Source organism: Modestobacter sp. VKM Ac-2983 (genome assembly GCF_026967885.1).
GTDB lineage: Bacteria > Actinomycetota > Actinomycetes > Mycobacteriales > Geodermatophilaceae > Modestobacter.
On record NZ_JAPVBK010000005.1, the window covers coordinates 245698 to 301608 of the forward strand.

The 55911-nt window shown below is 74.9% G+C and carries 57 protein-coding genes (2 of these 57 cut by a window edge); 26 read left to right on the top strand and 31 right to left on the bottom strand.

Annotation, left to right across the window (positions count from 1 at the left end; translation table 11 throughout):
- Window positions 1-822: the 5' portion of an FAD-dependent oxidoreductase gene (locus O2W18_RS19950; protein WP_269189161.1), read on the bottom strand. It extends 591 nt beyond the left edge of the window; 822 of the gene's 1413 nt are visible here — the first part of the coding sequence; it begins with the start codon at window positions 820-822; its stop codon lies beyond the left edge, outside the window.
- Window positions 823-922: 100 nt separating this feature from the next.
- Here O2W18_RS19950 and O2W18_RS19955 point away from each other — a divergent pair, with 100 nt between their 5' ends.
- On the top strand, window positions 923-1282 hold the full coding sequence (locus O2W18_RS19955) for an ArsR/SmtB family transcription factor (protein ID WP_269156817.1): 360 nt from the start codon (window positions 923-925) through the stop codon (window positions 1280-1282).
- Window positions 1283-1305: 23 nt separating this feature from the next.
- Here O2W18_RS19955 and O2W18_RS19960 read toward each other — a convergent pair whose 3' ends face one another.
- Window positions 1306-2100 carry a DUF998 domain-containing protein gene (locus O2W18_RS19960; RefSeq protein WP_269189162.1) on the bottom strand — a complete coding sequence of 265 codons (795 nt, stop codon included), beginning with the start codon at window positions 2098-2100 and terminating at the stop codon, window positions 1306-1308.
- 49 nt (window positions 2101-2149) lie between these two features.
- On the opposite strand from O2W18_RS19960, the gene O2W18_RS19965 reads away from it, so the two are divergent.
- On the top strand, window positions 2150-2482 hold the full coding sequence (locus O2W18_RS19965; RefSeq protein ID WP_269182911.1) for a YnfA family protein: 333 nt from the start codon (window positions 2150-2152) through the stop codon (window positions 2480-2482).
- A 9-nt stretch (window positions 2483-2491) separates the two neighbouring features.
- Here the strand turns inward: O2W18_RS19965 and O2W18_RS19970 are convergent, their stop codons facing one another.
- On the bottom strand, window positions 2492-2917 hold the full coding sequence (locus O2W18_RS19970) for a hypothetical protein (RefSeq protein WP_269189163.1): 426 nt from the start codon (window positions 2915-2917) through the stop codon (window positions 2492-2494).
- Between the two features lie 104 nt (window positions 2918-3021).
- On the opposite strand from O2W18_RS19970, the gene O2W18_RS19975 reads away from it, so the two are divergent.
- Both O2W18_RS19975 and O2W18_RS19980 read left to right on the top strand, forming a co-directional pair.
- Entirely contained in the window at window positions 3022-4539 is a 1518-nt protein-coding gene (locus O2W18_RS19975; RefSeq protein ID WP_269189164.1) for a Mur ligase family protein, read from the top strand.
- A gap of 45 nt (window positions 4540-4584) precedes the next feature.
- Complete coding sequence (locus tag O2W18_RS19980; RefSeq protein ID WP_269189165.1) at window positions 4585-5796, top strand: MFS transporter; 1212 nt, start codon at window positions 4585-4587, stop codon at window positions 5794-5796.
- 140 nt (window positions 5797-5936) lie between these two features.
- Here O2W18_RS19980 and O2W18_RS19985 read toward each other — a convergent pair whose 3' ends face one another.
- The 3 genes from O2W18_RS19985 to O2W18_RS19995 form a co-directional block, all read right to left on the bottom strand.
- Window positions 5937-6140 carry a hypothetical protein gene (locus O2W18_RS19985; protein WP_269189166.1) on the bottom strand — a complete coding sequence of 68 codons (204 nt, stop codon included), beginning with the start codon at window positions 6138-6140 and terminating at the stop codon, window positions 5937-5939.
- 98 nt (window positions 6141-6238) lie between these two features.
- A complete protein-coding gene (locus O2W18_RS19990) occupies window positions 6239-6556 on the bottom strand; it encodes a hypothetical protein (RefSeq protein WP_269189167.1) in 318 nt (105 codons plus the stop codon).
- 4 nt (window positions 6557-6560) lie between these two features.
- Window positions 6561-7214 carry a DJ-1/PfpI family protein gene (locus O2W18_RS19995; RefSeq protein WP_269189168.1) on the bottom strand — a complete coding sequence of 218 codons (654 nt, stop codon included), beginning with the start codon at window positions 7212-7214 and terminating at the stop codon, window positions 6561-6563.
- Window positions 7215-7308: 94 nt separating this feature from the next.
- Between O2W18_RS19995 and O2W18_RS20000 the strand changes: the two genes are divergently transcribed.
- Entirely contained in the window at window positions 7309-8271 is a 963-nt protein-coding gene (locus tag O2W18_RS20000) for a GlxA family transcriptional regulator (protein WP_269189169.1), read from the top strand.
- A gap of 117 nt (window positions 8272-8388) precedes the next feature.
- Here O2W18_RS20000 and O2W18_RS20005 read toward each other — a convergent pair whose 3' ends face one another.
- The 6 genes from O2W18_RS20005 to O2W18_RS20030 all read right to left on the bottom strand — a co-directional run bounded on the left by O2W18_RS20005 (window position 8389) and on the right by O2W18_RS20030 (window position 13740).
- Complete coding sequence (locus tag O2W18_RS20005; protein ID WP_269189170.1) at window positions 8389-8865, bottom strand: hypothetical protein; 477 nt, start codon at window positions 8863-8865, stop codon at window positions 8389-8391.
- A gap of 18 nt (window positions 8866-8883) precedes the next feature.
- Complete coding sequence (locus O2W18_RS20010) at window positions 8884-9219, bottom strand: hypothetical protein (protein ID WP_269189171.1); 336 nt, start codon at window positions 9217-9219, stop codon at window positions 8884-8886.
- 117 nt (window positions 9220-9336) lie between these two features.
- The gene (malQ, locus tag O2W18_RS20015; RefSeq protein ID WP_269189172.1) at window positions 9337-11268 is read right to left on the bottom strand and encodes a 4-alpha-glucanotransferase; all 1932 of its coding nucleotides are present in this window, start codon (window positions 11266-11268) and stop codon (window positions 9337-9339) included.
- Window positions 11269-11325: 57 nt separating this feature from the next.
- Window positions 11326-12555 carry an MFS transporter gene (locus O2W18_RS20020; protein WP_269189173.1) on the bottom strand — a complete coding sequence of 410 codons (1230 nt, stop codon included), beginning with the start codon at window positions 12553-12555 and terminating at the stop codon, window positions 11326-11328.
- A complete protein-coding gene (locus tag O2W18_RS20025) occupies window positions 12552-13148 on the bottom strand; it encodes a TetR/AcrR family transcriptional regulator (protein ID WP_269189174.1) in 597 nt (198 codons plus the stop codon). The genes O2W18_RS20020 and O2W18_RS20025 overlap by 4 nt, the downstream gene beginning before the upstream one ends.
- 22 nt (window positions 13149-13170) lie before the next feature.
- Window positions 13171-13740: a sugar O-acetyltransferase gene (locus O2W18_RS20030; RefSeq protein ID WP_269189175.1), complete on the bottom strand. Its 570-nt coding sequence runs from the start codon at window positions 13738-13740 to the stop codon at window positions 13171-13173.
- A gap of 71 nt (window positions 13741-13811) precedes the next feature.
- On the opposite strand from O2W18_RS20030, the gene O2W18_RS20035 reads away from it, so the two are divergent.
- Window positions 13812-14342 (top strand): phosphoribosyltransferase family protein, encoded by a 531-nt coding sequence (locus tag O2W18_RS20035; protein ID WP_269189176.1) that lies wholly within the window; start codon window positions 13812-13814, stop codon window positions 14340-14342.
- Between the two features lie 81 nt (window positions 14343-14423).
- On the opposite strand, the gene hrpB is transcribed toward O2W18_RS20035, so the two are convergent.
- Window positions 14424-16901 (bottom strand): ATP-dependent helicase HrpB, encoded by a 2478-nt coding sequence (gene hrpB, locus O2W18_RS20040; RefSeq protein ID WP_269189177.1) that lies wholly within the window; start codon window positions 16899-16901, stop codon window positions 14424-14426.
- A 107-nt stretch (window positions 16902-17008) separates the two neighbouring features.
- Between hrpB and O2W18_RS20045 the strand changes: the two genes are divergently transcribed.
- From O2W18_RS20045 to O2W18_RS20070, 6 genes are all read left to right on the top strand, one after another.
- Window positions 17009-19099, top strand: a complete 2091-nt coding sequence (locus O2W18_RS20045; protein ID WP_269189178.1) for an elongation factor G-like protein EF-G2 — start codon at window positions 17009-17011, stop codon at window positions 19097-19099.
- A gap of 45 nt (window positions 19100-19144) precedes the next feature.
- Window positions 19145-20830: an SLC13 family permease gene (locus O2W18_RS20050; protein WP_269189179.1), complete on the top strand. Its 1686-nt coding sequence runs from the start codon at window positions 19145-19147 to the stop codon at window positions 20828-20830.
- Between the two features lie 131 nt (window positions 20831-20961).
- Window positions 20962-22167 (top strand): cation:proton antiporter domain-containing protein, encoded by a 1206-nt coding sequence (locus O2W18_RS20055; RefSeq protein WP_269189180.1) that lies wholly within the window; start codon window positions 20962-20964, stop codon window positions 22165-22167.
- Between the two features lie 72 nt (window positions 22168-22239).
- Window positions 22240-23289, top strand: a complete 1050-nt coding sequence (locus O2W18_RS20060; protein WP_269189181.1) for a TIGR03885 family FMN-dependent LLM class oxidoreductase — start codon at window positions 22240-22242, stop codon at window positions 23287-23289.
- An 11-nt stretch (window positions 23290-23300) separates the two neighbouring features.
- The gene (locus O2W18_RS20065) at window positions 23301-24980 is read left to right on the top strand and encodes an alpha-amylase family protein (RefSeq protein ID WP_269189182.1); all 1680 of its coding nucleotides are present in this window, start codon (window positions 23301-23303) and stop codon (window positions 24978-24980) included.
- A 155-nt stretch (window positions 24981-25135) separates the two neighbouring features.
- Window positions 25136-25822: a hypothetical protein gene (locus O2W18_RS20070; protein WP_269189183.1), complete on the top strand. Its 687-nt coding sequence runs from the start codon at window positions 25136-25138 to the stop codon at window positions 25820-25822.
- 67 nt (window positions 25823-25889) lie between these two features.
- On the opposite strand, the gene O2W18_RS20075 is transcribed toward O2W18_RS20070, so the two are convergent.
- The 4 genes from O2W18_RS20075 to O2W18_RS20090 all read right to left on the bottom strand — a co-directional run bounded on the left by O2W18_RS20075 (window position 25890) and on the right by O2W18_RS20090 (window position 29843).
- On the bottom strand, window positions 25890-26642 hold the full coding sequence (locus tag O2W18_RS20075; RefSeq protein ID WP_269189184.1) for a hypothetical protein: 753 nt from the start codon (window positions 26640-26642) through the stop codon (window positions 25890-25892).
- A gap of 75 nt (window positions 26643-26717) precedes the next feature.
- Window positions 26718-27482, bottom strand: coding sequence for a sulfite exporter TauE/SafE family protein (locus O2W18_RS20080; RefSeq protein ID WP_269189185.1), 765 nt, complete (start codon window positions 27480-27482; stop codon window positions 26718-26720).
- Entirely contained in the window at window positions 27479-28267 is a 789-nt protein-coding gene (locus tag O2W18_RS20085) for a sulfite exporter TauE/SafE family protein (protein ID WP_269189186.1), read from the bottom strand. Before O2W18_RS20085 ends, O2W18_RS20080 begins: the two co-directional genes overlap by 4 nt.
- Window positions 28268-28322: 55 nt before the next feature.
- Window positions 28323-29843 carry a GGDEF domain-containing protein gene (locus O2W18_RS20090; RefSeq protein ID WP_269189187.1) on the bottom strand — a complete coding sequence of 507 codons (1521 nt, stop codon included), beginning with the start codon at window positions 29841-29843 and terminating at the stop codon, window positions 28323-28325.
- 163 nt (window positions 29844-30006) lie between these two features.
- Between O2W18_RS20090 and O2W18_RS20095 the strand changes: the two genes are divergently transcribed.
- Window positions 30007-30570 (top strand): hypothetical protein, encoded by a 564-nt coding sequence (locus O2W18_RS20095; RefSeq protein ID WP_269189188.1) that lies wholly within the window; start codon window positions 30007-30009, stop codon window positions 30568-30570.
- A gap of 15 nt (window positions 30571-30585) precedes the next feature.
- Here the strand turns inward: O2W18_RS20095 and O2W18_RS20100 are convergent, their stop codons facing one another.
- Window positions 30586-33207 carry a DEAD/DEAH box helicase gene (locus O2W18_RS20100; RefSeq protein WP_269189189.1) on the bottom strand — a complete coding sequence of 874 codons (2622 nt, stop codon included), beginning with the start codon at window positions 33205-33207 and terminating at the stop codon, window positions 30586-30588.
- 457 nt (window positions 33208-33664) lie between these two features.
- On the opposite strand from O2W18_RS20100, the gene O2W18_RS20105 reads away from it, so the two are divergent.
- Window positions 33665-34522 (top strand): SDR family oxidoreductase, encoded by an 858-nt coding sequence (locus O2W18_RS20105; protein WP_269189190.1) that lies wholly within the window; start codon window positions 33665-33667, stop codon window positions 34520-34522.
- Between the two features lie 26 nt (window positions 34523-34548).
- Here the strand turns inward: O2W18_RS20105 and mmuM are convergent, their stop codons facing one another.
- From mmuM to O2W18_RS20120, 3 genes are all read right to left on the bottom strand, one after another.
- The gene (mmuM, locus tag O2W18_RS20110; RefSeq protein ID WP_269189191.1) at window positions 34549-35454 is read right to left on the bottom strand and encodes a homocysteine S-methyltransferase; all 906 of its coding nucleotides are present in this window, start codon (window positions 35452-35454) and stop codon (window positions 34549-34551) included.
- A 19-nt stretch (window positions 35455-35473) separates the two neighbouring features.
- Entirely contained in the window at window positions 35474-36247 is a 774-nt protein-coding gene (locus tag O2W18_RS20115) for a hypothetical protein (RefSeq protein ID WP_269189192.1), read from the bottom strand.
- Between the two features lie 143 nt (window positions 36248-36390).
- Entirely contained in the window at window positions 36391-36885 is a 495-nt protein-coding gene (locus O2W18_RS20120; RefSeq protein WP_269189193.1) for a SixA phosphatase family protein, read from the bottom strand.
- Window positions 36886-36953: 68 nt separating this feature from the next.
- On the opposite strand from O2W18_RS20120, the gene arfB reads away from it, so the two are divergent.
- Both arfB and O2W18_RS20130 read left to right on the top strand, forming a co-directional pair.
- Window positions 36954-37391: an alternative ribosome rescue aminoacyl-tRNA hydrolase ArfB gene (gene arfB, locus O2W18_RS20125; protein ID WP_269189194.1), complete on the top strand. Its 438-nt coding sequence runs from the start codon at window positions 36954-36956 to the stop codon at window positions 37389-37391.
- A 37-nt stretch (window positions 37392-37428) separates the two neighbouring features.
- Complete coding sequence (locus O2W18_RS20130; RefSeq protein WP_269189195.1) at window positions 37429-37806, top strand: VOC family protein; 378 nt, start codon at window positions 37429-37431, stop codon at window positions 37804-37806.
- On the opposite strand, the gene O2W18_RS20135 is transcribed toward O2W18_RS20130, so the two are convergent.
- From O2W18_RS20135 to O2W18_RS20145, 3 genes are all read right to left on the bottom strand, one after another.
- On the bottom strand, window positions 37800-38261 hold the full coding sequence (locus tag O2W18_RS20135) for a hypothetical protein (RefSeq protein ID WP_269189196.1): 462 nt from the start codon (window positions 38259-38261) through the stop codon (window positions 37800-37802). The genes O2W18_RS20130 and O2W18_RS20135 overlap by 7 nt on opposite strands.
- A 42-nt stretch (window positions 38262-38303) precedes the next feature.
- Window positions 38304-38453: a hypothetical protein gene (locus O2W18_RS20140; protein ID WP_269165494.1), complete on the bottom strand. Its 150-nt coding sequence runs from the start codon at window positions 38451-38453 to the stop codon at window positions 38304-38306.
- 66 nt (window positions 38454-38519) lie between these two features.
- A complete protein-coding gene (locus tag O2W18_RS20145) occupies window positions 38520-38954 on the bottom strand; it encodes a hypothetical protein (protein ID WP_269189197.1) in 435 nt (144 codons plus the stop codon).
- Between the two features lie 174 nt (window positions 38955-39128).
- Between O2W18_RS20145 and O2W18_RS20150 the strand changes: the two genes are divergently transcribed.
- The 3 genes from O2W18_RS20150 to O2W18_RS20160 are packed head-to-tail and all read left to right on the top strand — an operon-like array spanning window position 39129 to window position 44646.
- Window positions 39129-41702 (top strand): molybdopterin oxidoreductase family protein, encoded by a 2574-nt coding sequence (locus O2W18_RS20150; protein ID WP_269189198.1) that lies wholly within the window; start codon window positions 39129-39131, stop codon window positions 41700-41702.
- Window positions 41702-44242, top strand: a complete 2541-nt coding sequence (gene nirB / locus O2W18_RS20155; protein ID WP_269189199.1) for a nitrite reductase large subunit NirB — start codon at window positions 41702-41704, stop codon at window positions 44240-44242. The genes O2W18_RS20150 and nirB overlap by 1 nt, the downstream gene beginning before the upstream one ends.
- Window positions 44239-44646 (top strand): Rieske (2Fe-2S) protein, encoded by a 408-nt coding sequence (locus O2W18_RS20160; RefSeq protein ID WP_269189200.1) that lies wholly within the window; start codon window positions 44239-44241, stop codon window positions 44644-44646. Before nirB ends, O2W18_RS20160 begins: the two co-directional genes overlap by 4 nt.
- 47 nt (window positions 44647-44693) lie before the next feature.
- On the opposite strand, the gene O2W18_RS20165 is transcribed toward O2W18_RS20160, so the two are convergent.
- Entirely contained in the window at window positions 44694-45125 is a 432-nt protein-coding gene (locus O2W18_RS20165) for a DUF2000 domain-containing protein (protein ID WP_269189201.1), read from the bottom strand.
- A 50-nt stretch (window positions 45126-45175) separates the two neighbouring features.
- Between O2W18_RS20165 and O2W18_RS20170 the strand changes: the two genes are divergently transcribed.
- Entirely contained in the window at window positions 45176-45964 is a 789-nt protein-coding gene (locus O2W18_RS20170; RefSeq protein WP_269189202.1) for an AraC family transcriptional regulator, read from the top strand.
- Window positions 45965-46012: 48 nt separating this feature from the next.
- On the opposite strand, the gene O2W18_RS20175 is transcribed toward O2W18_RS20170, so the two are convergent.
- Complete coding sequence (locus O2W18_RS20175; protein ID WP_269189203.1) at window positions 46013-46807, bottom strand: hypothetical protein; 795 nt, start codon at window positions 46805-46807, stop codon at window positions 46013-46015.
- 121 nt (window positions 46808-46928) lie between these two features.
- Window positions 46929-48365 carry an MFS transporter gene (locus O2W18_RS20180; protein ID WP_269189204.1) on the bottom strand — a complete coding sequence of 479 codons (1437 nt, stop codon included), beginning with the start codon at window positions 48363-48365 and terminating at the stop codon, window positions 46929-46931.
- Between the two features lie 200 nt (window positions 48366-48565).
- Here O2W18_RS20180 and O2W18_RS20185 point away from each other — a divergent pair, with 200 nt between their 5' ends.
- Window positions 48566-49090 (top strand): DinB family protein, encoded by a 525-nt coding sequence (locus O2W18_RS20185; RefSeq protein ID WP_269189205.1) that lies wholly within the window; start codon window positions 48566-48568, stop codon window positions 49088-49090.
- An 86-nt stretch (window positions 49091-49176) separates the two neighbouring features.
- Here the strand turns inward: O2W18_RS20185 and O2W18_RS20190 are convergent, their stop codons facing one another.
- The 3 genes from O2W18_RS20190 to O2W18_RS20200 form a co-directional block, all read right to left on the bottom strand.
- Complete coding sequence (locus tag O2W18_RS20190; RefSeq protein ID WP_269189206.1) at window positions 49177-50052, bottom strand: formate/nitrite transporter family protein; 876 nt, start codon at window positions 50050-50052, stop codon at window positions 49177-49179.
- A gap of 79 nt (window positions 50053-50131) precedes the next feature.
- Window positions 50132-50581, bottom strand: a complete 450-nt coding sequence (gene cynS / locus O2W18_RS20195; RefSeq protein ID WP_269189207.1) for a cyanase — start codon at window positions 50579-50581, stop codon at window positions 50132-50134.
- 185 nt (window positions 50582-50766) lie between these two features.
- Entirely contained in the window at window positions 50767-51918 is a 1152-nt protein-coding gene (locus tag O2W18_RS20200; protein WP_269189208.1) for a uroporphyrinogen-III synthase, read from the bottom strand.
- 139 nt (window positions 51919-52057) lie between these two features.
- On the opposite strand from O2W18_RS20200, the gene O2W18_RS20205 reads away from it, so the two are divergent.
- The 5 genes from O2W18_RS20205 to O2W18_RS20225 all read left to right on the top strand — a co-directional run bounded on the left by O2W18_RS20205 (window position 52058) and on the right by O2W18_RS20225 (window position 55090).
- On the top strand, window positions 52058-52567 hold the full coding sequence (locus tag O2W18_RS20205) for a PH domain-containing protein (protein ID WP_269189209.1): 510 nt from the start codon (window positions 52058-52060) through the stop codon (window positions 52565-52567).
- A 265-nt stretch (window positions 52568-52832) separates the two neighbouring features.
- Window positions 52833-53480: a translation initiation factor IF-3 gene (gene infC / locus O2W18_RS20210; protein WP_269171896.1), complete on the top strand. Its 648-nt coding sequence runs from the start codon at window positions 52833-52835 to the stop codon at window positions 53478-53480.
- 91 nt (window positions 53481-53571) lie between these two features.
- Window positions 53572-53766 carry a 50S ribosomal protein L35 gene (gene rpmI, locus O2W18_RS20215; RefSeq protein WP_269189210.1) on the top strand — a complete coding sequence of 65 codons (195 nt, stop codon included), beginning with the start codon at window positions 53572-53574 and terminating at the stop codon, window positions 53764-53766.
- Window positions 53767-53803: 37 nt separating this feature from the next.
- On the top strand, window positions 53804-54193 hold the full coding sequence (gene rplT / locus O2W18_RS20220; protein ID WP_166756901.1) for a 50S ribosomal protein L20: 390 nt from the start codon (window positions 53804-53806) through the stop codon (window positions 54191-54193).
- A 102-nt stretch (window positions 54194-54295) separates the two neighbouring features.
- Window positions 54296-55090, top strand: coding sequence for a TrmH family RNA methyltransferase (locus O2W18_RS20225; protein WP_269189235.1), 795 nt, complete (start codon window positions 54296-54298; stop codon window positions 55088-55090).
- Window position 55091: 1 nt separating this feature from the next.
- Here the strand turns inward: O2W18_RS20225 and O2W18_RS20230 are convergent, their stop codons facing one another.
- Window positions 55092-55911, bottom strand: the final stretch of a protein-coding gene (locus O2W18_RS20230; protein ID WP_269189211.1) for a diguanylate cyclase domain-containing protein. 1433 nt of this gene lie beyond the right edge of the window; the window shows 820 of its 2253 coding nt (coding positions 1434-2253); its start codon lies off the right edge, out of view — the gene reads right to left on this strand; it ends in the stop codon at window positions 55092-55094.

Here is a 55911-nt window from a genome sequence, read left to right on the forward strand (position 1 = left end):
GTGCAGCTCGACGTGCCCGGCCTGGACGGCGGCCTTCAGCGTCGAGCCGAGCAGCCCGCGGGCGGGGAGCCCGTCGGAGTCGCCACCGCCGTAGAGCCGGGCGGGGGAGCGGCCACGGATGGTCCAGCTGATCCGCGTGCCCGGCTCGCTGTGCTGCAGCTCCACCAGGGCCAGCAGCGTGTTCGCCGCCGAGTGGCCCATGCCGACCACCAGCGTGTGCTTCCCGGCGAACCGGGCGCGGTCCCGGCCGAGCACGTCGGGCAGTGGCCCGACCAGCCAGTCGCCGGCCTGCTCCTCCCCGATCGCGGGGAGGCCGGCCGCGCCGAGCGGGTTGCGCTGACCCCAGGTGCCCGAGGCGTCGACGACCGCGCGGGCGGTCAGGTCCTGCACCCGGCCGCCGACGACGGTGCGCACCACGTACGCCCGGCCCTCCCGCCCGACGGTGCGGGTCTTGTCCACCCCGGCCCGGCTGACCGCGACCACCCGGGTGCCGGTGCGGACCCGGCCGGCCAGCTGCGGCGTCGCGGCCAGGGGCGCCAGGTACCGCTCGACGAGCTCGGCGCCGGTGGGCAGCGCAGTCCGGTCGGGGGACTCCCAGCCGGTCGGCTCCAGCAGCCGGACGGCGGCGTCGTCGACGTCGTACTCCCAGGGCGAGAACAGCCGCACGTGCCCCCAGGCCCGCACCGCGGCCGCGGGGTGGTCACCGGCCTCGAGCACGAGTGGCTCCAGGCCCCGCTCCAGCAGGTGTGCGGCGGCGGCCAGGCCCACCGGGCCGGCGCCGATCACCACGACCGGCAGGTCGTTCGTCGTGTACGCGCTCATGCCGTGCTCACGTCCTCGCTGGTCGGTGATCTGTCCAACGTCGAGACACGTTAACAGCGAACGCTGTTGACAACAACCGTCGTGTGGCAGACTGGTCGGCATGCGCCAGGACCTGGACGTGCGACTGCTCGACGTCGACGAGCTGACCTCTCCCGCCGACCGTGCTCGCCTGCTCGCCCCGCAGCTCAAGGCGCTCGGCGACCCGAATCGGCTGCACCTGCTGCTGCTGCTGGCCGAGGGCCCGCGCACGGTGCGGGAGCTGACCGACGCCGCCGGCATGAGCCAGACCCTGGTCAGCCACCACCTGGCGCCGTTGCGCGAGCAGGGGCTGGTCACGATCACCCCGAAGGGCCGCAGCAACGTCTACGCGCTGTGCTGCGAGGCCCTGGCCGGCCCCGTGAAGGCGCTGGCCACGCTGGCGGCGCTGACCCCCGAGGGCGCCGACGCCTGCTGCTCCTGACCTGACCTGACCCGGGCCGTCCGTCAGCGCCGGCGGGGAGCCCAGGGGTCGTCGGGGTCGAAGTCGTCGGACTCGTCCGCCGTGGTGCCTGCGGTGCTCGCGCCCGGGGCCGGGCGGGCCGCAGCCTCCAGGGCGGCGTCCCGCTCCGCGGCCCGCCGGGCCCGCTCCAGCCGGGCGTCCTCGCGGAGCTGGCGGCGGCTCGGCGTCCCGTCGGGGTTGGTCAGCGCCAGCCAGCCGTCCTTCTGCCGCCACAGCACCGCACCGGCCAGGGCCAGGCCCAGCGGCACGACGTAGCCGGCCACCCGCTCCATGCCGCCCTCGCCGAGCCCGACGAAGACGGCCGAGGCGAAGAAGATCGTCGCGATGACGCCGACCAGCCCGAGCAGCGCCAGCGTGGTGCCCAGCGCCTCCGAGCGCGGCCGCACCCCGTAGGCCAGCGCGATCAGCCCGATCCCGCCGCCGATGAAGTGCGCGCCGGCCGCGATCGCGTGGACCGTCGTGGTGCCGTCGGAGGGGAAGAGCCCGACCAGGAGCACCCCGAGCCCGGCCACCACCAGCACCGGGCGGGCCAGTCGGCCACCGGCGCCGGACAGACCCGGCCGCAGCAGCAGTGCCCCGGCGATGATCAACACCCCCTGCACGACGAAGGAGGCGTTCATCAGCAGCCGGGCGGGTGAGGTCGCCGTCCCGAGGTCGCTGATCACGTTCGCCGAGTACGAGTAGCCCTCGTACTCCAGCGCCGCGATCGCCTCGACGACGAAGAACTGCAGGGTCAGCACCCACGCGAGCCCGCCCCAGCGGTACCGGCTGTCCGTCACGGTGAGCCATGGTCCCAGCCCCGGCTGTGCGACCGGGAGACTGGCCGGTGTGACCATCCGCTCCATCGCCCTGTTCGTGCTCGCCGCCCTGCTCGAGATCGGCGGCGCGTGGCTGGTCTGGCAGGGCTTGCGGGAGCACCGCGGCTGGCTCTGGGTGGGCATCGGGATGGTCTCGCTGGCCCTCTACGGCATGGTCGCCACGCTCCAGCCGGAGGCCGCCTTCGGCCGGGTGCTCGCCGCCTACGGCGGGGTCTTCGTCGCCGGGTCGCTGCTCTGGGGGATGGCCGCCGACGGCTTCCGGCCCGACCGCTGGGACGTCGGCGGTGCGCTGGTCTGCCTGCTCGGCGTGGCGCTGATCATGTACGCGCCCCGGGGCGCCTGAGCAGCTCGCTCAGGCGGTGACCTCGGCGTGGGCGAGCACGGCGGCGTACTGGCCGGGCGACAGCCACGACGGGTTGCTCCCCGCGGGCATCCGCAGCACCTCCGCCGAGCGGGTCGCCGGGTCGGCCAGCAGGTCGGCCCGGTCCACCGGATGGGCCAGCCGGGTCCACCGGACGGCGACCGCCGGCCCGCCCGGGGCCGCGGCGTCCACCGGCCCGGCCAGCTCACCGAGGGCGTGCACCCCGGGCCGGTCGCGGCCGCTCACCCACAGCAGGCACGGCCGGCCCGGGGACATCAACGTCAGCCGGTAGGAGGGCCGGACGCACCGGTCCAGCACGGCGACGGCGCCGGGCCGCCAGTCGGGGACGAGCGCCTCCGGTGGCCGGCTGCTCTTCAGCACCCAGCACGCGACGTCCTCGGCGGTCAGCTGCGGCACGTCCGGAGCCAACCAGCTCGCCCCGCGTGTCGGCGCGGGGGGACGGCGGTGCGCCACCGGATCTCGTGCTGCCGAGTGCCGGTCGCTCGCCTACCGTCGACCGGGTGTCGCTCCCCGCGGTGCCCTGGGCATCCGTCGAGTCCCGTGCCCGCACCGTGGCCGCCGGCCCCGTCGTCCGCTCCGGCGGCGAGGACCACCTGCTGCTGCACGACCTGGTCACCGACTCCCGGGCGGTGACCCCCGGCTGCCTGTTCGGCTGCGTGCGCGGCGCGCACAGTGACGGACACCGGTTCGCCGAGTCGGCCCTGGCCCGCGGCGCCGCGGCGCTCCTCGTCGACCGGCCACTGCCGGTCGCGGCGCCCCAGCTCCTGGTCCCCTCGGTGCGGGCACTGCTCGGCCCGCTGGGCGCGCTCCTGGCCGGCGACCCGGGGGAGCAGCTGCGGCTGGTCGGGGTGACCGGCAGCAACGGCAAGACGACGACCAGCACGCTGGTGCGCGGGGTGCTCGAGGCCGCCGGGGAGTGCGCCGGGGTGGTCACCACGCTGGGCGCCCGGGTCGCCGGGCAGACCCGCGGCACCCGGCTGACCACCCCGGAGGCGCCGGAGCTGCACGGGCTGCTGCGCTGGATGCTCGAGGCGGGCGCGACCAGTGCCGTGGTCGAGGCCTCCTCCATCGCGCTGGACGTCGGCCGGGTCGACGGCGTCCACGTCGAGGTGGCGGTCTTCACCGGCTTCGAGGAGGACCACCTCGACCACCACGGCACGATCGAGCAGTACTGGGCGAGCAAGGCGCTGCTGTTCACCCCGGAGCGCGCCGACCGCGCCGTCGTCGTGGTCGACGACCCGTGGGGACGCCGGCTGGCCGACCAGGCGCGGGTGCCGGTGACCCGGGTGGCCACCCGGCCGGGGGAGCCGGCCGACGTCCGGGTGCTGGCCTGGCGCACCGGTGCGGACGGCACCAGCCTGGTCGTCGAGGACGACGGCGGGCGGCACTGGGTCTGCTCGCCGCTGGTCGGCCGGGTGCACGTGGGCAACATCGCCGCGGCGTGGGCGACCGGCCGCTCGCTCGGGCTGGCGCCGGAGACGATCGCCGCCGGCCTGGCCGCCACCGCGGCACCGGCCGGGCGCAACACCCTGCTGCGCGGGCCGGGCGGCCCACTCGTCGTCGTCGACTACGCCCACACCCCCCGGGCGCTGGCCGCCGCCGTGCAGACCGCCCGCGACCTCACCGGCCCCGGCGGTCAGGTGCACCTGGTGCTCGGGGCCCGCGGGCGCCGCGATCGCTACAAACGCCAGGGGCTCGGCGTCTCCGCCCGCGCCGCCGACGCGGTGTGGCTGACCAACGAGGGCAGTCACGGGGAGCGCCCGGAGGCGATCGTCGAGGAGCTGCGGGTCGGGCTGATCGGCAGCACCGCGACCGTGCACACCGTGCTGGACCGCCGGGAGGCGATCACCGCCGCGGTGGAGTCCGCCGGCAGCCGGGACGTGGTGCTCGTCGTCGGTCGCGGCCACGAGGCCACGCTGACCGATGACGGCGCCCCGGTGCCGTTCGACGACGCCGGGGTGGCGCAGGAGGCGCTCGACTCCCGGGCCGCCGAGCTGGTGGACGAGCAGGCCTGCTGACCCCCCGCGCTGGGTGCCGAGCTCCACACGGGCAGGCTCCCGGGCGTGACGACGGGGGAGTGGCCGGGCCACCGGGCCGGTGAGCCCGCCTTCCGCCGGGCCGCGACCGCCGTCTTCCTCGCCGGCATCGCCGTCTTCGTCAGCCTGTACGCACCGCAGGCGCTGCTGCCGGAGTTCAGCCGTTCCTTCGGCGTGACCCCGGCGGCCTCGACCCTGGTCATCTCGGTCAGCACCGCCGCGCTGGCCGTGGGCCTGCTGGTGCTCGGGCCGCTGTCGGACCGCCGGGGCCGCACCGGCATCCTGCACGCCAGCCTCGCCGCCGCCGCACTGCTCGCGGTGCTGATCGCGCTGGCCCCCGGGTGGGAGGCGCTGCTGGTGCTCCGCGGACTGCAGGGGTTCGCCCTGGCCGGACTGCCCGCCGTGGCGGTGGCCTACCTGCGCGAGGAGCTGCACCCGGCGATGAGCTCGCGGGCGATCGGGCTCTACGTCAGCGGCACCGCGATCGGCGGCCTGTCCGGCCGGCTGCTCACCGGTGCCCTCACCGAGCTGGGCGGCTGGCGGACGGCGCTGGGCGGTGCGGCCGTGGTGGCCGTCGGCTGCGCGGTCGCCGTCCGGCTGCTGCTGCCCCCGGCCCGCCGGTTCACGCCGCTGCTCCGGCAGGGACGGCTGATCCGCCAGCTGGGCGCGGCCTTCACCGACCCGGCGCTGCTGGCGCTGTACGGGCTGGCCGCGCTGCTGATGGGCGGGTTCGTCGCCGTGTACAACGCCGGCACGTTCCGGCTGGAGTCCGAGCCCTACTCGCTGACGCCCGCGGTGGCCGGGCTTGTGTTCCTGGCCTACCTGCTCGGTTCGGCGAGCTCACCGACCGCCGGCTGGCTGGCCGACCGGCTGGGACGGCGGGTGGTGGTGCCCGGCGCCGTGGCGCTGATGACGGCGGGGATCGCCCTGACCCTGCCGACGCCCCTGTGGTGCGTCGTCCTGGGGCTGTGCGTGCTGACCGTCGGGTTCTTCGCCGCCCACGGCGTGGCCAGCGGCTGGGTCGCGGCGCGGGCCCAGCTGGGCGGCCGGCCGGTCGGTCAGGCGGCCTCGCTGTACTCGTTCTGGTACTACGTCGGCTCCTCTGTGGGGGGCACGCTGGCCGGGCGGGCCTGGCAGGACGCCGGCTGGCCCGGGGTCGTGCTGCTCGCCGGCGGGTGTGCGCTCGCAGCCCTGGTGCTCACCGGTGCCCTCGGCCGCACCCGCTCGCTGCAGCCCTGACCCGGACGCCCTGACCCGGACGCCCTGCCCCGGACGCCCTGCCCCGGATGCCCTGACCCGGAGGCGACGAGGGCGGCGCCCCGGGTGGTCCCCGGTGCGCCGCCCTCGTCGGAGCCGGTCGGCTCAGGGCTGGGTGGCTCTCAGCCCTCGGTGGCGTCGTGTTCGTAGGCGCCGGCCGGGTCAGCGTCGTCGGACTGCACCGCCTGGCGCTCGAGCTCGGTGCGGTGCTCGAGGACCTCGTCGGACAGGTGCGGGTCCTTGGCGTGCTCGCTGCGGTCCCGGGGGGCCGGCTCCTCGGTGGTCATCACGTCGTCGAGCGTCGGCTCGTCGTGCGGGCTGGTCATCGCGTCCTCCGCTCTCGTGGCCCGGCGGCTCCGGGCGGCGTCCCCTCCCCGGTATCCCGAGAGGGTGCCTGCGCAAACCGGCCCGGTCGCGGGCACGGTCAGCCCGGGAGGCGGTGCCCGGTCACGGTGGACTGCGGGAGGCGGCCGGCACGGGAGTGGCCGTGCAGCTCGTCGCCGGTCACGAGCACGTCGAAGGCCAGGGTGAGCCGCAGCGGCCGGGTGATGGTCTGCGTCCACGTCACCCGTTCCCCGTCCTGGTGGGGCGCCGTCCGGACGTGGTGCAGTGGGACCGTCTCGCCCTTCCCGGCGGCCTGGCCGGTGAGGCCGTCGTCGTGCTCGGTGAACGTCATCTCTGCCTCGATGCTGCCGATCGGGGTCCGCATGCGCAGGGCCCAGCGGCCGGGGAGCTGGCTCACGGGGTCAGGCCGGGAGGGGCTGGGAGCCGATGGGGCGCCAGACGGTGCCGCGGCGTTCGTGCTCGAAGAGCTCCTCCACCGCGTGGGCGATCTGCGGCCCGAACTGCCGGTCCAGCAGGTGCAGCGCGAGCTCCAGGCCGGAGGTGACCCCGCCGGCGCTGACCAGGTCGCCGTCGTCGACGACCCGGGCGTGGACGACGTGGGTGCCGGTGGCCTCGAGGACGTCGTTGCCCAGGTGGTGGGTCACGGCGTGACGCCCCTCGAGCAGCCCGGCCATGGCCAGCGCGAGGGACCCGCCGCAGACCGTGGCCACCACGGTGTCCGGTGCGCCGAACGCCTGCCGCACCTTGCCGGGCAGGCCGGTCTCACCCACGCGGGCCAGCAGGACGGGGATGGTGTCCACGACGTCGGGGTCGGCGGACACTGGGCCGGCTGCGCCCGGCACGATCACGAAGCCCGGTTCGGTGGGGGCGAGCGCGTGGGTGGCGGTCAGCTGCAGGCCACCGGTGCCGCTGGTGACCGGGCCCGGGGCGTCGATGCCGACCAGCCGGACCTCGAGCCGGCCGCCGACTGCAGCAGCACCAGCGCTGAGCACCTCGAAGGGTGCGATGACGTCCAGCGGGTCGAACCCGTCGAACAGGACGATCTGGGCCAGCACGGGAGCTCCTCTCTCGGGGGTGTGCAGCGAGCGTAGGAACCGGTGAGGCCGTCGCACGAGTGGCTCATCAGCCATGCTCCGCAACCATCTCGCCATGCCCAGCGCTACCGTCCACGGCGTGCACACCGTTGCGGTCCTGGCCCTGGACGGCGTCATCGCCTTCGACCTCGCCACCCCGGTGGAGGTGTTCGGGCGGACCGCCGTCGACGGCGCGCCCGCCTACGAGGTGGTCGTCGCCGGTCCCCGGCGGACCGTCTCCGCCGGGCCGATGTCGTTGTCGGTACCGCACGGCCTCGACCGGCTGATCGCTGCGGACACCGTGGTCGTCCCGGGCCGGAGCGATCCCAGCGCCTCACCGGAGCCCAGGGTGCTGGCCGCCCTCCAGGAGGCGGCCCGGCGCGGCGCGCGCATCGCGTCCATCTGCGTCGGCGCCCTCGACCTCGCTGCCGCCGGACTGCTCGACGGGCTGCGGGCAACGACCCACTGGCAGGCCGCCGGCGTCCTCGCCGCGCGATACCCGGCGGTCGACGTCGACGCCGGTTCCCTGTTCGTGGACAACGGGCAGGTCCTCACCTCCGCCGGCGCGGCGGCCGGCCTGGACCTGTGCCTGCACATGATCTCCCGGGACCACGGGGGAGCGGTGGCCGCCGAGGCCGCCCGGACCGCGGTGGTGCCGCTCACCCGGGACGCCGGCCAGGCGCAGTACATCCGGGACGACGGACTGGGCAACGGCGGGCTGGCGGCGACGCTGCAGTGGATCGAGGAGCACGCAGCCGGGCCCGTGACCATCGCCGACATCGCCCAGGTGAGCGCCGTCAGCGTGCGGACCCTGAACCGCCGCTTCGCCGACGAGGTCGGTACCACTCCCAGCGCCTGGCTCACCCGGTCCCGGGTCCGGCGGGCGCAACGGTTGCTGGAGACCACCGATTGGTCCGTCGAGCGCATCGCCACGGCCAGCGGCCTCGGCTCGGCCACCAACCTCCGGGCGCGGTTCTCCGCCGTCGTCGGCACCAGCCCCACGCGCTACCGGACCGCGCTCGGCACCGCCGGGCACTGATTCGCCTCATACCGGTGGCCCGGATGTGGTGGCGCAGAGCCGGCTGCTCGCCCCGGTCGGGGTGCACGGCCACGGACTCGTCCCGTCGCCAGCTGCCGGGCCGCACGCGGGCGCCGGTCAGGCCTCAGGCGGACCCGAGTGAGGTGACGGTGGTCGGGGCGACGGTCCTGAGAGGAGCGGGATCGGTGGAGGCGGTGGTGTGCCGGCCGGGAGCAGCTCCACGACCTGGTCGCCGACGTGCACCCGCGTGGTCGAGTGGAGGTCCAGCCCGGTGGGCGGCTCGATCAGCGTCGTGTACGAGGCGAGGTCGGCGGTCATCACGTCGACGGAGCCCGGGGGGAGCGGGGCGGTCTCCCGCCGGCCGATCGTCAGCGTCAGCTCGCCGTCCTGCACCCGCGCGGTCCGGGGCACGGTGGGATGACTGCTGCTGCCCCAGGTGGTCACCGCGAGGAGGGCGCCGTCCTCGACCCACCGGACGCCGACGCCGGGGTGGTGCTCCCCGGGGTACGGCAGGGCCCCGATGACCGGCAGCTCCCTGCCGTCCGGCCGGCCCTGGGCGCGGACGACGACCGGCTGGTCCTGCTCTTCCGTCATGCCGCGCACGGTAGGGGGTCAGCCCTGGCTGAGCTGCTCAGCGGGCAGCCACGCCTCGACCAGCACGGGGCCGTGCGCGCCGACGACGGTGTAGGCGACCCGGCCGTGCCAGCCGTCCTCCCGCTGCCGCCACTCCACCAGCAGCCCCGGCCAGGTGCCGGGTGCGTCGGGCGGGTCCTGTACCCAGCAGTGCCGGCCGCGCCCGCTCCCCGCCGGTCGCCGGACCTCGGCGGCCGGTGGGGCAGGCGGCTCCGGCGGGGGAGTTGCCTCCGGCAGGGGAGCCGGCACCCCGGACCGGGCGGCGCGGTCGGCCAACGACCCGCCGTGCCGCCCGCGCTGCATCCCCCCGGCCACCCGGACATCGTCGCACGGATTCGAACACACGTTCGACCAAGGCCGGGTCAGCTCCGCCCGACCGCGGGCTGGTGGCTGTCTCGCGAGAGTCGAGGCAGCCACCAGCCCGATCTCGGCTCACCTGTGCTTGGTGCGGGTGCTCCGGCCGGTGCTCTTGCTGCGCTTGCCGCTCTTGACCTTGCCCTTGGTGGTGACCGGGTGCAGCCCCGCGTTCAGCACCCCCGCGACGGCCTGGACGCCGGGGTGTGCGGCCAGCTCCTCGGTGGGCACCGGCAGCGGCAGGCACCAGTTGGGCCGTTCGTTCGCGCCGGGCATGTTCGGCCGGCGCTCCTCGGCGAGCGCGTCGTCCAGCGTCGCCGACAGCAGGGTCGAGGGCGCGGTGGCCAGCTGCCGGTGGGCCGCTTCGACCGCCTCCGCCGGGGTGGCGTCCTCAGGGATGAAGTCGAGGTGCCCGAGCAGCGAGGCGCGGCCGCGCAGCAGCTCCTCCTCGGTGCCCAGTCCGCGTTCCCGCTGCTCGGCGAGGTCCGACCCGGTCCACAGCCCGGCCACCGTCGGCAGGTCGTGGGTGGTGATCGCGGCCATCGCCTCCGCGGGCCACTGGGCGGGCTCGTCGTCCTCGAACCACAGCAGCCGATAGGAGAGGATCCCGTGCTCGGCCATCGCCTCTCGGACGCCGTCCTCGACGGTGCCGAGGTCCTCACCGACGACGATCGCCTGCGCGCGGTGGCTCTCCAGCGCGACGATGTCGAGCATGTCCTCGTGCGGGTAGCGGACGTAGGCGCCCTCGGCGGCGGAGCCGTCGGACGGCACCCACCACAGCCGGAACAGGCCCATCACGTGGTCGACCCGCAGGCCGCCGGCGCCGGCCATGGTCGCCCGGATCGACTGGATGAACGGCTCGTAGTCGGCGGCCTGCAGCCGCCAGGGCACCAGCGGGGGTGAACCCCAGTCCTGGCCCTGGCTGTTGAAGGCGTCCGGCGGGGCGCCGACGCTCACGCCCTGCGCGAGCACGTCCTGCCAGGCCCAGGCGTCGGCGCCGCCGCCGGCCACCCCGATCGGCAGGTCCTGGATCACGGTGGTGCCCGCGGTGGCCGCCCGCAGCTGGACGTCGAGCAGCCACTGCAGCCAGGCGTGGAAGGCGATCTCCCGGTCGTGGCCGGCCACGAAGTCGGCCACCGCGGCGCCGCGGGGGTCGCGGAGCGGCTCGGGCCAGGTGTGCCAGTCGGGGCCGTGCTCGTCGGCGATCGTGCACCAGGTGGCCCAGTCCATCAGCGGCTGGCCCTCGTGCCACCACCAGTCGCGGAAGGGACCCTCGTCGACCCCGGCGTCGAAGACCCGCTGGAGCACCCGGCGCTTGAGCGCCCAGATGGCGTCGCGGTCGATGAGCTCGCCGTCGTTGAGCGCCCGCCCGGCGTCGGCCTCCACGTCGACCGCGTCGGCGCCGGGCACCTCGGCGATCCGCAGGTAGACCGGGTTGCGGAACCGGCGGGTGGCCGGCAGGTAGGGGCTGTCCTCCTGGCCCGGCGTCGGGGCCACCGCGTGCAGCGGGTTGACCAGCACGAACCCCGCGCCCTGCGACTGGGCGAGCTCACGCACGGTCCGCAGGTCGCCGAGGTCGCCGATGCCCCAGCTCTCCCGGCCGCGGGTGGCGTAGAGCTGCACCGCCCAGCCCCAGGCCCGCCAGCCCTCGGGCAGCCAGCAGCGCCCGGGGGAGACGATCAGCCGGCGCTCCCGGCCGTCGGGGGTGCGCAGCCGGTGGTAGCCGAGCGGGAAGTCCTCGGGCAGCTCGCCGTCGATCTGGCGGGTCCGCCCGTCCTCGCACTCGACGTCGGCGAGGTCGACCTCCAGGGCGTCCCCGGGCCGGGCGACGATCGGGGCGCGGTCCGGCAGGTCCGCGGGCGGGGTGCCGATCACCTCCCGCAGCCGGTCGATCGTCGACTGCGCGACGGTGTGCTCCTCGTCGAGGGCGTCGAGCCAGCTGGCGTCGATGCCCCAGGCGTCCGTGGGCGGGGCGGTCGCGGACTTCGGCGGTGGGGCGGTGCTGGTCACCCCCCGATCCTCACCGGTCCCGGCGGGCTCTGCCCACTGGGGTGGCTGCGGAGGCGGTCACACCCGCTGCTCCGGCGTCCGGTCGGGGTCCGGGACCACCCCGGCCGGGGGGCGGAGCGAGCCGGCGACCAGGACGGCGACGCCCAGCAGGACGGCGACGACGGTGAGCGCGCGCAGCACGGTGACCTGCTGCCCGAGGAGCCCGATCAGCGGCGGCCCGGCCAGGAAGGCGCAGTAGCCGATGGAGGCGACGACGCTCACCCGCGCGGCAGCCTTCGCCGGGTCGTCGGCCGCGGCGCTCATCCCGGTCGGGAAGCCGAGCGAGGCGCCGGCACCCCAGAGCAGGGCGCCGAGGAAGGCGACCGGCGGGGACCCGAACACGAACAGCAGCAGGCCGACGACGGCCAGCCCGGCCAGCAGCCGGATCACCGGGACCCGGCCGTACCGGTCCAGCAGCGAGCCGCCGAACCAGCGGGCCAGGGTCATGGCGGTGAGGAACAGCGCGAAGCCCAGCGTGCCGGTCGTCTCCGACGTGCCGTGGTCGTCGATCAGCGCCACCGCCAGCCAGTCGTTGGCGGTGCCCTCGGCGAAGGAGAAGGCCAGCACGACCACGCCGATCACCAGCGTGCGCGGCTCCCGCCAGGCGGCCAGCGCGCTGAACCGCTCGGCCGGGACCCCGTCGGGGTCGGTGTCGACGTCGGGGACGAACCCCCGCGTGCTGAGCGGCACGACCACCGCGACCAGCACGGCGACCCCGGCCAGGTGGACCGGCACGGGTACGTCGAGGGCGACCATCGCCGTCCCCAGGAGCGCCCCGATGACCGTGCCCAGGCTGAAGCCGGCGTGGAAGCGGGACATGACGACCCGGCCCAGGTGCCGCTCGACGACGGCGCCCTGGACGTTCATCCCGACGTCCCAGGCGCCGTTGGACAGGCCCATCACGAACAGCCCGGCCGTCAGCGCGGCCACCGAGGTGACCGAGCCGACCGCGATGACGACCATCGCCGCGGCGAGCACGAGCGCCATGACGATCACCGTGGCGCGCGAGCCGATCCGCCCGATCAACGTGCCGGCGAGCGGCAGGGCGATCACCGACCCGGCCGCGATGGCCAGCAGCACCAGGCCGAGCGCGGCCGGGTCGAGGTCGAGCCGGTCCCGCACCTGCGGGATCCGGCTGGCCCAGCTGGCGAAGGCGAACCCCGCGCCGATGAAGGCGGTGTAGACCGCCCGCATCGCGGTGGCCACCCGGGCCGGGTCGGGCGACCGGCGGACGTCGGTGCTGGTCAACGCGGGAGCTCCTGGGAGTCGGTGGGCCGCACGGCCCGGGCGATGATCTCGTGGGTCTCGGCGCGGGAGACCGGCCGGGTGGAGAGGACCTTGTGCATGACCAGGCCCTCGATCAGCCCGTCCAGCCCGCGCGAGGTGGTCGGGTCGACGAACCGCTCCAGCACGCTGCGGCTGCGGCGCATCCACGACTCGGTGACCGTACGCAGCCCGGGGTCGCGCAGCGCGGCCAGGAAGAGCTCGTAGGCGACCGCCCAGTCGCGGTCGTCGGCGTCGGCATCGGCGTGGACCAGGTCGGTCACCGCGTCGACGACGTCCGCGACGCTGCCGACCTCGGCGAAGTGCGCCTCGTACTTCACCGCCATCCGCTCGGCGTGCAGCGCGAAGGCCTGCGCGCGCAGGTCGTCCAGGCCGGTGAAGTGGTAGGTCAGCGAGCCCAGCGGGACGTCGGCGGCCGCGGCGATCAGCCGGTGGGTGGTGCCGGCGACGCCGTGCTCGGCGATCACGTCCACGGTCGCTTCGACGATCCGCTGCCGTCGGTCGGGGTCGTGCCGCCGCACCGGCCGGTCGTGCTCCTCGGGGGCCTCAGTGGTCACGGCAGCGGCCTGATGGTGCTGGTCACGGGAGGGGCCGGACGACCCGAGCCGGGCTGCCGACCGCGACGACGTCGGCGGGCAGGTCACGCGTCACCACGGACCCGGCGCCGACCACGGTGTTGGCGCCGATCCGGACACCGGGGCAGACGATCACGCCGCCGCCGAGCCAGACGTTGTCCTCGATCACGATCGGCTCGGCGGACTCCCACTTGTCCCGCCGGGGGCCGGCCTCGAGGGGGTGGGTCGCGGTGAGCAGCTGGACGTTCGGGCCCAGCTGCACGTCGTCGCCGATGGTCACCCGGGCGACGTCCAGGCAGACCAGCCCGAAGTTCGCGAAGGTGCGCGACCCGACCGTGGTGTGCCGGCCGTAGTCGCAGTGGAACGGCGGGCGGATCTCGCTGCCCGCGCCGAATGCGCCCAGCAGCTCCTCCAGCACCGCGCGGCGGGCCGCGCCGTCGGTGGGGTCCATGGTGTTGTAGCGGTGCGACAGCGCCTGCGCACGGGTGCTCGCAGCGGCGATCTGGGGGTCGTTGGCGATGTAGGGGTCACCGGCCGTCATCCGCTCGTACATCGAGCGCGGGTCGCTGGTCATGCGTACGACCGTACACAGCGATGCGTACATGCGTACACACAGGTTCCCGAGGCGGCGGGCATGATCCGGCGGTGGATCCCGCACGGACGGCACTGCTCGCGAACTTCCGGTGGATCGGCGGCCATGCCGACGTGTGGCGGGTCTTCGCCGACGGCGATGCTCTGCGCGCCGTGGTGGCCGGCCTGGTGGACCCCTGGCGCGACCAGCGGGTCACGCGGGTCGTGGGCATCGAGTCGCGGGGCTTCCTGCTCGGCGGCGCCGCCGCCGTCGCCCTGGGCGTGGGGTTCGTGGCCGTGCGGAAGGGGGACGGGCTGCTCCCCGGCGTGGGGCTGGCGACGGAGGCAGAGCAGGACTACCGCGGTCTGCGCCATCGCTTGCGGATGCAGGCGGTGCTGTCGGCCGGTGAACGGGTGCTCCTGGTCGACGACTGGGCGGAGCGCGGCAGTCAGGCACGCGCTGCCCGCCACCTCGTGGAGTCCGCAGGCGCGGAGTTCCTGGGTGTCTCCCTGCTGGTCGACCAGCTCGACCCGGCGGCCCGGTCGGCACTGGGCCGGGTCACGGCGCTGGCGACCGCCGAGGACCTCGGCCCGCCCGCCGGGTGAACTCGGCGACCTGCCCCGAGGGCGCTACGTCCTCGCCGTGGTCTGCGTCGCCCGTCGGTGGGCCCTCGGCCACGGGTCGGGTCAGGTCCCGCGGGGCTTCGCCCGGCGGGTCGGGACGGCGGTGGCCGGGTCCTCCGGCCAGGGATGGCGGGGGTAGCGGCCACGCAGTTCGCTGCGCACCGCCGGGTAGCCGGTGACCCAGAAGCCGGCCAGGTCCGCCGTGGTGGCGACCACCCGGGAGGCGGGGGAGAGCAGCTGCAGGCGCAGCGGCCGGCCGGCCACGACCGGTGCTGCCGCCCAGCCGAACACCTCCTGCACCCGCACCGACAGGGTCGGCACCGTGGGATCGGCGTAGTCGACCTGCACGTTCGAGCCGGTGGGCACCTCGACGCGTTCGGGCACCAGCTCGTCCAGCCGGCCGGCGAGCTGCCAGGGCAGCAGCCCGCGCAGCGCCGCGGTCAGGTCCACCCGGGCGAGGTCCCGGCGGCTGCGGGCGCCGGACAGCGCCGCCCCGCCGGCCAGCGCGGCGAGCAGCGACTCGTCGTCCACCGCCGGCCACGGGTCACCCAGCCCGGCGTGCGCGGCGGCCAGCCTCTCCCGCAGGGCCCGGGCGGCCGGCGTCCAGGTCAGCAGGGTCAGCCCGTCCCGGCGCAGCCCTTCGGTCAGCGCCGCGGTCACCGCCGCCGGGTCCGGGTCGGGCAGCGGGCGCTCGGCGAGCACGATCGCGCCCAGCCGCTCGACCCGGGCCGCCCGGACGTCGCCGTCCCGCCAGGTCACCTCGGGTCCGTCGGTGTGCGCGGTCGCGCCGGCTGCCAGCGCCGTCGCCTCGTCCACCGCGACCGCGACGCGCACCCGGGCGTCGCGCCGCCCGGGTGCGCGGTCGGCGGCGGCCACGGCCAGCCAGCCCGCTCCGGCCAGCGCGGTCCCGGGCGCGAGCTCCGCGCCGGTGCCGGCGGCCAGGAGGTAGGTGCGCTCGGTGCCGGGACGTCGTCGGGCCAGCCACTCCGGGTACGCCAGCCCGACGAGCAGCCCCGCGGCGGCGTCGTCCGGCAGCCCGGTGTCCGGCGCCGCCGGGGCCGCCCGGGTCAGCCGGGCCACCTCGTCCCGCCACCGTGCGGCCGGGCCGCCGGACTGGCCGCGCAGCGCCCGCCACTCGGCGACCAGGTCGTCGGAGCGGGGTGCGACGTCACCCGACAGCAGGGCCACGACCTCCGCCGCCCGCCGCCGGCCCACCTGCGCGGCGCCGTCGAGCAGCGCCCGGGCCAGCCGCGGGTGCGCCCCGACGGCGGTCAGCGCCCGGCCGCGCGGGGTGACGCGGCCGTCGTCGTCCACCGCGCCCAGTCGGCGCAGCGTCGCCCGGGCCACGGCGAACGCGGCCTCCGGCGGTGCGTCCGGCAGCGCGAGCCCGGCGCCGTCCGGGGCGCCCCAGACGGCCAGCTCCAGGGCCAGCCCGGTGAGGTCGGCGAGGGCGACCTCCGGCTCGGCGGCCGAGGGCAGCCGGTCGTGCTCGGCGGCCGACCAGAGCCGGTACACCCGCCCGGGCGCCTCCCGCCCGGCCCGCCCGGCCCGCTGCACCGCCGAGGCGCGGGAGACCCGGACGGTGACCAGCGCACCCATCCCGCGGGCCACGTCGAAGCGCGGCACCCGGGCCAGGCCGGCGTCGACCACGGTGCGCACCCCGGGCACGGTCAGGCTGGTCTCGGCGACGTCGGTCGACAGCACCACCCGGCGGCGCGGGCCCGGGGTGAGGGCGGCGTCCTGCTGGTCGGGTGGCAGCCGGCCGTGCAGCGGCCGGACGTCGGCGTCCACGCCGGTCAGCAGGCCGGCGACCCGGCCGATCTCGGCCGCCCCGGGGAGGAAGACCAGCACGTCGCCGGTGGTCTCGGCCAGCGCCCGGCGCACGGTGCCGGCGACCGCGGCCAGCAGCCGCGGGTCCACGACGGTGCCGTGCGGCGGGGCGACCGGCGGGCTGGGCGGGCACCAGACCGGCTCCACCTCGTGCAGCGACCCGGTCGCCTCGAGCACCGGTGCACCGCCCATCAGCTGGGCCAGCCGGTCGGCCGCGGCGGTGGCGGACATGGCCAGCAGCTCCAGCTCCGGGCGCAGCGCGGCCCGGACGTCGAGGGTGAAGGCCAGCGCGAGGTCGGTGTCCAGCTGCCGTTCGTGGCACTCGTCGAGCACCACGGCGGAGACGCCGGGCAGCTCCGGGTCGGCCTGCAGCCGGCGGACCAGCAGGCCGGTCGTGACCACCTCGACCCGGGTCGCGTCGCTGCGCCGGCTGTCCCCGCGCACGCTGTAGCCCACCGACCGCCCCACCGGCTCGCCCAGCAGCGCCGCCATCCGGCGGGCCGCGGCCCGGGCGGCGACCCGCCGGGGCTCGGCCACCAGCACCCGGCCGGGCAGCCGGCCGGCCAGGGCCAGCGGGACGAGCGTGGTCTTGCCCGTGCCCGGCGGGGCGACCAGCACCGCCGCACCGGCCGCGGTCAGCGCCGCGTCGAGCGCGGGCAGCACCGCGCGGACCGGCAGGTCGGTCCCGGGCGTCCCCGGCGGCGGCAGCACGCCGGCCAGTCTCGCCTGCGGTGCACACCCGAGCCCGCCCAGGACTTGTCCGGGTCGGCATCCGGGGCCAGGGTGGGCACCTGGGACGACGACGTCCGGAGGTCTGCGTGGCGACGCACAGCGGCAGCAGCAACCGAACCGGCGCGGGTGCACCGGCACCCCGCCCGCCCGAGCGGGTGCGCAACGTGGCGCTGGTGGGCCGCGCCGGCGCGGGCAAGACCACCCTGGCCGAGGCGCTGCTGGTGGCCGCCGGGGCGCTGCCCCGCGGTGGCCGGGTGGAGGACGGCACCACCTGCCTGGACACCGAGGAGGTGGAGGTCCGCCTCCAGCACTCGGTCTCGCTGCACGCCGCGACGGTCGAGCACGCCGGCCACCGGGTCACCCTCCTGGACACCCCGGGCGCCCCGGACTTCGTCGGCGAGCTGCGGGCAGCGCTGCGGGCCGCCGACGCCGCGCTGGTCGTCGTCTCCGCGGTGACCGGGGTGGACGCCGGCACCGTGCAGGTGTGGGACGAGTGCGTCGCCGCCGGGCTGCCGCGGGCGGTGGTGGTCACCCAGGTCGACCGGCCGCGGGCCGACGTCCCGGCCGTCGTGCGGAGCTGCCGGGAGCTGCTCGGCGTCGGGGTCCACCCGCTGCACGTGCTCGGGGACGACGGCGCGCTGACCTCGCTCCTGGAGCCGCTGGCCGGTGACCCGGAGCGCGACCGGCTGCGCGCCGAGCTGATCGAGGGGGTGATCGCCGAGAGCGAGGACGAGACGCTGATGGACCGCTACCTCGCCGGCGAACCGATCCAGGTCACCGACCTGGTCGCCGACCTGGAGACGGCGGTCGCCCGCGGGGACTTCCACCCGGTGCTCTGCGCCGCGCCGCCCACCGGGCTCGGGGTGGGCGAGCTGCTGGACCTGCTGGTGAGCGCCTTCCCCTCGCCGCTGGAACGCCCGTGCCCACCCGTTGTCCGGCCGGACGGCCGACCGGCCGGGCACGTGGGCTGCGACCCGGCCGGGCCGCTCGTCGCCGAGGTGGTGCGGACGACGACCGACCCCTACCTCGGCCGGATCTCCCTCGTGCGGGTCTTCTCCGGCACCCTGCGCCCCGACGCCCCGGTGCACGTCTGCGGCGCCGGATCTGGGCACGGCTGGGGGGAGCAGCACCCCGACCACGACGCCGACGAGCGGGTCGGGGGCATCGCCGCCGTGCTGGGCAGCACGCTGCGGCCGGTCGCCGAGTGCCCGGCCGGTGACCTCTGCGCCGTCGCCCGGCTGAGCAGCGCCGAGACCGGCGACACGCTGTCGGACCCGGAGCACCCGCTCGTGGTGCCGCCCTGGCCGCTGCCGGACCCGCAGCTGCCGGTGGCGGTCGAGGCGGCCTCGCGCACCGACGAGGACCGGTTGGCCGCCGCACTGGCCCGGCTGGTCGCCGAGGACCCGGCGGTGCGGGTGGAGCGGCGGCCGGACACCGGGCAGCTGCTGCTGTGGTGCGTGGGCGACGCGCACGCCGAGGTGCTGCTGGACCGGCTGCGCGGCCGGTACGGCGTCGCGGTGCAGACCCCGCCGGTCCGGGTGCCGCTGGTGGAGACGCTGGCCGGCCCGGCCACCGTGACCGGGCGGCACGTCAAGCAGTCCGGCGGGCACGGCCAGTACGCCGTGGTGGTCCTCGAGGGCCGGCCGGGGCCGCCCGGGTCCGGGGTGACCTTCAGCCAGCGGGTGGTCGGCGGGGCGGTGCCCACCCAGTTCCACGCCGGCGTGGAGAAGGGCGTGCGCGCCCAGGCCGCCCGCGGGGTGAGCGGGAACCGGCCGCTGGTCGACGTCGAGGTGGTCCTCGTGGACGGCAAGGCGCACTCCGTCGACTCCTCCGACGCCGCGTTCTCCGCCGCCGGCGCGCTCGCCCTGCGGGAGCTCGCCGCCGCGGCCGGCACCCAGGTGCTGGAGCCGTGGTGCGCCGTGGAGGTGACGGTGCCCGCCGAGCACGTCGGCCCGGTCCTCGGCGATCTCGCCGGGCGGCGGGCCCGGGTCACCGGGAGCGTCGCCGACCCCGCGCGGGAGGAGACGACGGTGCACGCCGAGGTGCCGGAGCGGGAGCTGATCACCTACCCGCGCGCGCTGCGGTCGGTGTCGCACGGCACCGGCCGGTTCACCCGCCGCCCGCTGGGCCACGAGCCGGCTCCGGCCGCCGTCGTCGCCGACCTGCAACCGGCCTGAGCCCGGGCCGGGGGCACCGGCCGCGCGACGAGGAGAGGACCCACCGTGGCACGACGGGGAGATCGGCAGCAGGCGCCCGGCGCCGAGGTGACCGACCGCAGCAAGCCGGCGACCGGCCGGGGTGGGGAGCAGGCGAACGTCACCGACACGTCGGTCCCGCCCGGCCGCCAGTGGGCGGGCCGGATCGGTGGGCCGGTCGCCGCGCTGGTCGTCTACTTCCTGCTCCGTCAGGACGACGCCCTGAGCACCGCCGGCCGGACGACGGCGGCCATCGGTGTGCTGCTCGCCGTCTGGTGGATGACCGAGGCGCTCCCGCTGCCGGCGACCGCGCTGGTGCCGATCGTCGCCTTCCCGCTGCTGGGCGTGCTGTCGGTGGAGGAGGCGACCGCGCCCTACGCGAACTCGAACATCTTCCTGTTCATGGGCGGCTTCATGATCGCCCTGGCCATGCAGAAGTGGGAGCTGCACCGGCGGATCGCGCTGCTCACCGTGCGGGCGGTGGGCACCAAGCCACCCCGGCTGATCGCCGGGTTCATGCTCGCCACCGCCTTCCTGAGCATGTGGGTGAGCAACACCGCGACCACGGTGCTGATGCTGCCCATCGGGCTGAGCGTGCTGATGCTCGTGCTGGACCGGGTGGCCGCCGGCAGCGCCGACGCCGAGGCCGTCGCGGCGGCCACCGCCACCGATGGCGGGACCGGCAGCGACACCCCCGGCGACGGCGGCCCGGCGGTCACCGAGCTGATCCAGGACTCCGACACCCGCAACTTCGCCGTCGCGATGATGCTGGGCATCGCCTACGCGGCCAGCATCGGCTCGCTCGCCACGCTGATCGGCACGCCGCCCAACCTCATCCTCGCCGCCTTCGTGGAGCAGAACTACGACATCGAGCTGGGCTTCGGCGAGTGGATGCTGATGGGCCTGCCGTTGGCCGTCGTCTTCCTGACGCTGGCCTGGCTGGTGCTCACCAAGGTGGTGTTCCGTTCCGGGCTGCGCGAGATACCGGGCGGGAAGCGGGTGATCCAGTCCGAGATCGAGAAGCTGGGCTCGATGTCCCGGGGTGAGTGGACCGTGCTGGTGGTCTTCGTGACCACCGCGCTGCTGTGGGTGTTCCGCCAGCCGCTGACCGGCTGGGGTGCGCTGACCGACGTGCTGCCGTTCGTGGCCAACCTCGACGACGCCACCATCGCCATCGCCGCGGCCGTCGCGCTGTTCCTCATCCCGGTCAAGGCCCGGGAGGGCGTCTCCGCGCTGGACTGGCAGCAGGCGCAGAAGCTGCCCTGGGGCGTGCTGCTGCTCTTCGGCGGGGGCCTGAGCCTGGCCGCCGCGGTGCAGGCGAGCGGGCTGGACGAGTACGTGGGCAACCAGGTGGGGGCGGTCGGGACGCTGCCGGCCATCGTCCTGGTGGTCGTCACCGCTGGCGTGGTCCTGCTGCTCACCGAGGTCACCAGCAACACGGCGACGGCGGCGGCCTTCCTGCCGGTCCTCGGCGGGGTGGCCCTCGGGCTCGACCTGTTCCCACTGGTGCTCCTGGTGCCCGCGGCGCTCGCCGCCACCTGCGCGTTCATGCTGCCGGTGGCCACCCCGCCGAATGCGATCGTGTTCGGCTCCGGCTACGTCACGATCGGGCAGATGATCCGCGCCGGCGCCGTCCTCAACGTGATCGGCATCGTGCTGATCACCGCCGCGGTCTACTTCCTCGGCGGGGTCGCCCTGGGCATCACCTTCTGAGCCCGCCACCCGCCGGCCGCACGACCAGCGTCCGGTAGGCGTTTCCCGCCGGGCGGCCGGTGGGCAGGGGTCGCCGGGGCACGTGACCGGCGCGTCGTCCTGCCGCACCCGAGCCGGCGGAGGAGGGCGTCATGGAAGACCTGCACCTGGGGTACGCGCTGGTCGGCAGCCTGGCCGTCGCCCTGGCCGCGTTGTCCAGCAAGATGCGCGACCTGCCCTTCAGCGAGCCCCTGCTCGCGCTCCTGCTCGGGGTGGTCGTCGGCCCGCAGGTGCTCGGGCTGGTCGAGATCAGTGAGGGGATCCAGGCGCCGCTGGTGCACGAGATGTCCCGGGTGCTGCTCGCCGTCTCCCTGATCGGGGTGGCGCTGCGCTTCCCGGTGCGCCGGCTGCGCCCGGTGGTCACCCCGACGACGGTGCTCGTGACGGTGGGCATGCTCGGGATGGCCGCGCTCTCGGCCGGGCTGGCCTGGCTGGTGCTCGGCGTCCCGCTGGCGCTGGCCGCCCTCATCGGGGCCTGCATCACGCCGACCGACCCGGTGCTGGCCTCCAGCGTGGTCACCGGGAAGCCGGCCGAGGAGCACCTGCCGGCCCGGACCCGGCAGCTGCTGTCGGAGGAGTCGGGCACCAACGACGGGCTCGCCCTGCCCCTGGTGCTGCTCGGGATCGCCCTCGTGCTGGGGGACTCCCTCGGGCACGCCGCCCTCGACGGCGTCTACCAGGTCGTCGTCGGCGTCGTCATCGGGATCGTGGTCGGCCTGATCGCCGGCCGCGCCATGAGCTTCGCGCAGAGCCGCTCCGACGTCGACCAGGGCGCGTCGCTGGTCTTCACGCTGGTGCTGGCGGTCGCCGTGCTCGGCATCGCCCGGATCGCCAACTCCGACGGCATCCTCGCGGTCTTCATCGCGGGACTCTCCTACAACTTCACGGTCGCCCAGGACGAGGTGGGCCCGCAGAACACCATCGACGAGGGCGTCAACCGGTACCTGGTGCTCCCGTTGTTCCTGCTGCTGGGCATCCTGCTGCCCTGGTCGGCGTGGGCCGACCTCGGCTGGGCGGCACTCGTCTTCCCGGTGGCCGTGCTGCTGCTGCGCCGGCCGCCCGTGCTGCTGGCCCTGGCCCGGCCGCTGGGGTTGAAGCTGCGGGACGCGGTCTTCCTGGGCTGGTTCGGGCCGATCGGGGTGAGCGCGTTGTTCTACCTGACCCTCAGCGAGGAGGACGGCGTCACCGATCCCCGGCTGTGGGCTGCCGGCACCCTGGTGGTCGTGGCCAGCACCCTCGCGCACGGGGTCAGCTCCGCGCCCGGCCGCCGGCTCTACCGTCGGGCCGCGGGCAGCTGATCACCGCGGCGGCTGGTCGTTGCCGGTTGCACTCACCCTGCGGTTGATCACCACTGCCGGTAGGCATGCGGCATGACGGTGATCGGCTTCCACAACTCCCACGAGCAGGTGCACCCCAGCGACCTGCTCCGCGCGGTGCAGCACGCCGAGCAGGTGGGCTTCACCGCGGCGATGTGCTCCGACCACCTCGAGCCGTGGAACCCGCGGCAGGGTCAGTCGGGGTTCGCCTGGTCCTGGCTGGGCGCGGCACTGGCGACCACCGGGCTGCCGTTCGGGGCGGTCAACGCCCCCGGGCAGCGGTACCACCCGGTGATCATCGCCCAGGCGATCGCCACCCTCGGGTCGATGTTCCCCGGCCGGTTCTGGGTCGCGCTGGGCTCCGGTGAGGCGATGAACGAGCACATCACCGGGCACGTGTGGCCGCGCAAGGAGCTGCGCGACGCCCGGCTGCGCGAGTGCGTCGACATCATCCGGGCGCTGCTGGCCGGCGAGGAGGTCAGCCACGACGGGCTGGTCACCGTCGACCGGGCGCGGATCTGGACACTGCCCGAGCAGCAGCCGGCGCTCATCGCCCCCGCGGTGACGGCGAAGACCGCGGCCCGGCACGCCGAGTGGGCCGACGGCCTGGTGACCATCAACCAGCCGCACGACACCCTGCGCGAGGTGATCGCCGCCTACCGGGACGCCGGCGGGCAGGGGACGCTGACCATCCAGGTGCACGTCTCCTGGAACCCCGATCCCGACCGAGCGGTCGCGCTGGCCCACGACCAGTGGCGCAGCAACGTCTTCCCGCCGCCGTTGTGCTGGGACCTGGACAGCACCACGGCCTTCGACCAGGCCAGCCGGCACGTCAGCCCGGAGGCCGTGGGGGAGGCGGTGCGCATCTCCAGCGACCTGGCCCAGCACGCGGCCTGGATCCAGGAGTACGTCGACCTCGGGTTCGACCAGGTGTACCTGCACCAGGTGCCCCAGGAGCAGTTGCCGTTCCTGGACGCCTTCGGGGAGCACGTGCTGCCCCAGCTGGACGTCACCGCACCGGCCCCCGCGGTCGCGATCGACCCACCCGGCCCGGTCGAGCCCCGCCGTCCGGCGCAGGCCCCCGAGCCCGCCGTCCTGGACTGAGGAGCAGACCGATGCGGATCACCGACACCGCTGATCTCTGGTGGAAGAACGCCGTCGTCTACTGCCTGGACGTCGAGACGTTCATGGACTGGAACAGCGACGGGGTCGGCGACCTGGAGGGGCTGGCCCAGCGGCTGGACCACCTGGCCGACCTCGGCATCACCTGCCTGTGGCTGATGCCCTTCTACCCGACCGCCGGTCGGGACGACGGCTACGACATCACCGACTACTACGCCGTCGACCCCCGGCTGGGCACCCTCGGCGACCTGGTCGAGATGATCCGGACCGCGAACGACCGCGGCATGCGGGTGATCGCGGACCTGGTGGTCAACCACACCTCCGACCAGCACCCCTGGTTCCAGTCGGCGAAGGCCAGCAAGGACTCCCCGTACCGGGACTTCTACGTGTGGCGGGAGGACGAGCCGCCGGACACCTCGGGCCAGGTGGTCTTCCCCGACGCCGAGGACGGCATCTGGACACACAGCCCGGAGACGGAGGCGTGGTACCTGCACCGCTTCTACGCCGAGCAGCCCGACCTCGACGTCACCAACCCCCGGGTCCGGGACGAGATCGCGAAGATCATGGGCTTCTGGCTGCAGGTCGGGCTGGCCGGCTTCCGGGTCGACGCCGTCCCGTTCCTGCTGGAGACGGCCGGGGTGGACGAGGACTCCGCCGCGCACTTCCCCGACCCGCACGAGTACCTGCGCGCGCTGCGTGCCTTCCTCGGTCGGCGGACCGGGTCCGGGGTGCTGCTGGGTGAGGTGAACCTGCCGTTCGAGCAGCAGGCCGAGTTCTTCGGCGGCCAGGACGGCGACGAGCTGACCATGCAGTTCGACTTCAACACGATGCAGCAGATGTACCTGTCGCTGGCCCGTTGTGACGCCGGGCCGCTGGCCGCCTCGCTGGCCGCCCGTCCGGAGATCTCCCCGGACAGCCAGTGGGGGACCTTCGTGCGCAACCACGACGAGCTGACCCTGGACAAGCTCGGCGACGACGAGCGCGCCGAGGTGTTCGCCGCCTTCGGTCCTGAGGAGGAGATGCAGGTCTACGACCGGGGCCTGATCCGCCGGCTGCCGCCGATGCTGGCCGGCGACCCCCGGCGGGTGCGGATGGTCTACAGCCTGCTGTTCTCCCTGCCCGGCACCCCGGTGCTCTTCTACGGCGAGGAGATCGGGATGGGGGAGGACCTCTCGGCCGGCAGCCGGCTGTCGGTGCGCACCCCGATGCAGTGGACCAGCGGCGCCAACGGCGGGTTCTCCGACGCGCCGGCGGAGGAGCTGACCCGGCCGGTCGTCGACGGTGGCTTCGCCCCCGAGTTCGTCAACGTCGCCGACCAGCGCCGCGATCCGGACTCGCTGCTGTCCTTCATGAAGCTGCTCATCCGCCGCTACCGGGAGTCCCCGGAGCTCGGCTGGGGCGGGTTCCAGCTGCTGGAGCAGCCGCACGCCGCCGTCCTGGCGCACCTGTGCACCTGGGACGACGGGGCACTGGTCGCGGTGCACAACCTCGGCGCCGATCCGCTGTCGGTGCCGCTCACGGTGCCCGGCTGCGGGGCCGGTCACCGGCTGGAGGACCTGCTCACCGCGGGCGGCACCCGGCTGGCCGACGACGGCTCGGTCGAGCTGGCGCTGGAGGGCTACGGGTACCGCTGGCTGCGGGTGGTCGCCGAGGACAGTCGCCGGATCCTGTAGCTGACGCTGTGGCCGTGCGCTGACGCTGTGGCCTCGTGGGATCACGGTGGGTCACTCCCCGCCGTGGTCCCGCGTGTCCCACCCGCCACACCCGGGCACCTGCGCGGGTTCGTCGGAGGGCACACCTAGCGTCCGCACCCGAGGTGATCACACAGATGAGCGACGAGCAGGACGTGCTGGCGGCCGGGACGGTCGACCGGGGTGGACGACGGACGGAGACCGGGTCGACGGCGGCGGTGGTGCCCGACCAGCGGACGCAGGGCGAGTCGGAGGTGGCGGCCCCGCCCACGGCGCCCGACCCGGCCCTGACGGCGACTTCGGCGGGGGAGGGTCCGGACGGGGTGCCCACGGGGGCGTCGCTCCCGGCGCCCCCGGCGACGGCCACGGACGGCGAGCCCGGCCCACGGGACGACGCGGCTGACGAACCGCCGCCCGCTGCGCACCCGACGGCCCCGGTCGGCTTCCGGCCACGGCCGCGGATGCCCCGGCGCGGGGGCCCGAAGGTGCGGATGGGCCCCTGGGCGCCGGTGGCCGGCGCGGGGATCGGCCTGCTGCTGGGCCTGATCGTCGTGCTCTCCCTGGCGCCGGCAGTGGACACCTTCGACCAGCGGCTGTCCCTGGTGTTCGTCGTCCTCGGGCTGACCCTGCTGGGTGCCGGCGGCACCCTGCTGGCCGACGAGGTCCGACTGCTCCGCCGCGGCGCCCAGGCCGCCGAGGTGCGGGCGTCCGACGCCGGGGTGATCGCCGGCCTGCTCAACGGCCTCACCCCGGCCAGGCTGCTGATCACCGCGAGCGCCTTCGTGCTGCTGCTCAGCGCGTACGTGACCAACGGCGGGGTCTGACCCCCAGTTCTCGCCGCACACGGCCCGGTCAGCTCTGCCCCCGCTGACCGCGCCGCGCTGCTCTGGGTCAGGTGCCGGCGCCGGTGCCTGCGGTCCGCAGCTCGGCCAGCGACAGCCTGCCGGTCACGAGGTCGTCGGCGACGTCGTCCACGACCCGGCCGGTGGCGAAGGCGTGCGCCCGGAGGACGGCCAGGGCGTCGCCGGTGTCCAGGCTGAGGGCGACGTTCACCATGCCGGTCGCCTGCCAGACCTTCGCCCGGCTCGACGCGTCCGGTGTGTCCCACCAGCTGCGCCGGGCACCCGTCGCCGGTGCGCCGGTCACGGTGGCCGCCATGGCGCGGGTCAGTGCCTCGGTGACCTGCGCGACGTCGTCCCGGTCGGTGGCCGACAGCGAGGCGAGGTCGCGCACCCAGAGGTCGAGGACGACCAGGGGCCCCAGCGGCGGGGGCAGCGGCACCGACAGGACGCCGCGGAAGGGCGTCTCGCCGACCAGCGAGCCGTGCAGGTCCGGCCAGTTCCGGGCGATGTCCGCCGCGTCGAAGGCGATGGCGTGGCCGTCGTCGTGCGCCCGCAGGCAGGGGCCCGCGCCATGGGTGAACTGCAGGCGCTCGGCCCGGGAGGCCGCGGGGTCGCTGGCGCCGATCGGCGTCCGCCGGCCGTGCACGTCGTGGATGCTCAGGCCCGCTCCGTCGACGGGCAGGGCGGCCACGCAGGCCTGGGCGAGCCGGACGCCGAGCAGCTCCGGCCCGCGCAGCTCGGGCGGGGGCAGCTGAGCCAGTGCGGCGCTGAACCGCTGTGACGCCGGGGTGGGGCCGTTCATGTCTGCTCCTGTCCGAGGGCGGGGGACCGCGCCTGGCCAGCCTGGCCGCCGGAACGGCGGTGCACCACCGGAAACTCAGCTGAAGGCGTCGAACCCGAGGTGGACGGCGAGGGCCAGCCCGGCCACGGCGATGAGCCGGCGCAGCAGTGTCTGCGGCACCCGGCGCACCACCCGCGGGCCGAGTCGGCCGCCGAGCAGGAAGCCGATGGCCAGGGGGAGCGCGGCCACCCACGCGACGTCGGCGAAGAAGGCATAGCCCAGCGCGGCCACCCCGTTGGCGAGGCCCAGGACGACGTTCTTCAGCGCGTTGCTGCGCGGCACGCCCTCCCCGGTGACCAGCAGGTACACCGCCAGCAGCAGCACTCCGGCGGCAGCCCCGAAGTACCCGGCGTAGACGGAGGCGGCGAAGGTGCCCACGACCAGGCCCCAGTGGTCGCGAGCCGGGCGCCCCGCCGCCCCCTCGGCGGCCAGCTCCCGGGGCGGCGGCTGGACCAGGATGGCGACGGCCGCTCCGGCGATGAGGAAGGGCACCAGCTTCTCGAACGCCCCGCTCGGGGTGGACAGCAGCAGCACCGCCCCGACGACGCCGCCGAGCAGTCCGACAGGCCCCAGCCGGAGGAGCCGGGCACGCTGACCGGTCAGCTCCGGTCGCGACGCGCTCACTGCGCCGACCCCGCTGAGCACCAGGGCCACGGTGTTGGTCACGTTGGCCGCCACCGGCGACAGGCCGGTGGCCAGCAGCGCGGGGTAGCTGATCAGGGAGGCCAGGCCGGCGATGCTGCCGATCAGCCCGGCCCCCAGGCCGGCCAGCACGAGGAGCCCGAACTCCAGCACGCTCATCGGCGCAGCAGCACCCAGATGGCGGTCACCCCGAGCACCACGATCGCGCCGCGCAGCAGCGCCGTGGGCAGTCGCCGGCCCAGCGTCGATCCGACGTACCCGCCGACCAGCGCGCCGCCGGCCACCAGCGCGGCCACGCCCCAGTCGATCCGCTCCGTCGCCACGACCACGTAGGCCAGCGCCGCCACGGCGTTGACGGCGAGGGTCAGCACGTTCTTGATCGCGTTGAGCCGGTGCAGCGGCTCGCGGAGCAGCAGCCCGAAGATGCCGATCTGCAGCACCCCCTGGCTCGCGGCGAAGTAGCCGCCGTAGGTGCCGGTGGTGTATGCGCCGGCGAAGAGCGCCGCCAGCCGGCCGCGGCCGATACCCTGCTCCTCCTCGACGGTGCCCGCCCGGGCCCGCCGGGCGGCCAGCCGGCGCTGCAGCAGGGGCTGGACGGCGACCAGCACGACGGCCAGCCCGATCAGCACCGGCACGATCGCCTCGAAGGCCGAGGCGGGCAGGTGCAGCAGCAGGAACGCGCCGGTGAGCGCACCCAGCACCGAGGCCGGCAGCAGCTGGAGCAGCAGCCGGCGCTGTCCGTGCAGCTCCCGGCGGTAGCCGATCGCACCGGTCAGGTTGCCGGGCACCAGGCCCAGGGAGTTGGTGATGGTCGCGGTCACCGGCGGCAGCCCGATGGCCAGCAGCACGGGGAAGGTGACCAGCGTGCCGGAGCCGACGACGGCGTTGATGCTGCCCGCGGCCAGTCCGGCGGCGGCCACCGCGATCATCTCCCACACCGTCATGCCCGCATCGGCGCGAGGGTGTCACAGCGGGCTCGTGTGAGCCCGCGCACGGCGGTCAGGCGCGGGTGAGCGCCCCGGTGGTGACCGGCGGTGCGGAGCCGGCGACCTGCACCCGGTTCTTGCCCGCCGCCTTGGCCGCGTACATCGCCAGGTCGGCCTGCTGCAGGGTGCTGGTCCAGGAGACGCCGGGCAGCACGCACGCGGCCCCGACGCTCGCCCCGACCCGCGCCGTCCCGGCGACCAGCTGCACCGGCGCCGAGGCCACCTCGACCAGCCGCCGGCCCAGGGTCTCGGCCTCGCCGGCGCCTGCGGCGTGCACCAGGACGGCGAACTCGTCGCCGCCCAGCCGGGCGCACAGCCCAGGCGCGCGGACCACCCCGGCCAGCCGTGCGCCCACGGCGCGCAGGAGTTCGTCGCCTGCCGCGTGCCCCAGCTGGTCGTTGACCGGCTTGAAGTCGTCCAGGTCGACGAACAGCACCCACGGGTCGCCGGCGGGGCCGGCGGTCGCTGCCGCCAGGGCAGCGGAGAAGCTGCTGCGGTTCGCCAGGCCCGTGAGGGCATCGGTGCGCGCCTGCACCTCCAGCTCGCGGTGCGCGCTGGTCGCCCGCACAGCCAGGGACACCTGGTTCACCAGCGACTGGATGGCGACCATGCCCTCCGGGCGCAGGTACCGGCCGCCCAGGAGCAGGTGCCGGCCCGGCTCGTCCGGCATCGGGATCGCCGCCCAGCTGCCCGCCCCTCCGGTGCAGGCCACGAGCTGCCGCGGCGGTGTGATGCGCCAGGGCTGGTGCGCGACGGCAGCCGCGGCCAGGCCGGCGGCGGCCGGGGTGCGGTTGAGGGTGGGGGGCAGCTGCCGGACCGAGCCGGCAGACCGCTGCACGACCAGGAGCGCACCGTCGTCCTCGACGAGGACCACGGACAGCCCGGGGGTGAGCCGGCAGATGTGCTCGACGGCCTCCCAGCCGCGCTGGCGGATCTGCTCGACGTCGGTGACCCCGAGCAGCTGGCCCACCAGCCGGGCGAGCGTGGCGTCCCAGGCCTGTGCCAGCTGGTGCTCCTGCAGCACCAGGGCGAGGTGTCGGGCGACCACGGCCAGCAGCGGGGCGATCGGCAGCGCGCCGAGCAGCGGTGCCGCCGGGGCGGCGCCGGCGTGCCCGGGGACGACCTGCCACAGCGCGAGGGCGGAGACCAGGCCGGCGCATTGGGCGGCTGTGTAGGCCCAGGTCTCCCAGGTGCGTCCGTAGACGGCGCGGAACCACACTCCGGAGAAGGTGACGCTGAGGGCCGCCGCCGGCACCGGCGAGGCGAGCGCGAGCGCGCAGACGGCGACGGCTTCGAGGAGGTCCAGGGCGATCGGCGCACGGGCCGTGGCGTAGCGGTGCAGCCACGACGTGACCAGGGCCGCCACGGCCCCGGTGATCGCCGCCAGCTGCCAGGTCTCCGCCCCGGGGACGGCTGCCAGCGAGGTGAGCACGAGGGAGACCAGGGCGGCGGCGCCGAAGAGCCAGCGGGTGCGTTCGACGAGATCGGCGGGACGACGGAAGACCGACCAGCGCGTCGCCGGGGGTGGGGGCATGGCCGTCCTCGTCCTCGAGCCCGGCCCTGCTCGCCGGAGCGTCCACCCATTTCTTCGGCGTCCGGGGGCAGGACCTGGATCACCCGTCCGGGTCGGTCGCGCCGAGCCCCCCTGCCTGCCCCGGGCATGGACAGCTCCCGCGCGGGTGAGCAGAGTGCCAGCTGTGCCCCGCCACCCGCCCTCGTACGGCTTCGTCACCGTCTGGCGGGTGCCCGGCACGATCGCCGAGGTGCGCGCAGTGCTCAGCGACAGCGCCGCACTGCCCCGGTGGTGGCCGGCCGTCTACCTCGACGTGGTCCCGGTCGCCGACGGCGGGCCGGACGGCGTGGGGCGCACGGTGGAGGTGTTCACCACGGGCTGGGCGCCGTACACGCTGCGCTGGACGCTGCGGATCACCGAGACGATGACCGACGACGGGTTCGCCCTCACCGCGGTGGGGGACCTGGCGGGCAGCGGCCGGTGGACCTTCGCGCAGGAGGGTCCCGAGGTGGTGATCACCTACGACTGGCAGGTGCGTGCGGCCAAGCCGCTGCTGGCCCGGCTCAGCTGGCTGCTGCGCCCGGCGTTCGAGGCCAACCACCGGTGGGCGATGGCCCGCGGGGAGGAGAGCCTGGCGCTGGAGCTCCGCCGGCGCCGCGACCCGGCCGCCGTCGTCCCACCGCCCCCCGGCCCGACCTTCCGCCGCCCGGCCCCGTCCAGAGGCTCGTCCCGAGCTCGCAAGGACTGAGGACGGGGTCCTTCCTCAGTCCTTGCGGCCGGCGTCGAGCAGGCGCATGACCAGGACGCCCTCCTCGTCGGAGGCGTCCAGGTCGATCTCGGCGTCGAAGCCCCAGTCGTGGTCCCCGGCCGGGTCGTCGAGGATCTGCCGTACCTGCCACAGTCGCGGGTCGGACTTGTCCACGATCAGCAGCGCCGGGCCGCGGGCGTCACCGCCGGTGTTGAGGTCGGCGTGCTCGGCGAAGTACGCCTGCACCACCTCGCCCCACCGGTCGGCGTCCCAGCCGGAGCCGGCGTCCAGCTCGCCCAGGTCGTACCAGCGCCGCCGGGCGATGAGCTCGACCCGGCGGAACAGGGCGTTGCGGATCATCGCGGTGAAGGCCCGCTCGTTGCCGGTCAGCGGGCGCGGGCGGGCCGGGACGGCGACCGGGGCGTCCAGCGGCTGGTCGGCGCTGGTCAGCTGCTCCCACTCGTCCAGCAGCGAGGAGTCGACCTGGCGCACCAGCTCGCCCAGCCACTCGACGATGTCGGTGACCTCCTCGGTGCGGGCGTCGGCGGGCACTCCGGACCGCAGCGCCTTGAACGCGTCGGACAGGTAGCGCAACACTGCGCCTTCGGAGCGGGTGAGCCCGTAGTGGTTCACCAGCTCGCGGAACGTCATCGCCTGCTCCCACATGTCCCGCACCACGGACTTGGGGGAGAGCTGCGCGTCGCGCGCCCACGGGTTGCCGGCGGAGTAGACCTCGAACGCGTGGTCGAGCAGCTCCTCCAGCGGCTTGGGGTAGGTGATCTCCTCGAGCAGCTCCATCCGCTCCTCGTACTCGATCCCCTCGGCCTTCATCTGGGCCACGGCCTCGCCCTTGGCCTTGTTCAGCTGCGCGGAGATGATCTGCCGGGGGTCGTCCAGCGTCGCCTCGATCACCGAGACGACGTCCAGGGCGTAGGTGTCGTTGCCCTCGGCGTCCGGGCCGGGGGTGAGCAGCCCGATGGCGGCCAGCGCGAACGTCGACAGCGGCTGGTTGAGCTGGAAGTCCGGCGGCAGGTCCAGGGTCAGCCGGTATCTGCGGCCGTCGGGCTCGGGGACCTCGAGCCGCTCGATCACCCCGGCGGTGATCAGCGACCGGGCGATGCCGATCACCTCGCGGACGTGCTTGAGCTGCCGTGACCGGGGCTCGTGGTTGTCGGTGAGCAGGTGCCGCATCGCCGCCACCGGGTCGCCCGGCCGGGCCAGCACGTTGAGCACCATCCCGGTCGAGACCCGGAAGTGGCTGCTCAGCGGCTCGGGGTCGGCGTTGATCAGCCGCTGCTGGGTCGACTCGCTCCACGGGACCATGCCCTCGGGGACCTTGCGGCGCACCAGCTTGCGGCGCTTCTTCGGGTCGTCGGCGACCTTGGCGAACTGCTTGAGGTTCTCCACCTCGTGCTCGGGCGCCTGCACGACGACGGTGCCGGCGGTGTCGTAGCCGGCCCGCCCTGCCCGCCCGGCGATCTGGTGGAACTCCCGGGCGTAGAGCAGCCGCGTGCGGGTGCCGTCGTACTTGCTCAGCGCGGAGAACACCACCGTGCGGATCGGCACGTTGATGCCCACGCCGAGGGTGTCGGTGCCGCAGATGACCTTCAGCAGCCCGGCCTGGGCCAGCTGCTCGACCAGCCGCCGGTACTTGGGCAGCATCCCGGCGTGGTGGACGCCGATGCCGTGCCGCACCAGCCGGGACAGCGTCGTCCCGAAGGCGGAGGAGAACCGGAAGCCGCCGATCAGGTCGGCGATCGCCTGCTTCTCCTCCTTGGTGGAGACGTTCACGCTCATCAGCGCCTGGGCGCGTTCCAGCGCCGAGGCCTGGGTGAAGTGGACGACGTAGACGGGCGCCTGCCGGGTGTCCAGCAGCTCCTGGATCGTCTCGTGCATCGGCGTCGTCGCGTAGTAGTGGTGCAGCGGCACCGGCCGCTCGGCGTGGGCGACCAGCGCGGTGGGCCGGCCGGTGCGCCGGGTGAGGTCCTCCTGGAGGGCGGTGACGTCGCCGAGGGTGGCGCTCATCAGCAGGAACTGTGCCTTCGGCAGCTCGATCAGCGGCACCTGCCAGGCCCAGCCGCGGTCGGGGTCGCCGTAGAAGTGGAACTCGTCCATGACGACCAGGCCGATGTCGGCGTCCGGCCCCTCGCGCAGCGCGATGTTGGCCAGCACCTCGGCGGTGCAGGCGATGATCGGGGCGTCGGCGTTGACGCTCGCGTCGCCGGTGAGCATGCCGACGTTCTCCGCGCCGAAGACCCCGCACAGGGCGAAGAACTTCTCGCTCACCAGCGCCTTGATCGGCGCGGTGTAGAAGCTCACCCGGTCGGTGGCCAGCGCTGCGTACTGGGCGCCGGTGGCCACCAGCGACTTGCCCGACCCGGTCGGGGTGGCGAGGACGACGTTGGCGCCGCTGACCAGCTCGATCAGCGCCTCCTCCTGTGCGGGGTACAGCGTCGTGCCCGACGCCTGCGCCCACTCGGCGAACCGGGTGAACACCGCGTCCGGGTCGTCGCCCAGGGCGAACAGCGACGAGAGGTCGCTCGGGTCGGCGATCAGCGGCGGTGCGTCCGGGGAGGGCAGCGCGGCGGCGGGGGAGTCGGCCGGGGTCGAGTCGGTACCGGCAGGAGAGAGCGTCATCGTGAGGAACAGCGTGCCCGACGCCCCGGACGTTCCCGCACGGACGCCGCCGACCCCCGTTCCTGTGCGGTCCAGGTCACAGTTCGGTCACGACTGCTCAGTGCGGGAGTGGACTCGGCCGATCCTGGTCACCGGGTGAACAACAGGTGAACGGAAGGTGGAGCGGACATGCGTGAGAGTCGTTGCCCGGAGTGTCGTTGGGTGCCCGTCGTGGACGGCGCCGGCCGTCGTCACCTGGAGATGCGGTGGGACCGTCCGGGCAGCGCCGTCGTGGCCTTCCCCGGCAACGGGACCGGGGTGACCAGCCGCGCCGCCTGACGATCGCGGGGTTCGGTTCGCGGGTCCGCCGCAGGGGTAGGCGCGAGCGCGACGCGGCACCGGGCCGGCGCGGAGGTGCGTCGGTCGCGTGAGCAGAGCGCGGGGGTGCCGCCGCCCTGACCTCGCAGGAGGAACCACCGTGACCTCACCCCGGCCCGAGTCCCAGCCCGAGCAGCAGCAGACCCCGCCCGGCACGCTCGGTCAGATGGACCCCAAGCCCGACCACGGCGAGGAGAGCTACCGCGGCTCCGGGAAGCTGACCGGGAAGCGTGCCGTGATCACCGGCGGCGACAGCGGCATCGGCCGCGCGGTCGCGATCGCCTTCGCACGCGAGGGCGCCGACGTCCTGATCGCCTACCTCGAAGAACACGAGGACGCGCAGGAGACGGCCAAGTACGTCGAGGACGCCGGCCGGACGTGCGTGCTCGTGCCCGGGGACCTCGCCGACCGGGCGCACGCCAAGACGATCATCCCCACGGCCATCGAGGAGCTCGGCGGGATCGACGTGCTCGTCAACAACGCGGCCTTCCAGATGAACCACGAGTCGCTGGACGAGATCACCGACGAGGAGTGGGACCACACCCTCGCGCTGAACCTGACCGCGATGTTCACCCTGATCCGCGATGCCGTGCCGCACATGCAGCCGGGCGCCTCGATCATCAACTCGTCGTCGGTGAACTCGGACAACCCGAGCCCCACCCTGGCGCCGTACGCGATGACCAAGTCCGGGATCGCCAACTTCACCGCCAGCATGGCCCAGCTGCTGGGGGAGAAGGGCATCCGCGCCAACAGCGTCGCGCCCGGGCCGGTGTGGACGCCGCTGATCCCCTCCACCATGCCCGCGGAGAAGGTGGCCAGCTTCGGCGGCAACACCCCGCTGGGCCGTGCTGCCCAGCCGGCCGAGCTGGCGCCGGTGTACGTGCTGCTGGCCAGCGACGAGTCGAGCTACGTCTCCGGCGCTCGGATCGCCGTCACCGGCGGCCGCCCGATCCTGTAGCGCCTCAGACCGGGACCACGAGCGGGCTACCGGACGGCGTCGGCGATCGCGCGGACGTCGTCCGGTCGCACCCGGCAGCAGCCACCGACCAGCCGGGCGCCGGCGGCCAGCCACCCCGACACGTCGCCGACCCCCGGCCGGCCGGTCCACCGGCGGGCGGCGGCGTCCCACACCTCGCCACTGTTCGGGCAGGCCACCACCGGCTTCCCACTGGCGGCCGCGGCCACCTCCACCGCGGCGGCGACACCGGCCGGGTCGGTGCAGTTGATCCCGACGGCGATGACCTCCTCGACGTCCCGGGCCATCGCGCAGACCTCGGCCAGCGCCTCGCCGCGGCGGGTGCGCGCGATGCCGTCCGGGCCGGTCGTCGAGGTCAGGGACAGCCAGGCGGGCATGCCGAGCTCGGCCAGCTCGGCCAGCAGCGCCTCCACCTCGGCGGCGGCAGGCAGCGTCTCGCAGGCCAGGACGTCGGCCCCGGCCTCGGCCAGCACGGCCAGCCGCGGCCGGTGGAACGCCCGCAGCTCGGCGACGGAGACGCGTTCGACGTAGTCACCGGTGTACTCCGAGCCGTCGGCCAGGAATGCGCCGTACGGGCCGACCGAGGCGGCCACCCAGCCGTCCTGGCCGGCCTGCGCCAGGCCGTCGCGGGCCAGCTGCACCGAGCGGGCCATCAGCGTGCGGGCCTGTGCCGCGTCGATGCCGGCGGCGGCGAAGCCGGGGAACGACGCCTGGTAGCTGGCGGTCGTGGCGACCTGGGCGCCGGCGCGCGCGAAGGCGGCGTGCGCGGCGACGACGGCCTCCGGGTCGTCGCGCAGCAGCCGGGCCGACCAGAGCGAGGAGGTGACGTCGTGCCCGCGGAACTCGAGCTCGGTGGAGAGGCCCCCGTCGGCCACGACGACCCCGGTGCGGAGAGCCTCGGCGAGGGTGGTCACCCCGCCATGCTCCTCCGGGTCAGTTCGGAGTGCGGCGCCGCCGGTCGGCTGCCACGAAGGCGACGGTGAGGGCCAGCGGGGCGGCGGCGGCGATGCCGGTCACCGCCAGGACGTCGGCCAGGCCGGCCGTCGACCGGGCGGAGGAGGACAGCAGGGCCCAGCCCAGGCCGCACAGCGGCACGGTGACCAGCCCGGTGCCCAGGGCGAGCCGGACCCGGGCAGCCCGCCCGTCGTGCCGGGCGACGACCCCCGCGAGGACGGCGGGCACCGCGATCACGGCACAGCGCGCGACGACGTCGCCCGGGCCCTCGACGCCGGCGAAGGAGGCGAGCGACAGGGTGGCGGCCAGCGAGACCACGGCCGCGCCGCCCAGCAGCGCCCACCAGGTCTGGACGGCGGTGGCCGAGCGCAGGATCGCCGCCGGCCGCGTCAGCCGGCCGGCGGCCCACACGCACAGCGCGGTGGCGAGCACCAGGAAGGTGCCCAACGACTGCGGGACGTCGGTGACCGACCCGCCGGCCCGGGTGGGCAGCTCCCACTGCTGCCGGCCCAGCAGGGCGAGGACGACGGTCAGCGCCGCCCCCACCGCGACCAGTCCGGCCGGGTGCAGCGGGCGCGAGCTGGTCTCCGCGGCGGCCCGGGCGTCGAGGGCCTCGGCCCGGCGGAGCAGGTCGGCGAACACCGCGTTCTCGGGCTCCGCGGGCCGGTGGCCGGCCGGCGGGCCGTCCTCGACGAGGGGCTCCACCGCGTTGCCGGTCACCAGGTGCAGCCGGGGCGAGGCGTCCTGAGTCACCCGCCCAGCGTCACACCCGGTGACCGACCCGGCCAGGTGAGTCGGGGGGCTTCAGCCGACCGGGCGACAGTGGTGGCCGCCGGTGCAGGCGGCGACACCCTCCGAACCGGGTCGTTCACCCGGACGTGGGCTCGCAGTGACCCTCAGTCGCTGCCCGGGACGGCGAACGCGGACAGCCGCGCCGCGCCGGGGCCGACGGCGGAGAACGGCGTGCTCAGGTCGAGGACGGCCACCCCACCGGCCGGGAACCCGCTCGCGGAGCCGCGCCGGGCCGCGTCGTCCCCCTGCCCGTCGTCGAGCAACGCGGCGAGCACGCTGATCGACGGGTTGTGGCCCACGACCGCCAGCTCGTCCACCTCGTCGGGGGTCGCCCGCACCGCCGCCAGCAGCGCCTCGACGGTGTTCTCGTAGAGCCGCGGGTCCAGGACGGGCGAGACCCCGCCGGCCCGCTGCCAGGTCTGCACCGTCCGGCGGGCGGGGGAGACCAGCGCCCGCGCCGGCGCGAGGCCGTTGTCGGCCAGCCACGCGCCGATCGCGGTGGCCCGCTGGGCGCCGACGGGGGTCAGGGCGCGGTCGGCGTCGATGGTGGCGGAGCCCGCCTCGGCGTGGCGGACGAGCACGAGGCGGCGGGTCGGCACCGCCCGAGTCTGGCACCGGAGGGGGAACTCGGTCGTGGCGGCGTCCGCCGTCCGGGAGACTGGGCGACGTGGCTGGAGACGACGCGTTCGGCGACCTGCCGGTGAGCGACCGTCTGGTCGTCCCGGCCGGGGCGCTGTCGTGGCGGTTCTCCCGGTCCTCGGGGCCGGGTGGGCAGGGGGTGAACACCGCCGACTCCCGGGTGGAGCTGGCGGTGTCGCCGCTGCAGCTGCCCGGGCTCACCGAGACCCAGCGCCGGCGGCTGGAGGAGCGGCTCGGCGACCGGCTGGTCGACGGCGTGCTGACCATCGCCGCCAGCGAGCACCGGCAGCAGTTGCGCAACCGGGAGGCCGCCCGGGCGAGGCTGGCCGCGCTGCTCCGCGGGGCGATCGCGCCCCCGCCGGCCGCCCGGCGCAAGACCAAGCCGACCCGCGGCTCCAAGGAACGGCGGATCACCGCGAAGAAGCAGCGCGGGGAGACCAAGCGACTGCGCGGCCGGTGGGACTGAGCGCCACCGCCCGCTGCCCAGGGTGTAGGACCGGCGCATGCGCATCGACCGGATCGACCACCTGGTGCTGACCGTCGCCGACCTCGACCGGACCGTCGCCTTCTACACGCAGGTGCTCGGCATGACCGCGGAGACCTTCGGCGAGGGGCGGACGGCGCTGCGGTTCGGCCGGCAGAAGATCAACCTGCACGTGCGCGGCGCCGAGTTCGAACCCCGGGCCGCACAGGCCGGCACCGGCACGGCCGACTTCTGCCTGGTCACCGAGGACCCGCTGGACCAGGTGGGCGAGGAGCTCGCCGTGCACGGCGTGCCCGTCGAGGTCGGCCCGGTGACCAAGCAGGGGGCGCTCGGGGAGATGCGCAGCGTGTACGTGCGGGACCCGGACGCCAACCTGGTGGAGATCTCCCGCTACTGAGCGCCCGGGACGGCGGCGTGACCGGCGGGGCCGGCCAGCCGGTCCCGCAGCCAGGCCACCTGGTACTCGGGGACGGCGAGCTCGATGCGGCCCTCGGTGGTCCGGACGGTCAGCACCCGGGACCTCGCCGCCTGCATGCGCCACGCCTCACGGACTCTCGGCCGACGGGTCCGTGGGTCCACGTCGAGCACGGAGACCGCGTGCCCGGCCCGGCCGCGCTGGAACCGGCGGTGCAGCACCAGTTCCCCCTGCCGCGGCGTCGCGACGTAGATCCGCCAGTTCCGGGACAGCGACGGGCCCCAGCCGTCCGGGGCGCGCGCGGACAGCTCGGTCCGGCCCTCGCGCATCCGGCGCCGCAGCCGCTGGTGGTGCAGCCGCCGGCCGAACAGCCCGCCCACCCCGGCACCGATCGCCGGGATCAGCAGGGCCAGGGCCTCGCCGCCGTCCTCGAACACCGGCTCAGACTGGCACGGATCGCCGGGACGGACGGGGAGAGCTCAGCGCCGTCGGGCGACCCGGGTGCCGACGAGCACGCCCATCAGCGTCCAGAACGACCCCACGCCGACGCCGGCGAGCACCACCCAGAACGGCACCCGCATCTCATCCGTCGCCACCTGCACCAGTCGCTGCTCCGTCTGCTCGTCCACGGCGGCCAGCTTGCCCCGCGGGCACGCCGTGCACCAGACGCCCGGCGCTCGGCTCCCGGCGCGCCGTCAGTCCGGCCCCGGATCGCCCAGCACGTGCTCGACCGGCAGGTCGAAGGAGCGCGACAGCCGGCTCGGCAGGTCGGCTCGCAGCCAGCGGGAGACCCCGCGGCGCAACGTCGACACCACGATCTCGTCGGCGCTGAACCGGCGCAGCGCCAGGCGCACGGCCTGCAGCGGATCGGCGTCGCCCACCTCGCCGTCCGCGGCTGCCCCGAGTCCGCGGATCTGCACCAGTGCGTCGGTCAGGCGCTGGGTGGCCAGGGCGCGCGCGGGGTCGGCCGGCGCGTCGTCCTCGGTGCTCGCGCGTTGCTGGTGGGCGACCGGCGTGGCGGGGACGACGACGTAGAAGACGTGCTCCCGCACGGCCATCCGCTGCTGGATCGCCTCGAGCAGGCGGGGCCCACCGAGGGTCTGGTTGGCCAGGACCAGGCACCGTCGCATCGTTCTCCCACCCGCCTGTTGATCGGGACCGCGTCGCTCGACGGTAGGACCTCCCCCGTCACGGAGGCGAGGCGGAACGGTGCACCGTCCTGGGCGCTGCGGTGTGAGGGCGACGGAACGCGAGCTTGACCTGGGCGCCCCCACCGGGAAACGGGGCCCCCGCAGGCTCGGGATGTGTCCGCCGCCGTCTCGTTGCCCACCCCCGGCGTCGGCACGCGCACCACCGCCACCCACTGCCCGTACTGCTCGCTGCAGTGCGGGGTCACGATGACCGCCGGCGACCGCCCGGCCACGCTGGTGCCGGCCGACTTCCCGACCAACCGCGGCGGCCTGTGCTCCAAGGGCTGGTCGGCGCCCGAGCTGCTCGACCACCCCGAGCGGCTCACCCGGCCGCTGGTGCGCGCCGACCCCACCGACCGGACCAGCCCGCTGGTCGAGAGCAGCTGGGAAGACGCCCTCGACCGGGTCGTCGCAGCGATCCGGGCCACCCAGCGGGACCACGGCCTGGACGCCGTCGGCTGCTTCGGCGGCGGCGGGCTGACCAACGAGCAGGCCTACCAGTTCGGCAAGTTCGCCCGGGTGGCGCTGCGCACCAGCGCCATCGACTACAACGGCCGGTTCTGCATGTCCTCGGCGGCCGGTGCGGCGATCCGGGCGTTCGGGCTGGACCGCGGGCTGCCCTTCCCGCTGGCCGACATCGCCGAGGCCGACGTCGTCGTGCTGGTCGGCAGCAACCCGGCCGACACCATGCCCCCGGCGATGCAGTGGTTCGACGCCGGCCGGGCGCGCGGCGCCGAGCACATCGTCATCGACCCGCGCCGCACCGCCACCGCCCGCCACGCCTCGCTGCACCTGCAGCCGCTGCCGGCCACCGACCTCGCCCTGGCCAACGGGCTGCTGCACATCGCGATCGCCGAGGGGCTGGTCGACGAGGCGTACGTCGCCGCGCGCACCACCGGCTTCGACGCCGTCCGGGCCGGGGTCGCGGGCTACTGGCCCGACCGGGTGGAGCGGCTCACCGGGGTGCCGGTCGAGCAGCAGCGCCGCACGGTCTTCGCCCTGGCCCGGGGACGGCGGTCGATCATCCTGACCGCCCGGGGCGCCGAGCAGCACCGGAGCGGCGTCGACACCACCCAGGCCTGGATCAACCTCGCCCTGGCCCTCGGCCTGCCCGGTCGAGAGGGCAGTGGCTGGGGCACCGTCACCGGGCAGGGCAACGGGCAGGGCGGCCGCGAGCACGGGCAGAAGGCCGACCAGCTCCCCGGCTACCGGAAGATCTCCGACCCGGCGGCTCGGGCGCACGTCGCCGCCGTCTGGGGCGTCGACCCCGACGACCTCCCCGGCCCCGGCCGCAGCGCCTTCGAGCTGCTCGACGCCCTCGGCACCGAGGGTGGGGTCCGCACGCTGCTGGTGATGGCCTCCAACGTCGCCGTCTCCGCCCCGGACGCCCGCCGGGTGATCAGCCGGCTGCGCGACCTGGACTTCCTCGTCGTCAGCGACTTCTTCCTCTCCGAGACCGCCGAGCTCGCCGACGTGGTGCTGCCCAGCGCCATGTGGGCGGAGGAGGAGGGGACGATGACGAACCTGGAGGGCCGGGTGATCCGCCGCCGCAAGGCGATGGACCCGCCCACCGGCGTCCGGGACGACCTGCAGCTGCTGGCCGAGCTGGCCGGCCGGCTGGGCGTCGCCGGGTTCAGCGGGGACGCCGAGACCGTCTTCGCCGAGCTCGGCCGGGCCAGCGCCGGTGGGCCGGCCGACTACTCCGGCATCACCTACCGGCGGATCGACGACGAGCAGGGCCTCTTCTGGCCGGTCCCGCACGCCGACCACCCCGGCACGCCGCGGCTGTTCACCGACCGGTTCGCCACCCCCGACGGCCGGGCCCGGTTCTGGCGGGTGGAGCAGGTCGACGCCCACGAGCGCCCCGACGCCGAGTACCCCTACGTGCTCACCACCGGCCGGGTGCTCGCCCAGTACCAGTCCGGCACCCAGACCCGCCGCTCCCGCAGCCTGCAGATGGTCGCGCCCACGCCGCGGGCGGAGCTGCACCCCGACCTGGCCCGCAGCCTCGGCATCGCCCAGGACGACGTCGTCGAGCTCGCCACCCGGCGCGGCCGGGCGCGCTTCCACGCGCTGATCACCGACGCGATCCGTCCGGACGTCGTCTTCGCCCCCTTCCACTGGGGCGGCGGCTCCAGCGCCAACGCGCTCACCGATCCGGCGCTGGACCCGACCAGCCGGATGCCGGCCTTCAAGGCCTGTGCGGTCGCCGTCTCCCGGGTCGGCGAGCCCGCGGAGCGCCTCCCGCCACCGGCACCGGCCACCCAACCGCAGCCCGGCCCGCACGCCGCACCGACGGCCCACACCCCGCACGCCCCATCCCGGAGGAGGACCACCAGCGTGAAGAGCACCCCGCGCTTCCTGCACGGCGTCTACCCGATCACCGGCGAGGGGCTGGGCAAACCCGGCCCGCTGGACCCCGCCCTGCGCTACCAGGTGCCGGAGGGCAAGAGCGCCCAGGCGCTCTACTTCCGCGGCGGCAACTCCACCGAGGAGCTCGTCTACGTGCTGCTGGTGCGCGACGGGCAGCCGATGCGCTGGTTCCCGATCGGCGCCAAGGGCGACTGCCACGTGCCGCTGCGGGTGGTGGAGGACCTCGACGGCGGCACCGTCGTCGAGCTGCACGCCGCCGCCCCGGTCGGTGTCGCCGGTGAGCTGGTCCTCGACCTCGGTCTGGTGGAGGTCTGATGACGGCGGTCCTGGGCGGGCGCCCGGCAGGCGTGAGCACGCTGCACTTCGCCATGGACGACGCCGACGGCGTCGACACCCGGCAGCGGCTGGTCGTGGTCGGCAACGGCATGGCCGGGGCGCGGGTGGTCGAGGAGGTGCTCGAACGCGGCGGCGGCGAGCAGTTCGCGATCACCGTGTTCGGCGAGGAGCCGCACGGCAACTACAACCGGATCATGCTCTCCCACGTCCTGGCCGGGGAGGAGCACGAGGACGACATCGTCCTCAACAGCCACGACTGGTACGCCGACCAGGGCGTGACGCTGCGCGCCGGGGTGCGGATCGACCGGATCGACACCCACGCCAAGATCGTCTACGCCGCGGACGGGACGACGACCGCCTACGACCAGCTGGTGCTCGCCACCGGCAGCCGCTCGTTCATCCCGCCGATGACCGGCCTGTACACCGCCGACGAGCAGCTGCTCCCCGGCGTCTTCGGCTTCCGCACCATCGACGACACCCGGGCGATGCTGGCGGCCGCCGCCGAGCACGAGCGGGCCATCGTCGTCGGCGGCGGGCTGCTGGGCCTGGAGGCCGCCCGCGCGCTGCAGGGGCACGGGCTGCAGGTCGAGGTCGTGCACGCCGGCACCCACCTGATGAACCAGCAGCTGGACCCCGACGGCGGTGCGATCCTCAAGAACAGCGTCGAGGCCCTCGGCATCGTCGTCCACCTGGCCACCCGCACCACCGAGGCGATCGGCCCGGACCGGGTGCGCGGCGTCGTCCTGGCCGACGGCCGGGCGATCGACGCCGACATGCTGGTCATCGCCGCCGGCATCCGCCCGGTCACCGAGGTCGCGCTGCTCAGCGGCCTGGAGGTCGAGCGCGGCATCGTCGTCGACGACCAGCTGCGCACCGACGACCCCGACGTCTACGCCGTCGGTGAGTGCGCCCAGCACCGCGGCGAGCTCTACGGACTGGTCGCCCCGGTGTGGGAGCAGGCCCGGGTGCTCGCCGACCTGCTCACCGGCACCGACCCGGACGCCGAGTACCACGGCTCCCGGACGGCGACGAAGCTCAAGGTCGCCGGGGTCGACGTCGCCACGATGGGCGTCAACCGGCCCGAGCGGGACACCGACGAGTTCCTGGTGATCTCCGAGCCGCGCCGCGGGGTGCACCTGTCGGTCGTCGTCCGGGACGACAAGCTCATCGGCGCCACGCTGCTCGGCGACACCCGCAAGGTCGCCTTCCTGACCCAGGCCTTCGACCGCGGCACCCCGCTGCCGGCCGAGCGGATAAAGCTGCTCGTCGACCTCTCCGACGGGGCGGCGGAGGTGGGCGTCGCCGACCTGCCCGGCGACTCGCAGGTCTGCAACTGCAACGGGGTGACAAAGCAGGCGCTGGTCGACACCGTCAAGGCCGGCACCACGAGCGTCGGCGGGTGCATGGACGCCACCCGCGCCGGCAAGGGGTGCGGCTCCTGCAAGCTGCTGGTGAAGCAGGTCGTCGAGTGGGCCGCCGACGGCGATGTCACCGAGGACGCCTCGGCGAGCTGGTACGTGCCGGGCATCCCGCTGTCCAAGCCGGAGCTGATCGCCGCGATCCGGGACCAGCAGCTGCGCAGCGTCTCCGCCGTCTTCACCGCCCTGGCCCCGGGCGGTGAGGAGGACGCCAAGTCGAAGATGGGGCTGACCTCGCTGCTGCGGCTGGTGTGGGGTGCTGCGTACGAGCAGGAGAACGACGCCAAGTTCATCAACGACCGGGTGCACGGCAACATCCAGCGCGACGGCACGTTCTCCGTCGTCCCGCAGATGAAGGGCGGGGTGACCACCCCCGCCCAGCTCCGGAAGATCGCCGACGTGGCCGAGAAGTACGAGGTCCCGATGGTCAAGGTCACCGGCGGCCAGCGGATCGACCTGCTCGGGGTCCGCAAGGAGGACCTGCCCGCGATGTGGGCCGACCTGGGCATGCCCTCGGGCTACGCGTACGGCAAGAGCTTCCGCACCGTGAAGACCTGCGTGGGCACCGACTTCTGCCGGTTCGGGCTCGGTGACTCCACCCAGCTGGGCATCGACCTGGAGACCCGCTTCCAGGGCATCGAGAGCCCGGCCAAGATCAAGATGGCCGTGGTCGGCTGCCCGCGGAACTGTGCCGAGGCCTACGTGAAGGACGTCGGCGTCGTCGCGGTCGGCAACGGCAAGTGGGAGGTGTACGTCGGCGGCGCGGCCGGTGCCACGATCCGCAAGGGCGACCTCCTGGCCACCGTCGACTCCCCGGCCGCGGTGATGCAGCTCAGCGGCCGGTTCATCCAGTACTACCGGGAGAACGCCAACTGGCTCGAGCGCACCTACGACTTCGTGCCCCGGGTCGGTCTGGACCACATCAAGGCGGTCCTGCTGGAGGGCAGCGAGGAGGTCCTCGCCGACCTCGACGCCGGCCTGCAGAGCTCGATCGACGCCTACACCGATCCCTGGGGCCAGGACGGGGCCCAGCCGGCCACGCCCGGTCAGTTCCGCACCGCGCTGCCGCTGGTCGACCTGCCGATGGTGCCGGTCCGATGATCGCGATCCGCTCCGACGCCCCGGAGGCGCCCACCATCGCCCCGCCCGAGGCCGGCACGCCGGCCACCGAGGTCAGCGACGGTGCGGCGGCCGGGGGAGCAGGCGTGCCGCACGTGGTCGGCCGGGTGGACGACGTGCCGCCGGGGGAGGGCCGGGCATTCGTCGCCGGTGACGTGCAGGTCGCCGTGTTCCGGCTGCGCGACGGGTCGCTGCACGCCACCCAGGCGGTCTGCCCGCACTCCGGCGGGCCGCTGGCCGACGGCCAGACCGACGCCGGCGTGCTGGTCTGCCCGCTGCACCTGTACGCCTTCCGCTGGTCCGACGGCACCTGCACCAGCACCGCGCCGCCGGTGCGGCTCTTCCCGGTCTCCGACCAGGACGGCGCCCTGGTCGTCACCGTGTAGTCCCGCCTCCTCGCAGGGGGCCCGCCGCGAGCGTGCGAGGGGGTCCTTCACGGGTGCATGCGGGCGCCCTTCACGACCTTGTCGACGGCGTTCCTCGGGCCGTGGACGGCCAGCCCGACGAGGTCCAGGTCGGCTCCGGCCACCGCCCGGACGGCGGCCCGGTTCTGCACGTCACCCGGGGTGCTGAACAGCTCGGCGGTGAAGACGGCGGGGGTCAGCGACCGCTCCAGCGCCCGGGTGCGGGCGGTGCGCAGCAGCTCGGCCGACCCGGCGAGGACGAGCACCGGCTGGCGCAGCATCGGCAGGTACCCGGTGCCGTCGGCGTCCTCGTACGGCTCGCCGACCAGCTCCGGGCCGGTCGCGGTGATCCCGCTGACCAGGAACGCGGTGACGTTCAGCGCCTGCCAGGGGGCGAGGTCCTCCCGCAGCAGGACGGCGATCTTCGTGGCCCAGCGGGGTGCCTCGTCGGGGGTGTCCATGCTGCTCAGCGTCGCGGCCCGGCGTCCGCCGGGTCTTGTACGTTCCTGACGTGAGCGAGGTGGTCGCCTGGCGGCCGGACGTGCCCGGGCTGACCGAGGTCTTCCACGCCCACTTCACCGACCACGTCTACCCCGCGCACACCCACGACTCCTGGACGCTGCTGCTGGTCGACGACGGGGTGGTCCGCTACGACCTGGACCGGCACGCCCACGGCGCCTCCCGGGCCGAGGTGACCCTGCTGCCGCCGGGCGTGCCGCACGACGGCCGGGCGCAGTCGCCCGGCGGGTTCCGCAAGCGGGTGCTCTACCTGGCCGCCGACACCCTCGGCGCCGACCGGGTCGGCGTGGCCGTCGACCAGCCGGCGTTCGGCGACGACGCGCTGCGATCCCGGCTCTCCGCGCTGCACGCCGCGCTGCGGCCCGGGGGTGATGCGCTGGAGGCGCAGAGCCGGTGGGCGTTCGTGCAGGAGCGGCTCGGTCAGCACCTGGACCGCGCCGTGGCGTCGCCGCCCGAGGTGCGCGACGACGTCCTGGCCGACCGGGTGCGCGACCTGCTGGACGCCCGGGTGGCCGAGGGGCTGGCGCTGGACGAGGCAGCAGCGCTGTTCGGCGTCTCCGCCACCCACGTCGTCCGGGCGTTCACCCGGCGGCACGGGTTGCCGCCGCACCGCTACCTGACCGGCCGGCGGGTCGACCTGGCCCGGCGGCTGCTGCTCGACGGGATGCCCGCCGCCGAGGTGGCCGGCGCCGCCGGGTTCGCCGACCAGTCGCACCTGACCCGGCACTTCCGCCGGATGATCGCGACGACGCCGGTGGCCTACGCGCGGTCCGCGGGCTGACCCGGTCGCGACGGCGGTCACCTGGTGGCCGAGATCAGGGGGGCGAGATCAGGCGGGCGGCAGCTCGAGGTCGGCGAGGGCGGCGGCGACGTCGTCCTCGCGGACGAAGTCCAGCGCCAGCAGCCGGTGCACCAGCACCCCGCGGCGGGTCAGCCGCAGGTCGGTCGGGCGCAGCCGGGGCCGGACGGCGCCGGGGCGGGAGACGACCGGTGCCGGGTCGAGCAGCCCGCTTCCCTGCAGGTCCGTGACGTCCTCCCGGGCACCCCACGCCCGCCAGCCGAGCGGTTCGTCCTCCAGGGCGCCCAGCGGCAGCGGGGTCCGGTCGCGCCGGCCCACGGCGGCGAGGTAGACCAGCTGCCGCCAGCTGCACGACTCGGCCAGCTGCAGCGCCCGGGCGGCCAGCGCCACGTCGATGTCGGGGGAGACGACCACCTCGGCGACCAGGTAGCCCAGGTGCCGCACCCGGCGCTCCTCGGTGGTCCGCCGCGCGGCCTGGACGACGTCCTCGACCAGCCGCTCGGCGGCCGACCGGGCCGCGGTGCTCACGCTGAAGAAGCCGTCGCTGCGCACCGGGCGGCCCTGGTGGGCGCGGGTGACCGACAGCTCCGCGGCGAAGGCCAGGACGGCGCCGGCCCGGGCGCGCTCCCAGGTCAGCGGCAGCTCGGCGGCGGAGGTGGCGGCGTCGCGGAGGCAGGAGGCGAGCCGCTCGTCCAGCCGCAGCGGGCTGGAGTCGGGCTCGAACAGCAGCCCGGCGACGGCCCGGGTCATCGACCCGGCGACCAGCTCCCCGGTCTCGACCAGGTCCCGGCCGGGCACGCGCTCATCGCCGATGGGTTCCCTCACGCGGTGATCATGGCCCGCCGCGGGCAGTGCTGCACCTGGCGGCGGCCGCGTCTCACCACGGCGGGGCAGCAGGAGGCCGCCCCGCCCCCGGAGCAGGGGCGGAGCGGCCGGGAGCAGCTGGTCAGACGCCGGCCTGCTGCATCAGCGTGCCGCGGCGCAGGTAGACGAACCAGGTCACCGCGACGCAGGCGATGTAGAAGCCGCAGAACGCGCCCAGCGCGGTCACCACGCTGCCGGTGGCGAGGTAGGACTCGGACACGATCCGCGGGATGAACACCGCCCCCAGCGCACCGACCGCGGAGATGATGCCGACGGCGGCGGCGGTGTCCCGCCGGGCCCGGTAGAGCACCTGCGCGGGGGAGTCGGCGGCGCGTGCCGCGGCGGCCTCGGCCCGGTAGATGATCGGGATCATCCGGTAGGTCGACCCGTTGGTCATGCCCACGACGGCGAAGAGCACCAGGAAGCTGGCCAGGAAGCCGCCGAAGCTGCCGGCGCCCAACGCGGCGATGGCGGCGCCGATCGCCACGGCCTGGCCGACGAACGTCACGATCGTGACCTTCGCACCGCCCACCCGGTCGGCGAGCCACCCGCCGAAGGGCCGGGACAGCGAGCCGACCAGGGGCCCGAGGAAGGCGTAGCGGTAGGTGTCGGCGGCGAACTCGTTGGCCAGCACCAGCGGGAACGCCCCGGAGAACCCGATGAACGAGCCGAACGCGCCGATGTAGAGGAAGGACATGATCCAGGTCTGCTTGCGCCGGGCGATGGCGGCCTGGTCGGCGATGTTGGCCTTCGCTCCGGACAGGTTGTTCATCCCGAACCAGGCGCCGACGACGGCCAGGACGATGAACGGCACCCAGATCAGCGCCACGTTCTGCACGTACCGGGCGTCGCCGCCGGCCGTCGTCCCGGTGCTCCCGCCGATCACCGCGATGGTGCCGGCGGTGACGGCGAGCGGGCCGACGAGCTGGATGATCGCCACACCGATGTTGCCGCCGGCGGCGTTCAGGCCGAGCGCGAAGCCCTTCTCCTTGTCCGGGTAGAAGAAGGAGATGTTCGCCATCGAGGAGGCGAAGTTGCCGCCGCCGAAGCCGCAGGTGATCGCGGTCAGCACCCAGAACCAGTAGGGCTGGCCGGTGGTCGCGGCGGTGACGAGCATCGCCACCGGCACCAGCAGCAGCGCCGCGCTGACGACGGTCCAGTTGCGGCCGCCGAGCAGCGCCGGCATGAAGGTGTAGGGCACCCGCATGATCGCGCCGACCAGGCCCGCGGTGGCGACCAGCCAGAAGAGCTGGTCGCTGGTGAAGCCGTAGCCGATCGAGGCGAGCACGGCGGTGGCGACGCTGAACATCTGCCAGACGCTGAACCCGATGTTCTCCGCGAGCACCGACCACACCAGGTTGCGGCGGGCGACCGGCTTCCCCTGCGGTGAGGCCCAGAAGGTCGGGTCCTCCGGGGCGTAGTGGTCGATCCACCGACTGCCGCCCCGGGCCGCAGTGGCGCCGCCGGCGGGCGGCGTGGCAGCCGGTGCGCCCGGGCGGTGGAGCTGGGTGTCTGTCATGAGGTCATCCCTGGTTCGAGGCCGGACCGCGGGCGCCCACCCGGCTGGGACGGCGCCGGGGACGACGCTAGGAACCGGGCGTTTCCACCCCACCGCGACGGCGTGACCGGTGCGGTACATGCCCCGCACGGGCCGCCGGACCACCATGTGAGGCCGGGCGCGCCCCCGAACAGGGGCGGGTCGCCCTACGGTCCGAGGGCATGACCGGACACGTGCTCCCGGTGCTGCTCCGGGGCTGGGACGACGCACACGCCCGGCTGGACCAGCGGCTGGCCGGCCTGGGCGACACCGAGTACCTCGACGAGCCGGTGGACGGCGCCTGGTCGGTGCGCCGCGGCGACGACGGGACCTGGGCCACGGACTGGGCCGACCCGGCGCCGGACCCCGCGCCGGTCACCACGATCGCCTGGCGGCTGTGGCACCTGGCCTCCGGCTGCTTCGCCGACTACCTGGCGCAGTCCCCACCCGGGCGTCCGCTGACCGTGTCCGGGCTGCAGTGGCACGGCGACGTCGGATCGGCGCTGCGGGACCTGGAGGTCGCCGCGACCGCGTTCCGGGCGGCGATGACCGACCTGGGGGAGGAGGGGATCTGGCGACCGCTCGGCCCGGCCTGGGGGCCGTACGCCGACTCCAGCTGGGCCGACCTGCTGGTCCACGCCACCGACGAGCTCGCCCACCACGGCGCCGAGATCGCCCTGCTGCGCGACCTGTACCGCTGGCGCTGAGCCCGGACCACCAGCACGACGAACCGGCCCCCTCCCGAGGGAGAGGACCGGTTCGTCGTGCGCAGGTCCGCCGTCGGCGCCGGGGGTCAGCGGGCCCCGACGGGCGTGGTGTCGGCCGGCACGGCTGCGTCCCGGGGGAGGTCGGCGGAGAGCGCCGGCTTGCGGGAAGCCCCTGTCTTGGCATGGGTGGCGTAGAGCGTGAGCCCGACGAAGGCGAGCCCACCGACCAGGTTGCCGACGACGGTCGGGATCTCGTTCCAGATCAGGTAGTCACCGACGGAGAAGTTGCCGCCGAGCAGCAGACCGGAGGGGAACAGGAACATGTTCACGATCGAGTGCTCGAAGCCCATGTAGAAGAACAGCAGGATCGGCATCCACATCGCGATGACCTTGCCGGAGACCGAGGTCGACATCATCGCCGCGACCACGCCGGTGGAGACCATCCAGTTGCACAGCACGCCGCGCAGGAACAGCGTCAGCATGCCGGCGGCGCCGTACTCGGCGTACCCGACGGTCCGGCCCTCGCCGATGGTGCCGATCGCCTGCCCGACCTCGTTCGGGGGCATCGCGAAGCCGTAGGTGAAGATCACCGCCATCATCACCGCGACGGTGAACGCGCCCAGGAAGTTGCCGGTGAAGACCAGCCCCCAGTTGCGCAGCATGCCCCGCACGGTCACGCCCGGCCGCTTGTCGAACAGCGCCAGCGGCACCAGCGTGAACACCCCGGTCAGCAGGTCGAAGCCGAGCAGGTAGAGCAGGCAGAAGCCGACCGGGAAGAGCAGTGCGCCGACGATGGGCTGGCCGGTCTGCACGGTGACCGTGACGGCGAAGGCCGCGGCCAGCGCCAGGATGGCCCCGGCCATGAACGCCCGGATCAACGTGTCGCGGGTGGCCATGAAGACCTTCGCCTCGCCCGCGTCGATCATCTTGGTGGTGAAGTCCTTCGGGCTCACGTAGGACATGGGTGGCTCCTCGGCTGTGCGGGTGGGAGGGGAGCGCGCGCAGCGACCGCGGCGGCGCGTGGGGGGAACCGGCGCGGGGTCACCAGCGGTAGTCCAGGAACTTCCCGTCGAAGGTGACGACGACCCGGTCGCCGTCCGGGTCGGGCCGGCGGGCGACGTCCACGCGGAAGTTGATCGCGCTCATGATCCCGTCGCCGAACTCCTCGTGGATCAGCTCCTTGAGCGCTGGTCCGTAGACCGACAGCGCCTCCAGGAAGCGGTAGACCGTGGGGTCGGTCATCCGGGCCGGGTCGGCGCCGCGGGAGGGCTGCAGGCGCAGGCTCTCCTCGACGGTCTCGTCCAGCTCCAGCAGCCGGCAGACCTGCTCCGCCTGGTCCGCTGTCATCGGGTGCTGTCCGAGCAGGGCGGCGGTGGTCCAGACGACCGGTGCGTCGATCTCCTCGGCGAGCTGGGCCCAGGTCAGGCCGCGCCTGAGTCGGGCGGCGACCACCAGCTCGGCGGCATCGGACTTCGGGAGGACGGGCGTCATCGAGCTCCTCGGGTGCGGTCGGCCAGGTCGCCCGGCGGTCCAGCCCGGGCACCGCGAACGCTAGGGACGAGGGGTTTCGACGACGGCGCGGTGGCGTGACCCGCACGGAACAACGGCCGCACCGGCCGCGTGCCCTCGCTGTGAGGGCGAGGACACGCGGCCGTCGCCGGACCGCGGTGGCGTGCTCAGACCGCCAGGCGGTAGCCGCGCTTGACCACGGTCTGCACGACCGGGGCGCCCAGGGCGGCGCGCAGCCGGGTCACCGCCATCTCCACGGCGTGCGCGTCGCCGCCGCCGGAGAGCTCGCCGAGCAGGTCGGCGCGGGAGACGACCACGCCGGGCCGGCGGGCCAGCGCACGCAGCACCGCCATCGGCCCGGGCGCGAGCTCCACGAGCCGGCCGTCCAGGACGGCGGCGTGCCCACGCACCTGCAGCGTGTGCGCGCCGGAGTGCAGCACCGGGTGCCGGGCCGGCAGCGCGCTGACGACCTCGCGGGCCAGCGCACCCAGCCGCGCCCGCTCGGGCTGGACCGTCCGGATGCCGGCCGCCTCGAGCGGGCCGGCGGTGACCGGCCCCACGGCCACCGGGAGCACGGCGTCGGTCAGGGCAGCGAGGACGCCGGGGTACACGCCCTCCTCCTCGGCGACCTGCAGCAGGCTGGCGGCGGCGGGGGCGCTGGTGAAGGTGACCGCGTCGACGGCGCGCGCGGCGATCACCGTGACGAGGCGGCGCAGCGGGGCGGTGTCCTCGGGCAGCACCCAGCGGTAGACCGGCACCTTGACCACCTCGGCACCGGCGCGCACCAGCCCGGAGACGAGCTCGGGCAGCGGGTCACCGTGCAGCTGGACGGCGATCCGGCGGCCGGGCAGCGGGCCCTCGGCCCCGGACAGCAGGTGCGAGAGCACCTCGGCCGAGCTCTCCGACTCCGGGGACCAGGCATCGACCAGGCCGGCCCCGCGGATCGCACCGCGGGCCTTCGGTCCCCGGGCCAGCACCCGGGCGGTGGCCAGGTGCTCACGCAGGGGCAGGTCCCAGGCCTCGGCGGCCTCCAGCCAGCCGCGGAACCCGACCCCGGTGGTGGCCACCACCAGGTCGACCGGCGCGGCGAGCACCTCCCGGGTGGCCGCGACCAGGTCGGCGTCGTCGGACAGCGGCACGATCCGGATCGCCGGGGCGTAGAGCACCCGGGCACCCCGGCGGTCCAGCAGCGCGCCCAGCTCCTCGCTGCGGCGGGCCGCGGTCACCGCGACGGTGTAGCCGGCCAGTGGCAGCAGGTCCGGCACCGGGGGCTCTCCGGCAGGGCTGGCCACGGGGTGGTCGAGCTGGCTGTCGGTCACTCGTCCATGGTGCGTCCTCGGTGTTCCATCCGTGTGACGTCCCGCCTCAGGAGTGGATGTCCCGGCCGGCTGTGCTGAGCTGGCGCCGCCCCGACCTGCACGTCTGCGCGGCGCTCTCCGGAGCGGGCAGGATGGTGACGTGCCCGCCGAGCCCACGCCCACCGACCCAGCGCCCCACCCGGTCTCCGCCGTCCCGCGCCGCCTGCGGGTGATCACCGCGATCATGGCGGCCGGCCTGGTGATCGTGATGAGCGTGGTCGCGCTGCTGCTCAAGGAGTCGACCACCGGGGTGGTGTCCTTCCGGACCTCCGACCAGGTCGCCATGGTGGGCCTCGGTCTCGCCATGGGGGCGGGCGTGCTCCTGCTGGGGCGGTCCCGGGTGGACGCCGACGCCTCCGGGGTGCGGATCCGCAACGTCGTCATCAACCACGAGGTGCCCTGGTCGGCGGTGCGCGCGGTGCGCTTCGACCAGCACTCGCCGTGGGCGAGCCTGCTGCTGAGCAACGACGACGAGGTGGCGATGGGGGCGATCCAGGCCGCCGACGGCCAGCGCGCGCTGGTCGCCGTCCGGGGGTTGCGGGCACTGCTGGCCGACCACCGGGAGCGCAACCCCGCGCCGCGCGAGGACCTGCTGTACCCCCGGGAATGACGGCGAGGGGCCGCGCGCTGTACTGTGAGCACGCCTCCCCCCGCTACATCGAGGCGCGTGAACCACAGCGGCCGCCGTCTGCAGAGACCGGCGGTCACTGACCAAAGAGGAGCCCGCTCCCACCTGGTGCCGCACAGGCGTCCAGGTCCCCGGATCGCGCAGGTCGGCCCCGGCTGGCTCGCGCGGCCGCAACAGCACCCCCGCCCCGGGGTGCCGGCTGCGGCACCCCGGCGAGTGGGCCCCGTGAGCACCAGCTCACGGGGCCTTGCTGCGTCGGCGGCCCGGGACGGGTGCGACTCCTCCCCGCAGCAGCAGAGGAGAGGCCATCACCGAGCCCCGCATCAACGACCGTATCCGCGTTCCCGAGGTCCGCCTGGTCGGACCGGAGGGCGAGCAGGTCGGCATCGTGCCGATCGGCGAAGCGCTGCGCCTGGCCCAGGACTCCGAGCTCGACCTGGTCGAGGTCGCGCCCATGGCCCGGCCTCCCGTCGTCAAGCTCATGGACTACGGGAAGTTCAAGTACGAAGCCGCGCAGAAGGCCCGTGAGGCCCGGCGGAACCAGGCGCTCACCGTCATCAAGGAGATGCGGCTGCGCCTCAAGATCGACCCGCACGACTACGAGACCAAGAAGGGCCACGTCGAGCGCTTCCTCAAGGGCGGCGACAAGGTCAAGATCACCGTGATGTTCCGCGGTCGCGAGCAGTCCCGCCCGGAGATGGGCTACAAGCTGCTGCAGCGGCTGGCCGGCGACGTCGCCGACCTCGGGGTGGTGGAGTCCAACCCCAAGCAGGACGGCCGGAACATGGTCATGGTGATCGCGCCGCATCGGAACCAGGCGGCGACCGACGACGCGCGGCGCTCCGCGAAGGCCGAGAAGCAGGCGGCATCCGAGGAGCAGGCCCCCCCGGCCTGAGCCGGGCGAGGGCCCCCGCACGACCGAGACGGCCCGCGCCAGGAGCAGCCCGCTGCTCCTGGCGCGGACAGACACGAACAAGGACGAGGACATGCCGAAGAACAAGACCCACAAGGGCGCGGCCAAGCGCATCCGCGTCACGGGCACCGGGAAGCTGGTGGCTGAGCACACGAACAACCAGCACAAGTTCGAGCACAAGTCCTCGAGCCGGAAGCGCCGTATCAGCGGCACCGCAGAGCTCTCTCCGGCGGACACCGGCCGGATGAAGAAGCTCCTCGGTCTCTGACCGTCCCTTCCCGTAACCAGCAGACAGGAGCTCTCACGTGGCACGCGTGAAGCGGGCGGTCAACGCCCAGAAGAAGCGCCGCACGACCCTCGAGGCGGCCAGCGGTTACCGCGGCCAGCGTTCGCGGCTGTACCGCAAGGCCAAGGAGCAGATCCTCCACTCGGCCACCTACAACTACCGCGACCGCAAGGTCCGCAAGGGTGACTTCCGCAAGCTGTGGATCACCCGGATCAACGCCGCGGCCCGGCAGAACGACATGACCTACAACCGGTTCATGCAGGGCCTCAAGCTCGCCGGGATCGAGCTGGACCGTCGTGTCCTGGCCGAGCTCGCCGTGAACGAGCCCGCCACCTTCGCCACCCTGGTGGAGTCCGCCCGGGCCGCGCTCGCCGCGAACCCCGAGGCGACCGGCGCCCAGGCCGCCTGAACCAGAACCACCTTCGACGCCGTCGCCGGTGGGTCCTCGTGACCCGCTGGTGACGGCGTCGTCGTCTGCGCCCACCCTGCGAGAGGAGCTCCCGTGCCCGACATGCTGACCGAGCGCTCGGCGCGGGTCGCCGGCGCCCGCAAGCTCACCCGGCGCAGCGGCCGGGACGACGCCGGGGCCTTCCTCGCCGAGGGGCGGCAGGCGGTCGGCGAGGCGCTGGCGCAGGCCGAGGCCGACCCGGGCGCCGTCCTCGAGCTGTTCGTCACCGAGGCTGCGGCGGACACCCACCGCGACCTGCTGGCGGCCGCCCGGGTGCCCGTGCACGTGGCCACCGACCGGGCGGTCGCCTCGCTGTCGGAGACCGTGACGCCGCAGGGGCTGGTCGCCGTCTGCGCGCTGCGCGACGTGCCGGCCGCGACGCTGGTGACCGACCCGCCGCGGCTGGCGGTCGCGCTGGCCGAGCTGAACGACCCCGGGAACGCCGGGACGGTGCTGCGCACCGCCGATGCCTGCGGCGCCCGCACCGTGGTGTTCGGCACCGGCTCCGCCGACCCCTACGGCGGCAAGGTGGTGCGCAGCAGCGCCGGCAGCCTGTTCCACGTCGACGTCGTGCGCAGCACGCCGCTGGCCGAACTGGTGCCGCAGGTGCAGGCCGCCGGCACGACCGTGCTGGCCGCTGACGGCGGGGGAGAGGTGGCCCTGGACGCCGCCGGGGACGCGGGACTGCTCAGCGGGCCGGTGCTGTGGCTGTTCGGGAACGAGGCCCGCGGGCTGGACCCCGCGCTGGCCGCGCTCGCCGACGCGCGGGTGCGCATCCCGATGCGCGGCCGGGCGGAGAGCCTCAACCTCTCGGTGGCCGCCTCGATCTGCCTCTACGCCACCCAGCTCGCCGAGTAGCTCACGCGCCGGCCGGGTGCTTGACGGCGTACATCCGGGCGTCCGCCCGGTGCAGCAGCGGGCCGAACTCGGCGCCGTCGTCCGGGTGGACGCTGATCCCGACGCTGGCCTGCACCTGCACGGTCCGCGTGCCGAGCGCCACCGGCTCGGTCACCGCAGCCACCAGCTGCTGGGCCACCTGACCGGCCTCCCGCAGCGCGGTCGAGGGGTCCAGCCCGAGCAGCCCGACGAGGAACTCGTCGCCCCCGAGCCGGGCGAGCAGGTCACCCCGGCGCAGCCGGCCGCGCAGCCGGTCGGCGACCGCTTGCAGCAGCTCGTCACCGGCGGCGTGGCCCAGGGCGTCGTTGACCGCCTTGAAGCCGTCGAGGTCCAGGAAGAGCAGCGCGACCGCTGAACCGTCGAGCCGGGCCTGCCACAGCGCGGACTCCATCCGCTCCTCGAAGCGGCGCCGGTTGGGCAGCGCGGTGAGCGGGTCGGTGTAGGCCAGCTCCTCGATCTGAGCCAGGTGCTGGCGGGTGCGGTCCCGCTCCCGGAGCAGCTCCCGCTCCGCGTTCACCCGGCCGGTGACGTCGGTCTGCACGCCGATGTACTGGATGACGTCGCCGGCGGCGTCGAGCACCGGGGCCAGGTGGATCTCGTTCCACCACGGCTCCCGGTCCGGCCCCCGGTGGTTGAGCAGCGTCGCCCGGAACTCCGCGCCCTCCCGGATGGCCAGCCGCATCCGGTCCACCGTGCCCGGGTCGGTGTCCTGCCCCTGCAGGAAGCGGCAGTTGCGGCCCAGCACCTCCCCGGCCGCCAGACCGGCGAGCTGCTCGAAGGCG

What these genes read in the sequence shown, in the direction of transcription:
- O2W18_RS20080 (WP_269189185.1), bottom strand. Translation starts at nt 27,482, where the DNA reads ATGAGCGTGCTGGAGTTCGGGCTCCTCGTGCTGGCCGGCCTGGGGGCC.
- rpmI (WP_269189210.1), top strand. Translation starts at nt 53,572, where the DNA reads ATGCCGAAGAACAAGACCCACAAGGGCGCGGCCAAGCGCATCCGCGTC.
- cynS (WP_269189207.1), bottom strand. Translation starts at nt 50,581, where the DNA reads ATGACGCCCGTCCTCCCGAAGTCCGATGCCGCCGAGCTGGTGGTCGCC.
- O2W18_RS20100 (WP_269189189.1), bottom strand. Translation starts at nt 33,207, where the DNA reads ATGACGCTCTCTCCTGCCGGTACCGACTCGACCCCGGCCGACTCCCCC.
- O2W18_RS20165 (WP_269189201.1), bottom strand. Translation starts at nt 45,125, where the DNA reads ATGGACACCCCCGACGAGGCACCCCGCTGGGCCACGAAGATCGCCGTC.
- O2W18_RS20085 (WP_269189186.1), bottom strand. Translation starts at nt 28,267, where the DNA reads ATGACGGTGTGGGAGATGATCGCGGTGGCCGCCGCCGGACTGGCCGCG.
- O2W18_RS20130 (WP_269189195.1), top strand. Translation starts at nt 37,429, where the DNA reads ATGCGCATCGACCGGATCGACCACCTGGTGCTGACCGTCGCCGACCTC.
- nirB (WP_269189199.1), top strand. Translation starts at nt 41,702, where the DNA reads ATGACGGCGGTCCTGGGCGGGCGCCCGGCAGGCGTGAGCACGCTGCAC.
- O2W18_RS20185 (WP_269189205.1), top strand. Translation starts at nt 48,566, where the DNA reads ATGACCGGACACGTGCTCCCGGTGCTGCTCCGGGGCTGGGACGACGCA.
- O2W18_RS20030 (WP_269189175.1), bottom strand. Translation starts at nt 13,740, where the DNA reads ATGACCAGCGACCCGCGCTCGATGTACGAGCGGATGACGGCCGGTGAC.
- O2W18_RS20160 (WP_269189200.1), top strand. Translation starts at nt 44,239, where the DNA reads ATGATCGCGATCCGCTCCGACGCCCCGGAGGCGCCCACCATCGCCCCG.
- O2W18_RS19985 (WP_269189166.1), bottom strand. Translation starts at nt 6,140, where the DNA reads ATGACCAGCCCGCACGACGAGCCGACGCTCGACGACGTGATGACCACC.
- O2W18_RS19955 (WP_269156817.1), top strand. Translation starts at nt 923, where the DNA reads ATGCGCCAGGACCTGGACGTGCGACTGCTCGACGTCGACGAGCTGACC.
- O2W18_RS20225 (WP_269189235.1), top strand. Translation starts at nt 54,296, where the DNA reads ATGCTGACCGAGCGCTCGGCGCGGGTCGCCGGCGCCCGCAAGCTCACC.
- O2W18_RS20070 (WP_269189183.1), top strand. Translation starts at nt 25,136, where the DNA reads ATGAGCGACGAGCAGGACGTGCTGGCGGCCGGGACGGTCGACCGGGGT.
- O2W18_RS20000 (WP_269189169.1), top strand. Translation starts at nt 7,309, where the DNA reads ATGCCCAGCGCTACCGTCCACGGCGTGCACACCGTTGCGGTCCTGGCC.
- O2W18_RS20180 (WP_269189204.1), bottom strand. Translation starts at nt 48,365, where the DNA reads ATGACAGACACCCAGCTCCACCGCCCGGGCGCACCGGCTGCCACGCCG.
- O2W18_RS20090 (WP_269189187.1), bottom strand. Translation starts at nt 29,843, where the DNA reads ATGCCCCCACCCCCGGCGACGCGCTGGTCGGTCTTCCGTCGTCCCGCC.
- O2W18_RS20145 (WP_269189197.1), bottom strand. Translation starts at nt 38,954, where the DNA reads ATGCGACGGTGCCTGGTCCTGGCCAACCAGACCCTCGGTGGGCCCCGC.
- O2W18_RS20190 (WP_269189206.1), bottom strand. Translation starts at nt 50,052, where the DNA reads ATGTCCTACGTGAGCCCGAAGGACTTCACCACCAAGATGATCGACGCG.
- O2W18_RS20055 (WP_269189180.1), top strand. Translation starts at nt 20,962, where the DNA reads ATGGAAGACCTGCACCTGGGGTACGCGCTGGTCGGCAGCCTGGCCGTC.
- O2W18_RS20075 (WP_269189184.1), bottom strand. Translation starts at nt 26,642, where the DNA reads ATGAACGGCCCCACCCCGGCGTCACAGCGGTTCAGCGCCGCACTGGCT.
- O2W18_RS20005 (WP_269189170.1), bottom strand. Translation starts at nt 8,865, where the DNA reads ATGACGGAAGAGCAGGACCAGCCGGTCGTCGTCCGCGCCCAGGGCCGG.
- O2W18_RS20060 (WP_269189181.1), top strand. Translation starts at nt 22,240, where the DNA reads ATGACGGTGATCGGCTTCCACAACTCCCACGAGCAGGTGCACCCCAGC.
- O2W18_RS20065 (WP_269189182.1), top strand. Translation starts at nt 23,301, where the DNA reads ATGCGGATCACCGACACCGCTGATCTCTGGTGGAAGAACGCCGTCGTC.